The following is a 57,671-nucleotide window of genomic DNA, read 5'->3' as shown; positions in this document are numbered from 1 at the left end:
CTGGTGGCTGAACGGTCCACCTGTCTGCGGCGCAAGGTCGGGGCGTTGGCCGTCCAGGGCAAACGGATCCTGGCCACGGGATACAACGGCGCTCCGGCCGGGCTGGAACATTGCCTGGACATCGGTTGCCTGCGGGAACAGATGGGGATTCCGTCGGGTCAGCGACATGAGCTGTGCCGGGGGCTGCACGCCGAGCAGAACGTGATCATCCAGGCCGCCACCCACGGGGTTCGACTGGAAGGCGCGCAGATTTACTGCACCACTCAGCCGTGTCTGATCTGCACGAAAATGTTGATCAACTGCGGAGTGGAGGCGATCTTTTTCGAACAGGGGTACCCCGACGATCTGGCCGTGAACATGCTGCGCGAGGCAGGAGTGCGCTTTGAACAGCTTTGCTCTTCCTGACGACGCCGAGAAGATCATGCTCCAGGCCGTGGCCCTGGCCGAGCAGGGCAAGGGCCGGACTGCTCCCAATCCGTGCGTCGGCGCGGTGCTGACCCGAGACGGCCGGATCGTGGCCCAGGGGCATCACCGCGGACCGGGGCTGCCCCATGCCGAAGTGGAGGTCTTGCAAGACGCCGCACTGCAAGGGATCGATCCGAAGGAGTGCATCCTGTGGGTGACCTTGGAGCCCTGCAATCATACCGGGCGCACTCCTCCCTGCACCCAGGCCATTCTCCAAGCTGGCATCAGGCGGGTCGTGGTAGGAACGGCTGACCCCAATCCAAGGGTGATTGGGGGCGGCATCGCCCATTTGCGGGACAGCGGCGTTCAAGTTGTCGCCGGGGTGGCCGAACAGGACTGTCGGGACCTGATCGCGGACTTCCGGACCTGGATCGACTCTCCGCTTCCCTACCTGTATCTCAAGCTGGCCTGCACCCTGGACGGTCGGATCGCCACTCGTTCCGGAGATTCCCAGTGGATCAGCAACGCCCAATCCCGGGAAAAGGTCCACGCTCTGCGGAGTCGGGTCGGGGCCGTGATGGTCGGGGCGGGCACCTTCCGGGCGGATGATCCCCGGCTGACCTGTCGTCTCTCCGAAGCCGACCGACCGCCGGACCAGGTGACGAACCAGCGAACCCAACCCTTGGCCATCGTAGTGGGTTCCAAATTGCCTGATCCTGCTGCAAATTTTTATCTGTTGCGTGAGCGCCCAGGAGAAACCATTTTCTGGACCACCGAGGCCGCGTCGCAAAGCCCGGCGGCTGAACGGCTGTGCGCCCTTGGAGTTCGTGTATGGGGGGCCGGAAGCGGTGACCATGTCGACCTGGAGGCCTGTCTGACACGGCTGCGCTCCGAGCTTGGCGTGATGGACGTGTTGTGCGAGGGCGGGGGCGGATTGGCCCAGCATGTGATCGCCGCTGGGCTGGTGGGCGAGTGGTGGCTGTTTCTGGCATCCAAGACTCTGGGCGATGTCCGTGCCGTGCCCTTGCTGTCCGGAGCCGAGGTTCCACGAATGGCCGATGCCTGGTCCTGGCGGACCAGCTGGGTCCGGGAGCTCGATGGGGACCTTATGCTGGGATTGCGTCCGGAGCCGACGCCGCCCCATGACAATGACGTTCCGGGAGGCAGAAGCGAATGTTCACCGGCCTGATTCAGGGACCGGGCAAGGTCCTGAGCGTCACGGGTCGCCAAGGCGAAGGAAGCGGCAACCGGGAAACCCGCCTGGAGATTAGGCCGGAGGCCCCGATCCGGGACTACGTTCGCGGAGAGAGCATCGCGGTCAACGGCGTCTGCCTGACCGTCGAGACGTTCGCCCCGGACCGGTTTTCCGTGTTCGCCTCGGCCGAGACCCTGCGGCTGACGAACCTGAGTAACCTGCGAACCGGGATGCGCGTCAACCTGGAACGGGCCCTGGCCCTGGGCGACCGGCTGGGCGGACACTTGGTCAGCGGCCATGTCGACTGTCTGGCCCGGATCGGAGAAACTACCCAAGTGGGACAGTCCCGCTGGTTTCGGTTGCTTTATCCCGGGGAGTTTTCACCTCTGGTGGTGACCAAGGGCTCGGTGACCCTGGACGGGATCAGCCTGACGGTTAACCAGTGCGGCGAAGGATTTCTGGAAGTGAACATCATCCCGGAGACCTGGCAAAACACGACCATTTCCGAATGGCGGCCGGGCCGGGACGTAAACATGGAAACCGATCTGATCGGCAAATACGTGCAGCGCATGCTGGGCCCTTGGACCGGAACGTCGTCGAGTCCAGCCGAACAGCGTCCCTCGGGGACGTCTGTGGTCGGAGGCGGCGGGATCAGCGAGGCGTTTTTGCGCGAGCATGGCTTTTAACGGTCAGCGAAGGAAAGAGGAACAAATATGGGACTGTGCAGCATCGAAGAAGCCATTGAGGACATCCGCCAGGGGCGGATGATCATCCTGGTGGACGACGAAAACAGGGAGAACGAGGGCGACCTGACCATCGCGGCCCAGAGCGTGACTCCGGAGATCATCAATTTCATGGCCATTCACGGCAGGGGATTGATCTGTCTGGCCATGGAGCCGGAGTTGGTGGAAAAGCTGGATTTACCCATGATGGCCACCCGGAACGAGTCGCGGTTCGGCACGGCCTTCACCGTGTCCATTGAGGCCCGTTCCGGCGTGTCCACGGGGATTTCAGCCTATGACCGGGCCACCACCATCCTGACCGCCGTTGCCGACGACGCCAAGGCCGAGGACATTGTCTCCCCGGGACACGTCTTCCCATTGCGGGCCAAGAAGGGCGGGGTGCTGGTCCGGGCCGGACAGACCGAAGGCAGCGTGGATTTGGCCCGTCTGGCCGACATGAAATCTGCGGCGGTGATTTGCGAAATCATGCGCGACGACGGGAACATGGCCCGAATGCCCGACCTGGAAGAATTTGCGGCCAAGCACGACATGAAAATCGCCTCCATCGCCGACCTGATCCGCTTTCGGATGAAGCATGACGCCCTGTCCGTGCGTCGGGTGGGCGAAGCCAACCTGCCCACCTGCAACGGAGGGGATTTTCGAGTTATTGCCTACGAAAGCGATTTGGACAGCAGTGTGCACTTGGCCCTGGTCAAGGGCGAGATCAACCCGGAGGAGCCGGTCCTGGTCCGGGTGCACAGCCAATGCCTGACCGGGGACGTCTTCGGCTCCCTGCGCTGCGATTGCGGGCCCCAGCTTCAGGCAGCCATGCGGATCATCGCCGAGGAAGGCAACGGAGTGATCCTGTACATGCGTCAGGAAGGCCGCGGCATCGGTCTGGCCAATAAAATCAAGGCCTACTGCCTCCAGGACAGCGGCCGGGACACGGTGGAGGCCAACGTGGACCTGGGCTTTGCCCCGGACCTTCGAGACTACGGGGTCGGCGCGCAGATTCTCGTGGATCTGGGCGTGAGCAAGATGCGGCTGATGACCAACAATCCCAAAAAGATCGTTGGCCTGGAGGGCTACGGCCTGGAAGTGGCCGGCCGGGTTCCGGTGGAGGTTCAGGCCTGTGAGCAGAACTTGCAGTATCTGCTGACCAAGAAGGAAAAAATGGGACATATGCTGGATTTTAAAGCAGACAAGGAGAAGGCCCATGCATCATCTTGAAACCATTGAAGGCCGCCTGGACGCCACCGGGCTGCGCTTCGCGATTCTGGCCAGCCGGTTCAACGATTTCATCGTGGACCGCCTCGTGGGAGGGGCCGTGGACTATCTGGTACGGCACGGCGCGGTCAAAACCGACTTGACGCTGGTCCGGATTCCCGGGGCCTATGAAATGCCCCTGGCGGCCAAGCGGCTGGCGGAGACGAAACGCTTTCACGGCGTCGTCTGCCTGGGCGCGGTGATTCGCGGAGCCACCCCGCACTTTGACTACGTCTCGGCCGAGGTCTCCAAGGGGCTGGCCCAGGTGATGCTGGACACCGGGATTCCCGTGGGCTTCGGCGTCCTGACCACGGACACTCTGGAGCAGGCCGTGGAGCGGGCCGGCAGCAAGGCCGGAAACAAGGGCGTGGACGCCGCGGCCGCGGCCCTGGAAATGATTCGCGTCCTGGAGCAGGTCTGATTTTTCGACCTGTGACAAAGGACCTACGAGAAACCATGGAAACCCCGAAGGTACACCGACGAACGGCCCGCAGGCGGGCCTTGCAGTGCGTCTTTGTCCTGAGTTTTCAAAAATTCGAAAGTGCGGACCAGGTCCGGCGGGCGTTTTTGGCCTTGCCTGAGGACGACTTGTCGGATGAAGGAAGCGGACCGGGCGAGGCCGGAAAGGCCGAGGCTGGATCATCCAGGGAGATGGTCTCGCAAACGCCGCTTCCGGAGGACCAGGAATTCGGTCTGGGTTTGGTGACCGGCGTTTTTGGTCGGCTGGACGAGATCGACGCGGTGATCCGGCGTTTTTCCAAGCATTGGAAGCTCGAGCGGATCGCCAAGGCTGAGCTGAGCATTCTCCGTCTGGGCGTTTACGAATTGTTGTACGAGCAGGATATCCCGTTGCGGGTGAGCATCAACGAGGCCGTGGAGCTGAGCAAGGAGTTCGCGGACGACTATTCCTTTCCCTTCGTGAATGGCATCCTCGACGCAGTGGCCAGGGCGGTGAGCCATGGTGAGTTTGGGATTCGTAAGCAGTTCTGATCGCTGTCCCGACCATGTTCGCCATGTCCGCGTCCTGCCCGGCGATGCGTCCTCAGCCACGTTCACGCCAGCCGGCGTCGAAATCGCTCCCGATCATCTCGGACGGACCCGCTGGCTCCTGACCTGGTATGTCCCGGACCGGATAACCATCGAAACCTGGACTCGGCGCATGGCGTCGCAGTTGCATGTCTTGGCCTGGAACCCCTGGTGTCTGGACGTGGAGTCCTTGGAACGAACCATGGGCCTGCCGGCGGATCGCGCCTTGCTGCTCTGGGGAGAACCGTTCTGGAGCGTCTATCCGGCGGACTCGCGGAACGACATCGTGGTATATCTGATCGTGGGCGAGCATCGTCGGCTGATTTATCAGGCGGTGCGCCACTGGGAGGCCCGTTTCACGCACGTTCGGTTCGCGACTGAACATGACCTGGACGGGGCCTCGTCCGGACAGCAGTAAGGATTTGGGCGAGAGCACAATGTTTTCAGCGGTTATATTCGACACACAGGAAATTCACGACGACAGGTAGGGCGGATTTGCTCTCTTGCTCGCATGTAACGGAACCAAGTCAAAATCGAAGTCGAAATCAATGCTGAGAAATTACGATGGTGCATTATGATCAAAGGGTTTCTTTCGATTCCGATTACGATTTCGTCATTAATGTAAAAATGTCCTTGATTTTTTAGGCATTTTTTCGGGAACCAAATTACCCTGGGCGACGGGAGATGGAGATGGACAAGGTGACGGAACGGTACGATCCGCAAACGGTGGAAGTTAAATGGCAGCGCATCTGGGAAGAGCGGGGTGTGTTTCATTCGGAATGCGATGCTGCTCGTCCCAAATATTACGTGCTGGAAATGTTCCCCTATCCTTCGGGGCGGATTCATATCGGCCACGCACGGGTCTATTCCATCGGCGATGCCGTGGCCCGCTTGAAGCGAATGCAGGGGTTCAATGTTCTGCATCCCATGGGTTGGGACGCCTTCGGCCTGCCCGCGGAAAACGCGGCCATCAAGCACGGAGTGCATCCGGCCAAGTGGACCATGGAGAACATCGACACCATGCGCGTCCAACTGCAACGCATGGGCTATTCCCTGGACTGGCGGCGAGAGGTGACCACCTGCCTGCCGGATTACTATCGCTGGGAGCAGCTGTTTTTTCTCAAGTTTCTGGAAAAGGGGCTGGCCTATCGACACAAGGCGTCCCAGAACTGGTGCGACTCATGTAACACGGTGTTGGCCAACGAACAGGTGGAGGACGGCCTGTGCTGGCGCTGCGACACCCAGGTGGTCCAGAAGGAACTGACCCAGTGGTTTTTGCGGATCACGGACTATGCAGAGGAGTTGCTGCAAGACCTGGACGAGCTGGAGGGCGGGTGGCCGGAGCGCGTGGTGAGCATGCAGCGCAACTGGATCGGCAAGTCCATCGGCGCGGAAATTGTTTTTCCTCTGGAGCGGGCCGTCGCGGACGGAACTGACTCGGTCCGGGTGTTCACTACCCGGCAGGACACGGTGTTCGGGGCCACGTTCATGAGTCTGGCCGCGGAGCATCCGCTGGTGGAAGGGCTGATCGCCGGGACGCCGCAAGAGGTCGAGGTTCGCGCGTTTTGTGAGCGAGTCCGGAACATGGACAAGCTGGTCCGGGGGGGCGAGGATCTGGAAAAAGAGGGCGTGTTCACCGGTAGGTATTGCCTGAACCCCTTCACCGGGCAACGCATGCCTATCTGGGTGGCCAACTTCGTGCTAATGGGCTACGGCACCGGCGCGGTGATGGCCGTCCCGGCTCATGACCAGCGCGACTTCGAATTCGCTCGCAAGTACGGCCTGGAGGTCCTGTCGGTGATCCTGCCCCAGGGCGAGTCCTCCCCGGACGGCGCGGCCATGGACGTAGCCCGACCCGAGCCCGGGACGCTGATCAACTCCGGTGAGTTTACCGGCCTGGATAACGAACAGGCCAAGGTCGCCATTGCCGAACGCCTGGAGCGCGACAAGATGGGCAAGCGGGCCGTGAATTACCGCCTGCGGGACTGGAACATCAGTCGACAGCGCTACTGGGGCGCGCCCATTCCGGTGATGTATTGCGACGCTTGCGGCGTGGTTCCTGAACGGGAGGAAAACCTGCCCGTGGAATTGCCCCTGGACTTGCAGATCCGTACGGATGGGCGTTCCCCCCTGCCCGACGCCGTAGACTTCGTGAACACGGTTTGTCCCCTATGCAGCGGTCCGGCCCGGCGGGAAACGGACACTATGGATACCTTCGTCGAGAGTTCCTGGTATTTTCTGCGTTACACCGCGCCCTGGGAGCATGGCCAGGCCTTTCGCGCCGAGGACTTGGCCTACTGGTGCCCGGTGGACCAGTACATCGGCGGGGTGGAGCATGCCATCCTGCACCTGCTTTATGCCCGGTTTTGGGTCAAGGCCCTGCGAGATTTGGGCTATATCCAGATGGACGAGCCGTTCAAGGCGCTCCTGGCCCAGGGCATGGTGCTCAAGGACGGGGCCAAGATGAGCAAGAGCAAGGGCAACGTGGTTTCTCCGGACGAGATGACCGCGCGCTACGGCGCGGACGCGGTGCGTCTGTTCCTGCTGTTCGCCGCTCCGGCGGAACGCGACCTGGACTGGAGCGACTCCGGTATCGAGGGCGCCCAGCGGTTCACCCATCGGCTGTGGCGGCTGGTGATGGACTTGGAAGGGGACCTCCTGGCCGCAATGCCCTGCTCGGCCACCGACGAGGACGTCCAGGCCGCGGGAGCGCCCGAGGCCGCGACCCTGCGCCGCAAGGAACACGCCACCGTGGTCAAGGTGGCCGGGGACATCGCGGATCGGTTTCAGTTCAACACGGCCATCGCCGCGGTCATGGAACTGGTGAATACCCTGTACCAGACCAGGGACGTGCTGCGGAAAACAGAGTCGGGGCGGCGCGTGCTGTCCTCGGCCGTGGCTTCCACCCTGGCCGTGCTCTCGCCGGTCACGCCGCATTTGTGCGAGGAACTCTGGCAGCGTATCGGGCACGCGGACCTGCTCTCCGGCCAATCCTGGCCGACCCACGATCCTCAGGCCCTGGTCCGGGACGAAGTGACCATCGTGGTCCAGGTGGACGGTAAGGTCCGCTCCAAGCTCACCGTGCCCGCCGACGCCGCGGCCGAAGACGTCCAACCCCAAGCCCTGGCCAACGAGAACATCCAGAAACACCTGGCCGGTCGCGAAGTGGCCAAAATGGTCTTCGTCCCCGGCAAACTGCTGAGCATCGTCACGAAGAAATAAGTGACGACGCGGCTTGCAGAGAGGCGCAAGGCATGTCGTCCATAACCGAAGATCAAAAATCGGCGATCATCTCCCTGCTTCGCGAAGGGGTTCTTGAACGAGAGCAGATAGCGTCTCAATTGGGAGTTCCTCCGAACGTCGTCAGGTCGATCAAAGCCCATTATACCATGGGGACGTACGACAAGATGGCTTCTTCCGTTTCGGAATCGAAAACGGAAGACATCATCGACGCGGTTGAGGCGTCCTTCGGGTTGGAGCGGGATCTGCAGATCGCCTTGAGAGCGAATATCCAGCAGTTGGAACGCGGACTGGAAATCGCGGATGACGGGAAAGAACACCAGACGGACGCTGGTCGCATAGATATTCTCGCGAAAGACAAGTCCGGAACAGTCGTCGTTATCGAATTGAAAGCCGGAACCGCCAAGCCCGAGGCCTTGACGCAGCTGTTGTCGTACATGGGAACGGTGGATTCAGAAGGACAACCCGTTCGAGGCATATTGATCGCCGGGGAGTTCCACCCACGGGTCGTTTATGCCGCGCGAGCAATCGGCACTGTCCAATTGATCCGCTATCGATTCAATTTTGCCTTTGAAGCCGTTGCGGCGTGACCAAAACGACCGGCGATTCTAAAAAATCGAATTATCGTCCTGATTTTATTTCACGTCATGCCGTCCAACCCCCCTTTTTTCTTTTGCGTCAGTCCGGATCCCTGGATGATCCAGAGGGAAATCCAGCGGAGAGTGCGGGCCGCCGGGTGCGAAGGGTGGAGCCGGACCATGTATTGGGCGGACGAGCCCTTGGAGTCCGGGTTCTGGACTTCCCTGGCCATGCCGGGGCTGATGAGCTTGTTGGGGCAGGGCAGAATAGTGGTGCTGCGGCGGGCCAACGCTTTGACGGTCAAGGTCTGGTCCGACCTGGACCAGCTTTTGCGCAAGGGCAAGCAGGACTTGTGGATATTTTTCTGCTTGGAAGGGGAATGGAAGGGTAAGGCTCCGGCCGTGCCGACGGTTCTGGAGAAACAGCCTTTTTTCAAGGCGGCCCGAAAAAGGCAATGGATCTGGGAGTCTCCGGGCATAACGCCCCAGGCCCTGCGCACCGAACTGAAGGCCTGGGCTAAACGGCTCGGGGTCGAGTTCGCGCCGTCCGTGGAGGAGACTCTGGTCGGATTGTTGCCGCTGGACGGAGCCCGGTTCGGCAATGAGCTGCAAAAACTGGAGTTGGCCCTGGGCGAGCGGCGGCGGGTGGAACCATCGGACATGGGACTGTTCGGCGAACCGACCTCCCTGGATAACTTCGCCTTTCTGCGCGGGATGCTCCAGTCCTCGGCCAATCTGGATGTCTGGCAAACCGTGCTACTGGACCGGGAAGCCAGTAACTCGGGAATGCTGATGCCCGTGCTGGGCCTGCTGCAACGGGAGATGCGCATTCTCTGGATGCTCAACGCTGGCGAAGACAGCGCCGTCAACCTGCCTCCCTTCATCAAGGGCGAAAAGAAGCGTCTGGCCGCACAGTTGGGCGAGCAGGGCATCGCCCGGGTCATCGACTTGGTTTTCCAGGCCGAATCCGACCTGAAATCCGGCCGCAAGCAGGCTGATCAAATCCTCGAATTTCTTGTCTCCAGTCTCGCCCAGCGCCCCGGCCCACGCCCGTGAGCCGAGCCTCTGATTCCTTTGCGCCACTTCCCTTCCTTTTTCTCGGTTATATTAGCGCCGGGTGAACCAGCGGTGAGCCCGTCTTAGCCGCTTGCAGCGGTGCTCGTACTCGTGTTCGTAATCGTAGTCGATCATTGCCCGCCAGGTTTCTAGCCTCGTTTCGAGTACGAGCACGAGCAGGATCAGGAGTACGGTGACGGTCAACGTCTATCACGCTTGAAGTCTCATCAATCAACCGTGAACCGTGAATCCAGAGCTCCAGTTTGCTTTCTCGAACTTTGCTGATACGAGACAGCTTTGTTGCCGTTTTTTTGCATTTTTGAGGCGTTTTCTGGTTCAACGAGACCTTTTTTTGTTGCCACACACTTCATTCATGCCTATATACCATGGATAAACACTACCTTGGACATCGAAAACGACTAAAAGAACGACTTACGCGGAATTCCCAGAGTTTGGCGGACTACGAAGTTCTGGAAATGCTGTTGGGCTATGCCTTGCCCCGACGGGATACCAAGGAACTGGCCAAGGCGTTGCTGACCCGGTGCGGGTCGCTGCGTGGAGTGTTTCACGCCTCTGCCGAAGACTTGGCGGACGTCCCGGGGATGAGCCCTAGCGTGAACGTGTTGCTGAGCGTCTGGCGGGAATTCTGGAGCCGGGTGCAGGAGGGGTTGGTCCAGGAGCGGGAAGTCTTCAGCCATCCCCGCATCGTGGCGGACTTCGCCATTGCCCGGCTTGGCCGGGAGCGAACCGAACAGTTCTGGGTGGCCCTGGTGGACAACAAGAATCGGCTGGTTCACTGGCAACGGGTCAGCCAGGGCACCGTGGATCAGACGCCGGTCTATCCCCGGGAAATCCTGCGGCTGGTCCTGCATCATCAAGCCAGCGGCCTGATCCTGGTTCACAACCATCCCGGCGGAGACCCCAAACCTTCGGTTCAGGATCAGGAATTGACCAAAAAGATGCAGCGCGCGGCCCAGGAGATGGACATTCGTGTTTTAGATCATATTGTTGTCACGGACCACGACTATCTCAGCTTTCAAGCCCAAGGGCTGCTGTGAGCCGCCTGGCGAGGACGAGCCAGTGAACATCTTGCATGCCCATGTAAGTGGACGGGTCCAGGGAGTGTATTTTCGAGGTTGGACCCGGAGCCAAGCCCAGCGTTTGGGGCTCAGCGGCTGGGTGCGCAATCTCCGGGACGGACAGGTGGAGGTCCTGGCCCAGGGCGATGAAACGGCGTTGCGGGAGCTGGAAAAATTGCTTTGGAAGGGACCTTCCTTCAGCCGGGTGGACGATGTCGCGGTCTCGACCGTGCCGGATGAAGGACCAACCCTGGAAGGCTTTCACATCGCCCCGACGGTGTAACGAGCACGGCGTCCGAAGATTGACTTGATGATGGACGTGGTGATGGCAGCGTGGCGCTGTGTCGGATTTAAGTGTAACGATACGATTTTTCATTAGGAGTATGTTGCGAATATGAGTACGAAAAACGAAAAACAACAATTGGACGTAGTCGCCGACTCCGAAGAGCAGGAAGCGCATGTGAAGCACGGGTCTGAAGTGGAGCCCGTTTCCGAATCCGAAGATCGGGACGGAGGCAATGCGGGGCAGGAGATGCCCAAGCAAGTTCCGCTTTTGCCGGTGCGGGACGTGGTCGTTTTCAATTACATGATCTTGCCGCTTTTCGTGGGTCGGGAGCGGTCCATCAACGCGGTGGACGCGGCCCTGAACAGCAATCGGCACATCCTGATCTCCACTCAGAAAGAAGAAAAGACCGACGATCCCGGGCCGGAGGAAGTCCACTCCGTGGGCACCCTGGCCACGATCATGCGCATGCTCAAGATGCCCGACGGGCGCTTGAAGGTGTTGGTCCAGGGCGTGACCCGGGCCCGGATCACCGGTTACGTGCAAAACGAACCGTTCCATATGGTTGAGATCGAGCCCATCGAGGAGGATGAGGTCCGCGAGCCCTCGCCGCAACTGGAGGCCATGGTCCGCACGGCCAGGGAGCAGAGTGAAAAGATTCTCTCCCTGCGCGGCATCGCCTCTCCGGACGTGTTGGCCGTGCTGAACAGCGTGGAGGAGCCTGGCCGGTTGGCGGATTTGATTGCCTCCAATTTGCGGATGAAGGTCGAAGACGCCCAGGAAATCCTGGCTTGCGAGAATTCGGTTCAGCGCTTGGCCCTGGTCAACAAACAGTTGATCAAGGAGGCCGAGGTCGCGGAGATGCAGGCCAAGATTCAGAGCATGGCCAAGGAAGGCATGGACAAGGCCCAGCGGGAATTTTTCCTGCGTGAGCAGCTCAAGGCCATTCGTAAGGAGTTGGGCGACTCCGGGGAAGGGGAGGAGGACCTGGAGGAGCTGCGTGCGGCCTTGAAAAAGGCCGGATTGCCCAAGGAGGTGCGCAAGGAGGCGGACAAACAGCTCAAGCGGCTGGAGTCCATGCATCCGGAATCCTCGGAAGCCACGGTGATCCGGACTTATCTGGACTGGCTCGTGGAACTGCCCTGGAAAAAACTGTCCAAGGACCAGTTGATCATCCAGAAGGCCAAGACCGTCCTGGACGACGACCACTACGGATTGGACAAGGTCAAGGACCGCATTTTGGAATACCTGAGCGTGCGCAAGCTCAATCCGGACATGAAGGGGCCGATTCTGTGCTTCGTCGGGCCTCCCGGGGTGGGCAAGACCTCGCTGGGACGGTCCATCGCCAGTTCCCTGGGCCGTAAGTTCGTGCGCATGTCCCTGGGCGGCATCCGGGACGAGGCCGAAATTCGTGGGCATCGTCGGACTTACATCGGCTCCATGCCCGGCCGGATCATCCAAAGTATCAAGCAGGCCGGGACTCGCAATCCAGTGATCATGCTGGACGAGGTGGACAAGGTTGGCACGGACTTTCGTGGCGATCCGTCTTCTGCTTTGTTGGAAGTCCTGGACCCGGAACAGAACTTCACCTTCAGCGACCACTATCTGAATGTGCCCTTCGACCTGTCCAAGGTCATGTTCATCTGCACGGCCAACGTCCTGGACACCATCCCCTCGGCCCTGCTGGACCGGATGGAGGTGATCCGCATCCCCGGATACACCGAGGCCGAGAAGATCAAGATTGCTAGACGCTACCTGCTGCCCAGGCAGATTAAAGAAAACGGCCTGAAACCAGATGACGTGGTCATCTCCGACCAGATTATCAGCAGAATGATCCGCGAATATACCCGGGAGGCCGGGTTGCGAAATCTGGAGCGGGAGTTGGGCTCGGTCTGCCGCAAGCTGGCCCGCAAGGTGGCGGAGGGTGACTCCGGACAGTTCACGGTCACGGCCAGGATGCTGAACAAGCTCTTGGGAGTCGCCCGGTTTTTGGAGAATGAAAAGGACAAGGAACTTTATCCCGGCGTGGCCCTGGGGCTGGCCTGGACCCCGGTGGGCGGCGAGGTGCTGCATGTGGAGGTTTCCACCATGCCCGGCAAGGGCAAACTGATCCTGACCGGACAGCTGGGCGAGGTAATGAAGGAAAGCGCCCAGGCCGCCCTGAGCATCGCCCGCAGCCGGGCCGGGACCTTGGGGCTGGACCCGGATTTCGCGGAGAAGAACGATATCCACATCCACGTTCCGGCCGGCGCCACGCCCAAGGACGGCCCGTCCGCCGGCGTCACCCTGGTCACGGCCCTGTTTTCGGCCCTGACCAACACCCCGGCCCGGAACGACCTGGCCATGACCGGGGAAATCACCCTTCGCGGGCGGGTGATGCCCGTGGGCGGGATCAAGGAAAAGATCCTGGCCGCCGTGGCCCACGGTCTGAAAACCGTGCTGATTCCGGCTCAGAACAAGAAAGACCTGCAGGAAGTCCCCAGCGACCTGCTGCGCAAGATCAAGGTCCGGTACGTGGAACACGTGGACGAGATCTGGCCGCTGGTGGTTTCGAAAGAAAAGAAGTAGCCCGAAGAAAGGGTGTTCCAAACTGAAAAAAGGCCGCCTCTGGGCGGCCTTTTGACGTTGGTGTGGATCGCGAGAAGTTGAAACCAGCGCGGTTTTCAGGCAGGCGCAAGTTGAAGACGCGTGTCCGTTGATTGCCATATGAGCCGGAGAACGCGTCTCAGAAGTCGCGTTGAATTCTGGTGGATGGATGTCGTGCTCGGCAATATGAAATAAAAACAGGTGGTTCTAGGTGCGTTGCCCTGAAGTGAAGATTGTTGCTATGCCGGAAAGCGGACTCGTAAAACAAATCAAACTCGTGATTGCAAGGAGGACGTTATGAAGGAAATACATGCTAAAGCGCGGTCGCTGATGAAGGGATACTGCCGGGTCTGTCCGGTATGCGACGGCCGGGTTTGCGCCGGCGAGGTGCCTGGGATGGGCGGTCTGGGAACGGGCTCGTCTTTTCAGGACAATGTCCGGGCCTTGGCGGAAGTCCAGTTCAACATGCGTTGCTTGCACGACGTGGTTGTTCCAGATCTGTCCGTTTCGCTGCTGGGGTTTGATCTGTCCCTGCCCGTGCTGGCCGCGCCCATCGGCGGGGTTTCCTTCAACATGGGCGGAGGCATGCCTGAGGATGAGTATATCCTGGCCAAACTGACGGCCTGCGTGGAGGCCGGGACCGTGGGCTGCACCGGGGACGGCGTGCCGGACTTCATTCATGAAAGCGGGTTCGCCGCGGTCAAGGCCCTTAACGGCAAGGCTATCCCGTTCATCAAGCCCTGGGAAGATCAGGAACTGTTCACAAAGCTGGACAAGGCCCTGGACGCCGGGGCCGAGGTGGTGGGGGTGGACGTGGACGCCGCCGGGTTGGTCACGCTGCGCAAGATGGGTCGCCCCGTGGCTCCCAAGCCGGTCTCCGAGCTGGCGGAAGTAATCCGACGGACCAAGGCCAAGTTCGTGGTCAAAGGGGTGATGACCTCGGACGAGGCCAAGCTGTGCGTGGATGCCGGAGCCGCTGGAATCGTGGTTTCCAATCATGGCGGACGGGTCCTGGACGGAACCCCGGGCACGGCCAGGGTGTTGCGAGAGGTGGCCGATGCCGTTCGCGGCCAGATCGCCGTACTGGCCGACGGGGGAGTGCGCTCCGGCGCGGATGTCTTGCGGATGCTGGCCTTGGGCGCGGATGCGGTGATGATTGGGCGGCCCTTTTCCGTGGCCGTGCTCGGCGGTGGTAAGGAAGGGGCGGCGCAATACCTGGAAAAAATTCGCCAGGAGCTGACCCAGTGCATGGTCCTGACCGGCACGGCCTCGGTTCGCGAGGTGGATTCGCGGATAATTCGGGGATTTTAGGGGCGGGCTTGCGTGGCCGCGCTGCCGCTGCGCTCGGCCAGCTTGCGCACCTCCGCGGCCACCACGGCGAAGCCCTTGCCCGCGTCTCCTGCCCGGGCAGCCTCAATGGCCGCGTTCAGGGAAAGTAGATTGGTTTGACGGGCAATCTCCTCAATGATGGAAATCTTCTCCGCGATCTGCTTCATGGCCGAGACGGTCTGGCTCACGGCCTGGCCGCCGTCCTGGGCGTCCTTGGCCGCCTGCAGGGCGATCTTCTCGGTCTGGGCCGCGTTGTCCGCGTTCTGCTTAATGTTCGCGGTCATCTCTTCCATGCTAGAGGAGACTTCTTCCACTGAGGCCGCTTGTTCCGTGGCCCCCTGGGACATCTGCTCCGAAGATGCGGAAAGCTGCTCACCGCCCGAGGCCACGTTTTCCGAGGCTGCCTTGACCTCTCTCACGATCTCCCGGAGTTTGGCTTGCATCTCTTGCATGGCCTTGCCCAGCACGCCGATTTCGTCTTTTTGGTCCACGTCCAGGCGAGCGTCCAAGTCGCCTTCGGAGAGATCCTCGGAGAAGTGAACGCCCTGGCTGACCGGGCCGGTGATGGCCTTGGTCAGGATGATGCCTAGGGCCATGGCCAGGATTACGCCGATGACGACCCCGGCGATGGCCACTGTCTGGGCCATCGCCGCATCAGTTTCGGCTTCAGAAACGGCTTCAGCGGCGTAAAGTTGGTTGAGTTCCAATACTTCGCGCATCAGCCTTTCGACTTGTCCTTGATACTCAACAACAGTGACAATGGCATGTCGGGTCATGTCATTATACAATGCTTCGATTTCATTCGCCACGGCCAGCAGTTCATCGAACCGGGTGAAGGTCTCCTCGGCCATGGGCAAGGTTTCTTGGAGCAGTATCCGGTTGGCGGCCTCGCTGTTCTCGTCCGATATCGCTGTTTTTATCCTGCTGATGGAGGCATGGAAAGGGTTGTGAGAGGTAGGCATTCGCCTCAAAATATCCAACAGCCTGGGGTTTTCGGTCCTGAATCCTGCAAACCAGCGTCCGAAATTGCAGGCCTCGGGGTTGCCCCCGCCTTCGAACTGTTCTCCACGGGTGATCAGGGTGTAAATTTGGCCCACGAGGGCATGGTGATCACCACGAAATTGTTCTAGATTTGCTCACAGTTCCGTCGGATTGTTGATGCCGAAAGCTTGCAGTTCACGCGCCATTTCCCAGAATATATTGTTAGCATCACGCCATGTAGCAACAACGGCAGTCAATTGCCGCCATTAGGTTGATTCCTCGTCCGTGGCCGGTAAAGCCTCATATACTTCAACGTATCGGGCATACCTTGAACGCGCTTGACTAAATCCTTCAAATTGCCGTTTGGTGTCTTCAGCGCTCAGCCCTGGAATAAGCATGGTCCCTTGGGTCACGCTCAGAGTCACCAACTCCTTTTCAATGTTTAACAACGCCTCCGCGCTGGACAACCGTACGCTTCCGACCCCTTCAATGTGTCCGGAGAGATTGCGGGCTTCCCACCACCCGAACGCCCCCACGATGAAGACGATCAGCGCTACGACGGTAAACCCGCCGACGAGCTTCACGCCAAGACGGATATTTTTCATTGTCCTTCCTCCTCGCTTGCTGTTGATGACCCAGGGACACCGGTTTAGTTATCCGTTATCGACCGTGAGCGAAAATAGTTCACCCGTTGTTGCTCAGGATGTGGCACTTTGTTCTTTTCGGCGTGAATATCTTGCATGATGACTTCACGCATGCAAGTCTTTTTCGCTTGAAAGTGTTTACTGACATCCGCTTTGAGTTGCGATAAACGCCAAATTGGGCTCACGAAACGGTTTGAGGTGGTCTACGATGTTGTTTTGGTTGTCCCTCGCGTTGGATATCAGCGGTTGGGTCGTGCGGTTGACCATGATCCCGGTGGTGGCCATGCGTCAACGCAACGCCGCGACGTGCCTGGCCTGGCTGGCGGTGATCTTCGTTATGCCCTGGCTGGGTCTGATCGCCTACGTGCTTTTGGGCGAGCAAAGCCTTGGCTTTTTGCGGGTCCGCAAGCGCATGAAGCGGCACAAGTCTTTTGACGTTATCCACCGCCATCATGCCGTCCTCCCCGAGGTGGACGACGTTCGAGTCCGGCGGGATCATGAGATTTTGATCCAACTGGCCGAGCGCCACGGCGGGCTGCCGCTTCTGGGAGGAAACCGGGTAGATCTGTTGGCGGACATCGACGACGTGGTTCGGCGTCTGGTCGCGGATATCGACCAAGCCCGGGAGCATGTCCACTTGCTGTTTTACATCTTTCGCGACGACGCCATGGGCCGGAAGGTCGGCGAGGCACTGATCCGGGCGGCGAAGCGCGGCGTGCGCTGTCGATTGTTGTCGGATATGGTCGGGTCCAGGGGCATGTTCAACGGTTTGGGGGCAACGCTTCAGGAGAGCGGGGTCCAGGTGGTGGCGGGATTGACGGCCAATCCGCTCCGGATGCGCCTGGCCCGGCTGGACATTCGCAACCATCGCAAGCTGGCGGTGATCGATGGCAGTATCGCCTATACTGGGTCCCAGAATATCGTGGAGCCGGTCTTCGGCCATCGCAAGGCTGGAGCTTGGCACGACGTGATGGTCCGGATTGTCGGCCCCAGCACGCGCCAATTGCAGTCCGTATTTGTTGAAGACTGGTACCAGGAGACCGGCGACGCTCTTGACTGCGCGTCGCTCTATCCGCCGGTCCTGGAAGAGGGCGAAGTGGCGCTGCAAATCGTCCCCACCGGCCCGGATCTGCCCACCGAGGGGTTCCAGGATTTGCTGATCCAGGCCATCCATTCGGCCCAGCGCAAGGTGGTGATCACGTCCCCCTACTTCATCCCCAACGAGGGAATGCTTACCGCGCTCCGCCTGGCCGTGGGGCGCGGAGTGGTGGTGGATCTGATCCTGCCCCGACGTAGCGACCACCCCATGGTGGACCTTGCCAGTTACCACTATTGCGGCGTCTTGCTGGAGCACGGCGCGAACATTTTTTTGTTTGACGACGGGATGCTGCATGCCAAACTGCTGCGTGTGGACGACTCCATGGCCATGATTGGCTCGGCTAATTTCGACATCCGTTCGTTTTACCTGAACCTGGAAGTGGTCCTCTTTCTTTTTGACCAGGAGTTCCTGTACACGGTCCGTCAACTGCAAAGCCAATACCGCTCCCGATCCGAAAAAGTCGCCCCCCAAACCTGGAACCGCCGCCCTTTTCCCCGCCGCCTCCTGGAATCCATCGCCAAGGTATTCAGTCCGTTGTTGTGAAGTCCCGTTCACGTAATTGAAGTTGTAGTTGGGAAAAAGTAATTGATCATAGGGTGTCGGGGCGACTTTTTTTGGTGTCGATTTCAATTTCGATCCTGATTTCGATTTCGACCTGATCCCGAGGCGTCTGAGCATTTTTCCAGCTTGACGGACAGCCGTTTTTGGCTTTGTAATATCCGTTTTTCACATGTAACCAAAACAGTACGCGCCATGCAGGTCGGGCATGGGCTTGGGGGGTAGGCCGCCGTGAATATTGTCCGTAGATTGTATGACTGGGTGCTGAGTTGGGCCGCGACTCCGTATGGGGCAGCGGCTCTTTTCGTGTTGGCGTTTTTCGAATCCTCGTTTTTTCCCATTCCTCCGGATCCCTTGCTGATCGCCTTGATCCTCGGAGCCCGGGCCAAGGCGTTCCGGTTCGCCGCGGTCTGTTCCGTTGCTTCGGTCAGCGGGGCGTTGTTGGGGTACGCCATCGGCCACTATTCCTGGTGGACACTCAGCGGTGATTTTACCGCTCTGGCTCAATTCTTCTTCAACACCGTTCCGGGGTTCACGGTGGAGAAGTTCGCCATGGTCCAGGGTTTGTTCGAGACCTGGAATTTTTGGATCATTTTTACCGCCGGGTTCACGCCCTTGCCCTACAAGGTGTTCACCATCGCCGGGGGCGCTTTCGACATCTCCCTGGTCCCCTTCATCCTGGCCTCCCTGGTGGGCCGCTCGGCCCGATTCTTCCTGGTGGCTTGGCTGATCTGGCGCTTTGGCGCACAGATCACCACGTTCATCGACAAGTATTTTAACTTGTTGGCGGTATTGTTCACGGTTTTGCTGATAGGTGGGTTCGTGGTGTTGAAGATGGTGTAGGTTGTGAGGGCTGAAACCTGAGACCTGAGGGTTGAAGGTGGAGTGAAAAGACGGGAGGTTGATGTCATGGAGAAGGTCAAGGGGTATATCAATGCCAATGATCGGTTGGCTCGGTTTTTGGGCATCGAGATCGTGGACATCGGGCCGGGGACGGCCACGGCCAGGATGACCCTAGCTGATGAGCATACCAACAGTCTGGGCATGGCCCATGGCGGAATCTTGTTCACCCTGGCGGACTTGGCCTTTGCCGCGGCCTGCAACTCCCACGGCAACGTGGCCCTGGGGGTGCAGGTGAGCATCCATTATCACAGGCCCGTGTCCTCCGGCGTTCTGACCGCCGTGGCCAGGGAGCTGACCCAGGGGGGGAGGATGGCCAGTTATATGGTGGAGGTCCGTGATGAGTCCGCCAACCTGGTCGCCTCGTTCCAGGGGCTGGCTTACCGGAAGAAGGAACCGCTTCCTTGCTGAACCATCCCAAGGGTGGAACGGTCCCTCCGCCCCCTCAGAAAAAGATCAACTTCGATCCCTCCGCCTCGCCCACCAAGGCCATCTGGCGGCTGGCCTGGCCCCAGGTGGTGATGATGTTGTTTCACTTCCTGATCGGCTTTGTCGATGTCTGGGTGGCCGGGCGGATCAGCCGGGACGTACAGGCCAGTATGGGCATGGTCAGCCAGTCCTTTTTCATCTTTTTGGTGGTGGCCATCGCCGTAAGCAACGGGACCGTTGCCGCCATCAGCCAGTCCTACGGCGCGGGCCTGATCCATCGGGTCCAGCGCTACGTGGGCCTTAGCCTGCAAACCGCTGCGGTCTTCGGTGCGGCCCTCCTGGTTTTCGGCTATGCCTTTCAGGGCTCCCTGGTCCGGATATTGCAGACCCCGGAAAGCATGCTGCCGATCATGACCTATCTGCTCAGCGTCTATCTGCTGGTCCTGCCCGCCTACTATCTGTTCATCATCGGCAATGCCATCCTGCGGGCTCAGCAACTGGTCCTTTATCCGCTGTATTGCATGATGCTGGTGGCCGGGCTGAACACTTTCGGGGATTTCGCTCTGGGGCTGGGGATGTTCGGGTTCCCGAATCTGGGGTACAAGGGGCTGGCCTGGAGCACCTTTGGTTCGGTCCTGGCCGGGGGGCTGTTCAATGTCTGGATTCTTCGGCGCAGGAAGCTTCTGGTTCGAAGAAGCTTCGCCCCCTGGAAATGGATTCGGTGCGCCTTTCCCTACTTGTTCCGGGTGGCTTGGCCAGCCGGGGTGATGCAGTTGGTCTGGCATTCGGCCTACATCACCTTGTTTTCCATCACCGCCAGTCTGCCAGAGGGCAGCGTGGTGGCCCTGGCCGGGATGAGCGCCGGGATGCGCGTGGAATCGTTGATGTTCCTGCCCGGGTTCGCTTTCAATTTCACGGCCGGGATTCTGGTGGGACACTATCTTGGCGCCAGGAAGCCCGAGGAAGCCAAGCGCATGGGCTATCGGATTCTGGGCCAGGGGCTGCTGGTGATCTGCCTGCTGACCGTGGTCCTCTGGCAATTCCTGGAGCCCATCGCCGCTTTCGTCGCCCCGGATCCGGAGGTTCGGGACGAGGCGGTGAACTACCTGCGCTACAACCTCGCGGCCATGCCTTTTTTACTGATTTCCATGATTCTGGGCGGGGCGCTCACCGGGGCAGGGGCGACAATCTACCAATCCCTGATTATGGGCGGCTCGGCCTGGCTGGTGCGCATTCCTCTGGCCTTCGTCCTGGGCCATCTGATCTTCGCCCAGGCCACCGGGATCTGGCTGGCCATGTTCCTGTCCATGGCCGTCCAAGCCCTCTGCGTGGCCTACGTTTATCAGTTCTGGAACTGGCAGCGCTTCGCCATGCGCAAGCAGCGGTGAATAGGGGCGAATGGTTTTAATTCGAGTTTGATGTGGGTAGTGAGTGACGCGGTGATGGGTTCTTTTCGACAAATTGAAGACAACGAGGTTGTTCATGAAGTCGATAGTCGACACCTCTTCGTTGCATGAGGGCATTTCGCGTGTTTTGGCAGTATTTCAGAAGCTGCGGGAATTGCGCGGAGCGGATGCCATATTGGATCGCATTCTTCTCGAGGCTCGCGAAATCTGCAATGCGGAAGCCGGCTCAATCCTTCTGGTCAAGGAAGACCGTCTCGTCTTCAGCATTGTGCACAACGACTTTCTGTTCAGTGCGCACGGGATCAACAAGCATCTCTATCTCGACGCTTCAGTGCCTATCGATGATTTTTCAATTGCCGGGTATACGGCCAAACACTCCGAGACTTTGCGTCTGGACGACGTCTATGCCCTGCCTCCCTCGTATTCCTTCAAATTCAATCCTGCTCTGGACAAGCAGAGCGGCTACCGCACAAAGTCTGTTCTCTCCCTGCCTCTGATCAATTTTCAAGGCCGTGTCTGCGCGGTGCTCCAACTCATCAATTCCCTGGACCAGGACGACAAGGCCGTGTCGTTTCCCGAGGAGGCCGTCGCCTGTGTCAGCCTGCTGGCGAATCACGCCTCGGCCTGCATCGAAAACGGCATGACCACCAACGAACTGATCCTGCGGACAATCCGCATGTCCGAGCTACGCGACCCGGCGGAAACCGGGCCGCATGTGCAGCGGGTGGGGGCGTATTCCGCGGAAATCTATCACCGCATGGCCCAGGAAAGCGGCCTGGATGCCTCGGAGATCAAGCGGCGCAAGGATCTGATCCGGATGACCGCCATGCTGCACGACGTGGGCAAGGTGGGCATCTCGGACGTCATTCTCAAGAAGCCCGGCAAGCTGACCAGCGAAGAGTACGAGGTCATGAAGCGCCACACCCTGTACGGGGCGCATCTGTTTCGCAACGCCGTTTCGGAGATGGACGTCATGGCCCGGGAGATCGCCCTGAACCACCATCAGCGCTTCGACGGCAAGGGCTATCCAGGCCGCGTGTCCAACATCGAAGACGTAGACGCCATGACCGTGGGAACCATGGCGGGGGAGGACATTCCCCTGCAAGCCCGCATCGTGGCCCTGGCCGACGTGTTCGACGCCTTGATTTCCAAAAGAGCTTACAAGGAGCCCTGGACTATTGGTATGGCCCTGGACGTGATCCGCAAGGAATCCGGCCAACAGTTCGATCCCGAGGTCGTGAGCGCTTTTCTGTCTATTCTGGACGTCATTGAGGCTATTCGAGCCAAGTATCAGGAAGCAGTGTAGCCCTGGGGAGAGACCCTGCTATTTCCATCGTCTGGCCAAGTTGTTTAAACACGAGGCACACGGGGATCACGGGGAAAGAAACTCTGGTTTTTCGGAATATGTTCCCCGTGCTCCCCGTGGTTAAATCTTCAGCGGTGTCGGTTGTTGCCCCAAAATGACATTGTAGCGATAGTCCCTGACGACACCTGTTTTTTTGCAGAAGTGGCGGACGGGTTTTGCCACGGGGCTCACGGAGTGCACGTGGCGGGCAGGGTTGTGTCTGGCCGAGGTGAACGATGACTACTTGTGGAACGGCTTTTCTTTTTTCCGAAGAAGTTCAGGATCTGCTCGGTGGTTCGCATCCCGTGGAGATGTCCGCGGTCCATCCACTTTGGGATCAGGCGATACGGCATTGGGGGCCGTGGTGCGAGGGGAGGGTGGCCGTTGATGACCCTGACGGCGGCGATTTGGGGATCACGGGGTGGACCGCGGCTCGAAGCGGAACGGGTAACGTCTTTTTGTGTCGGGACTGCTCCTCGGCCTTTGACGTTGCCTGGAAGCTGAACGGCTGGGGCTTGTTGGCGGAATGGGGCGCGGTGATCGCCGCGACGCAGTGGACAGGGCGGGGCCAGGTTCGGCGTCCGTGGCAGTCGCTGCCGGGAAATCTGCATGTGGTTTGGCGATCGCCGATGGTTCCAGGTGAGTGGGACGGTCTGACGTCCCTGATTCCGGCTTGGCTGACGGCCCGTGTTCTCGGAAGCCTGGGCTGGGAGGTCCGGCTGAAGTGGCCCAATGATCTGGTCTGGAACGGAAAAAAGATTGGCGGGATTTTGGCCGAGCAACGCGGAGAAACCGTTATGGTCGGACTGGGATTGAACTTCGTCGCGGCTCCGGCCTCGGACATGCTCCGGGATGGTGCGGCGCTTCCAGCCGGTTCCATGGGCGGTCGAATCGATCCGGCAACGTGCTGGGATCGGCTTGTTTCCGAGTGCGAATCCTGGTACAAGAACAACTTGCCCGTACTCCGGCCCGAGCATTTTGCCGGGGCCTTTTCGGACGTTCTGCTGTGGAAAAATCGCTCCGTGGCTATCGCGGAATATGGCGAGGGCCGTGCCGAAGTCCGTGGCGTGGTGCTGGGAGTGGCCGTTGACGGAGGCTTGCTGCTTTCCGTGGACGGCAAGGTTCGGCGGATCACATCCGGGGAGATTCGCCCCCTGGCATGAGGGGTGGGAGAAGGGTAGGCGAAACCGTTTGGCAAATTATCCGAACATGCCCGGCGGCGGCGACGCGACAGGACTATAAACCACATAACTGAATACAGGTGATGATCGATGGCGACCAAGACTTTCGAACAAGTGGCCAAGGAAATTGAAGGAAAGCCGATTCTCGTGGCGAACCGGGGCATTCCGGCCCGGCGGATCGTCCGCTCCATTCAGGAGGTTTTTCACGCCATACCGATCATGACGGCCACGGATGTGGACAAGACCGCGCCGTTCACCGCCGGGGCTCAGGAATTGATGCTGCTGGGGGAGAATCCTCGGGCGTATCTCGATATCGATCTGATCATCCGCAAGGCCAAGGCCCGCGGCGTGATCGCCATTCATCCCGGCTGGGGCTTCGCTTCCGAGGACCAATCCTTTCCGGAGAAATGCGCCGCCGCCGGGATCACCTTCATCGGGCCTCCTCCGGAAGCCATGCATCTGCTCGGCAACAAGGTCGAAGTCCGCAAGCTGGCCAAAAGGCTGGGGGTTCCGGTGGTTCCCGGCTCGGAAGGCGCGGTGAGTGTGGCCGAGGCCAGGGAGATCGCCTACTCCCTGGGGTTCCCCGTGATGCTCAAGGCCGAGGGCGGTGGCGGCGGGCGGGGCATCTACGAGGTCTTCAAGCCTGAACAGCTTGAGCGGGCCTTTGCCAAAGCCTCGGCCCTGGCCGAAGCCTCCTTCGGCAACCCCCGGCTGTACGTGGAGAAGCTGCTGACCTCGGTACGGCACATCGAAATCCAGATCGTGGCGGACCAGTACGGAAACTCCCACGCCCTGGACGAACGGGACTGCACGGTGCAGCGCAACCACCAGAAGCTGGTGGAGATCACCCCTTCGCCCTGGCCGAAGTTTACACCGGAACTGCGGGAACAATTGAAGAAATACGCCTGCGAATTGTCCACCAGCGTGGGCTATTACTCGCTGGCCACCGTGGAATTCCTCCTGGACGAGAACGCGACCCCATATTTGATCGAGGTGAACACCCGCTTGCAGGTGGAGCACGGCATCACCGAATGCCGTTACGGGATCGACCTGGTGGAGGAGCAGATCGCCATCGCCTTCGGTTCCAAGCTGCGTTTTTCCAAAAAGACCGTCCTGCCGTCCAACCATGCCATGCAGGTCCGCATCAACTGCGAAGACCCGCAGCAGAATTTTTCGCCCAACTCCGGAACCCTCACCCGGTACATCTCCCCGGGCAGTCAGGGCATCCGCGTGGATTCCTGCGTTTCCGTGGGCTACGAGTTCCCGGCCCAGTACGATTCCGCGGCCTCGCTGCTCATCGCCTATGGCCGCGACTGGGAGAAGATTCTGGGCATCATGAGCCGTGCCTTGCGGGAATACATTGTCGGCGGGGTGAAGACGACCATCCCGTTTCACCGCCAGATCATGCTTCATCCCAAATTTCGGTCCGGCGAGTATGACACCAACTTTATCGCTAATACCCCTGAACTCCTGGAGTACGTTGACAAGGAGCCCCAGGCTCTGCGTCTCTCTCGCCTGGTGGCGGAGATTTCCGCCCACGGCTACAACTCCTACGTCCAACTCGGCGAATACCGAGGCCGCCATGACAAACGCGTGGGCCGGTTTGCGCCGGTGCTTCCCGAGATCGACTTCAAGGCCTACAAGCCCGCTTATCCCCGCGGGGACCGGCTGGCTCTGCTGGACTACATCCGGGATTCCGGGCTGGTCCACTTCGTGGACACCACCACCCGCGACCTGACCCAGTCCAACAGCGGCAACCGCTTCCGACTGGCCGAGGATCGGCTGATCGGCCCGTACCTGGACAACTGCGGCTTCTTCTCTCTGGAAAACGGCGGCGGGGCGCATTACCACGTAGCCATGCTGGCCAACATGACCTACCCGTTCACAGAGGCCATGGAGTGGAATCAGTTCGCGCCCAAGACCATGAAGCAGATTTTGATCCGCTCCACCAACGTTCTGGGCTACAAGCCGCAATCCAAGAACGTGATGCGTCTGACCGGGGAAATGGTCTGCGAGCACTACCACGTGATTCGTTGCTTCGACTTCCTGAACCATATCGAAAATATGCGTCCTTTTGCCGAGGTGGTGCTGAATTCCCGTGAGCACATCTTCGAGCCGGCCATTTCGATGTCCTGGGCCAAGGGCTTCGACGTCCCGCACTATCTGGGCGTGGTGGAGGAAGTTCTGGACATGGTTTCCGGAGTCACGGGCATGGACCGGACCAAGGCCACCCGGCATTTCGCCCTGGGCCTGAAGGACATGGCCGGAGTCTGCCCGCCGCGGTTCATGCGCGAGCTGGTGGGGGCGATTCGCACCAAATATCCTGAACTGGTGGTCCATTATCATCGGCACTACACCGACGGCTTGTTTGTGCCGGCGGTGGGCGCGGCGGCCCAGGCCGGAGCGCATATCGTGGACGTGGGCATCGGCGCGGCGGTGCGCTGGTACGGCCAGGGCGAGGTGCTGTCCACCGCGGCCTACCTGGAAGACGAGTTGGGTCTGAAGACCAACCTGAACAAGGAGATGATCCGGACCTGTGGGTTCGTGCTCAAGCAGATCATGCCCTATTACGACCGCTACACCGCGCCGTACTTTCAGGGCATCGACCATGACGTGGTGGAGCATGCCATGCCGGGCGGGGCGACCTCGTCGTCTCAGGAAGGTGCCATGAAGCAAGGCTACATTCATCTGCTGCCGTACATGCTCAAGTTCCTGGCCGGAACGCGCAAGATCGTCCGGTACCACGACGTCACCCCCGGTTCCCAGGTGACCTGGAACACGGCGTTTCTGGCCGTGACCGGGGCGTTCAAGCAGGGCGGCGAGCGGGCCGTTCGGCGAATGCTCCAGGTATTGGAAGCCGTGACCACCATTCCGGAGGCCGAGCTGCCCGAGGATATTCGACGGGCTCGCCTGGAATTGTACGGGCACAGCAACGACGCGTTCCGCAACTTGTTGTTGGGCAAGTTTGGGCGGCTGCCCCTGGGCTTTCCGGCGGATTGGATCTACGAGAGCGCCTTTGGTCCGGACTACCGCAAGGCCTTGGCCCAACGCGTGGAAGTATCCCCACTGGACAACATCGTCGACGTGGACCTGGGTGCCGAACGCCAAACCCTGTCCGAACATATCCAGCGCGATCCCTCACATGAAGAGTTCGTCAATTACCTGAACCATCCCGGCGACGCGCTGAAGACCATCGAATTCCGGCAGCGCTTCGGCGACCCGAACCAACTTCCTCTGGATGTCTGGTTCGAAGGGCTGGAGCCCGGACAGGAGATGCAGTTTCTGGACAGCGACGGCAAGCCCCGGACCATGATGATTCTGGACATTTCCCGCCCGGACGCCCAGGGGGTGAGCGTGGTTCGCTATACCCTGGACTCGGAGTTCCTTACCCACCAGGTCAAGGTAGCCGAAGCTTCGGGCAAGGTCCTGGAAGGATTGGAGATGGCCGTTCCCGGCAATCCCTACCACGTCGGATCGCCCTGCAACGGGGATCTCTGGGTGATGCACGTCAAGCCCGGTGACGTGGTCCATCAAGGTGAAGAGTTGTTCAACATTTCCGTCATGAAGCAGGAAAAGTCGATCCTCTCTCCGGTCAACGGCCAGGTGAAGCGGGTCCTGAAATTCGCCAACTTCACCGAGGACCGCAAGATGGTTCCGGTCCGCGAGGGCGAGTTGATGGTGGAACTCAGCGACATGCCTCGTCTGTGCGGCGGTTGCTCCTGTCCGTTGCCCTTTTTGGAAGAGGTGAACTTTTGTCCGTCCTGCGGTCATCAACACGGTCAGGAAGGGTGACCGGCAAAGCCTCGCGCGGATTGACTTCGCGTGATTTGAAACGCTAAGTGTACAGCGGTATTTGCATGTTGAGGCACTGAGATCGCTTCAGGATCGCCACGACATGAATACCTTGGAAACCGACTGCCCTTTTCCCGGGATGAAGTTGTCGCCCGTAAAGCCGGAACGTGCCGTGAAGGAGGAGTGAGAATGGCCAAATCAGACAAGGATAAAGGTTCATCCGCCAAGGAGAGCCCTGCCGTCGCCGATGCCGAGGTCAAAGCCGCCAAGGGAGCGAAAAAAGCCGAGATTGCGGTAATTGAGAAGAAACTCGTCCTGACCGGCGAAGACATCGTCACGCTGGGCGAGCCCGCGGAACTGCTGGTGGGAGGGAAGAACTACAACACCGCCCTGATCAGTCAGGTCGAGAACATCCGAGCCCCTCAGTTCAGGGCCATATCATCCATTGTCTTTCATCGGCTGCTTGATGAAACCAAGGTCAATGCGGCGTTGATCCGGTCCTCCGTGGACAAGGAGTACGACCGGATCAACTGGAGCGATTCCGAGATCAACAAAGATCCGGAATTCATCAGGCACCTTGTGCGCCGCTTGGCAAAACAGATCAAGGATTCCGAAAAAGGGAAGGAAAGCCAGGTCAAGCTGCGGACTTTCATCAACAATATCGTTGAAGGCTTCGCCGTCTCTCCCGAGGGTATTGACCAACTCCGTAAGCGTTCCGTGCTGGTCCAGGTGGCCATTTTGGCCGTCCAGATGCCCGCGGATCTGGAGGACGCCGTCAAGCAGTCCTACACGGATATCTGCAAGGAAGCCGGCCTGGAGAACATCCCCGTGGCCGTGCGCTCTTCAGCCGCCGGAGAAGATAGCCGCAAGAAGGCCTTTGCCGGGTTGCAGGACACCTACCTGAACATCGTCGGCGAGCAGTCCGTGGTGGAAGCCTACCAGTGGGACTGCGCCTCGGCCTACAACCTTCGGAGCATGACCTATCGCCGGGAAGCCATCCTGGACATGGTCGCCCTGGCGGAACGTACCGGCGACGAGTCTATCGTGGAGAATGCCAAGAAGGAATGGGCCATCGAGAACACGTCCCTGTCCGTGTGCATCATGCGGATGATCAATCCGATGATCTCCGGAACGGCCTTCAGCGCGGACACTTCCACTGGTTGTCGGGGCACGGATCGTCACGACCTGGTCTCCATCGACGCGAGCTACGGTCTGGGCGAGGCCGTGGTCAGCGGGATGGTCACCCCGGACAAGTTCTACGTTTTTCAGCGCGACGACGGTGTGGAAATCGTACTGCGCTACATGGGCTTCAAGACCAAGAAGATCATTTACGCGGAAAAAGGGGCCGGCACCGTCACAGTGGATGTCCCCATCGACGAGGTCTTCCGCTGGTCCCTCTCCTTGGCCCAGGCCGAGGAACTGGCCAGGGGCGTGCGCTGTATCAGCAAGAGCTACGGGGGAATGATCACGGATACCGAGTTCTGCATCGACAGTTCGGACCGAATCTGGTTCGTCCAGGCCCGACCAGAGACTCGTTGGAACGAGGAACTGGAGAAGCATCCACATACGATTTTCATGCGTCGGCTGGAGGTCGATCCGTCAGCCATCCAGAAAGCCGAACTCATCCTGGAAGGTAACGGTGCGTCCCGCGGCGCGGGGCAAGGAATCGTTCGTTTTCTGCGGTCTGCTCTGGAACTGAACAAGATCACCAAGGGCGACATTCTGGCCGCTGATCGAACCGACCCGGACATGGTCCCCGGAATGCGGATCGCCTCGGCAATTCTCGCTGATGCCGGCGGAGACACCAGTCACGCGGCCATTACTTCTCGTGAGTTGGGGATTCCAGCGGTGATCGGCATCCAGCGCCTGGAGACGCTCCAGGGGTTGGACGGCCAGGAAGTGACCGTGGACGGCTCCCGCGGGCGGGCCTATCGAGGTTTGCTGCCTCTGGTTGAGGTGGGCGGGGAGATCGACGTCAGCGCCTTGCCGAAGACCAAGACCAAGATCGGCCTGATTCTGGCCGACGTGGACCAGGCGCTCTTTTTGTCCCGGTTGCGGGAACTGCCGGATTTCGAGGTCGGCTTGCTCCGCGCTGAGTTCATGCTGGGCAGCGTCGGGGTTCATCCCCTGGCCCTTGAAGCCTACGACAACGGCCAGCTTCAGGTTTTGGTGGACAAGAAGCTGAGCGAGCTGAACAACGAGTTGACCAAGCTGGTTCGGGAGCAGTTGACCCAGGGGATCATCACCTTTGATCTTAAATTGCGCCAGTACGTGGGCATCGTCACCGGCCTGAGCAAGGAAATCGAAACCCTCACCGAGAAAGGCGGGGACAAAGGCACGGATCAGGTTTTGGCCATCCACCGGCAATTGCGGGACCTGGACGTTAAGCTGAACGAGCATCTGGAACTGGCTTCCCACAAGCTGGAACAACTGAAAACCGCTCCGGATCTGCGCGAGCACGTGATTACGATCATGGGCTTCTCGGAGTTGCTCGACAGCACCCACGGACTGGATGAAGAACGACTCAAGCATCGTCAGGAAATCGAGGACAGGGTCCAGGGGATTATCCAGCGGATCAAGGACGAGCCCGTGGTCGTGGATATCATGAAGCGCATCGACTCCATGCGCACGGAAGTGGCGTTGCGTTCCGGCCTGGAACGGGAGCGGGAAGAGGTGCGCACCCTGCCGCAACGGATCAAGGACCTGATTCGCTCCAAGGGGTATCGGTCCGGCAAGGAACACTACATCCAGACCCTGGCCCAGGGCCTTTCCCTGTTCGCCATGGCCTTTTACGGCAAGGAGATCATCTATCGGACCACGGACTACAAGACCAACGAGTACCGGAATTTGATGGGCGGCCTGCTTTTCGAGTCCATGGAAGACAATCCCATGCTCGGCTTTCGGGGTGTCTCCCGCAACATCCATGACTGGGAGATTGAGTCCTTTAAACAGGCTCGTGGGATTTTTGGAGGCAGGAACCTCAATCTGATGCTGCCCTTTGTGCGGACTCTGGAAGAGGCCCGCAGCATGCGCCGTTACCTGGAAGGCGTCCACAACCTCAAATCCGGGGACGACGGCCTGAAGATCATCCTGATGTCCGAAATTCCCAGCAACGCGATCCTGACCAAGCAATTCATCCAGGAGTTCGACGGCTTCTCCATCGGCTCCAACGACATGACCCAGTTGGTGCTGGGCACTGATCGGGACAACCCACGGTTGCGGCACATCTACGACGAGGAAGATCCGGCCGTGGTATGGGCCATCCTGAGCACGATCTTCACCGGACAGAAGTTCGGAAAGAAAGTCGGTTTTTGCGGACAGGGCGTGTCCAACAGCAAGATCATCCGCGGGCTGGTCTGCATCGCCGGCATTGTTTCGGCCTCCGTGGTGCCGGACACCTACGCCCAGACCAAAAAGGACGTCGCCGAACTGGAAGCCGAGAAGATCCCCGTTGAAAAGCTGGGCGCGTGGCTCAAGGAACAGCATCTGGAGCGCTTGAAAAAGGTCATGGCCGAGAACAAGTACGACCACATCCTGAAGAAGAACCGCACGGCCAAGGACTTGATGGATTGGTTCGAGGGCGAAATGACTAGGCTGCACGAACAACTTCAGGATCAGATCGGCAAACCCCGAGAGGATTTCTTGCGTCAAGAGATCGATCAGTTTCGGCGGCTTTTCCACAAGCCAGCTATCTATGCCAACTGGGATTGGGAGGAGACCGTCCTGGACGCCCTGCGCCATTCCGGGTTCCAGTCGTATGAAGAACAGGTCGCGGCCTTGCGCGAGCAGCGAGCCAAGTACAACCCCGCCGGTTAGGTTGTCGATTTTCCCTCACATCCTCTCGCCGACATCAAGCCGCTCTGAACGAACGAAATGAGAAAGGCCCCGGAAACGGGGCCTTTTTTATAGCATGAAGTCCATCGTCGTGCCCGTTCACGTTCACGAAAGGCTTATGGCGCTTCAACTTGGTCCTCCTCCGTCGACCACGAACGGAGGTGTATGGGCCTGGGCGGAGTGGCCAGAGTACAGCCGATCCATCGTGTGAGCGTCGCGAACTCGATTGACAAGACGAGAGTCATGGGTTTAAGTTCCCTCTTTTCCTTGCTCTGGCCTTGGGGGCCAGGGCCGAATCAGACCGCAAGGAGGAGACGATCATGCGGCACTATGAAACATTGATGCTCTTTAGCCCGGAAATGCCGGGAGAGCGTCGTCAGGAGATCGTTGCCGGAATGTCTGCTATTGTGCAGCGGGACGGCGGCAAGATCCTGGCGGAGGACGACTGGGGGATGCGAACCTTGGCTTATCCGGTACGCAAGCAGACTCGCGGCCACTATTTCCGTCTGGAATACGCGGCCTCGGGCGCGGTTGTCGCGGAAATGGAGCGGAATCTGCGCATCACGGACGGGGTGTACAAGTTTCTTTGCGTGAAGCTGGCCGATACCTATGAAGAACCCAAGGAGAGCTGATCATGGCATTCAGAAAGTTCACCCCCCGGAAAAAGTTTTGTCGATTCTGCGCGTCCAAGGATCTGAAGATGGACTATAAGCGTCCTGACCTGCTGCGGGACTTCGTCAACGAGCGGGGCAAGATCATCGCTCGTCGCGTGACCGGAACTTGCGCCAAGCACCAGCGGGAGTTGACCACGGAAATCAAGCGCGCCCGGCAGATGGCTCTGTTGTTCTACACGGCCACGCATAGCGTTGATGCCATGAAACGGACCACCGGCTAGGAGGGAGTTGGTTATGGAAATCATTTTACGTACGAATATGGACAACCTGGGCGCTCTCGGCCAAGTGGTCAACGTCAAGCCCGGGTATGGCCGCAACTACTTGATTCCTCAAGGGTTGGCCATGCTGGCCACTCCGGCCAATAAAAAACGTTTCGAGTTGGAGCGTAAAAAACTTCAGGAAAAATTGGACGCCGTGCGTTTCGCGGCTCAGGAACTTGCCGACAAGATCAGCGCCGTTGCGTTGCGGATCCCTGTGCGTGTCGGCGAAGGTGAAAGGCTCTACGGTTCGGTGACCTCCGGGAATATCGCCGATCTGTTGAACACAGATCACGGTTTGGACGTGGACAAGAAGACCATCTTGCTCAACGATCCGTTGCGCGCTCTGGGCGATTACACCGTTGAAGTCCGAGTGTTTCAGGACATCAGGGCTCTGCTTCAGGTTGCCGTGGTTCGCCACGACGCGGACCAGGCGGGCCAGGCCGAAGTTCCGAAAACGGACGCGGTCGAAACGACCGAGCTCGCCGTCGAAGCAACGCAAGCGGAGGAGTAGGCTCTCCCCCCGCTGGGACCGGCTCGTGCCACGCTCACCTCAAAAAAATACCGTCGCTGGAAAGGCGACGACCATCATCGGCAAGACGCCCCCCCAGAACCTGGAAGCCGAACAAGCGGTTCTGGGGGGGATTTTTTTGCGCCCGGACCTGATCGACGCTTTACTCGAAATCGTCGGCGAGGACGATTTCTACTCACCGGCTCACCGGAGCATTTTTCAGTCCTGCATTCAGCTTTACCAGCGCCGGGTGCCCATTGACCTGGTCACCCTGGTCGATCATCTTCAAAACTCAGGGATCCTGGAAGAAGTGGGCGGGCCGGTTTATCTGGCCTCCCTGACCGAATCCCTGGTTGCCGCCTCTCATGCCGAATCCTATGCCCGGATCGTCCGGGACAAGGCCATCCTGCGACGGCTGATCGGTGCCGCATCCGATATCGTCGTCAATTGCCACGAGGGCGGACAGGACGTGGACAAAGTTCTGGACGAATCGGAAGCGGCCATTTTCGCCATTTCCGAGAACAGAACCAAGAGCATTTTTTCCACCACCAAGGAATTGGTTAATCAGGTGTTCGAGCACCTGGAGAAGCGGGTCGAGCGCCAGGAACTGGTTACCGGCGTACCCACGGGCTACCATAAGTTGGACGAGATGACCGCCGGGCTGCAACCCTCGGACCTGATCATCATCGCGGCCCGGCCCAGCATGGGCAAGACCGCCTTTGCCCTGAACATCGCCATGCGGGCCGCCATACTCAAGGATGTCCCTACGGCCATCTTTTCCCTGGAAATGTCCAAGGAACAGTTGATGATGCGCATGCTCTGCGCCTGGGGCAAGGTGGATCTGGCCAGGTTTCGGCGCGGTTTCTTGAACGACGAGGACTGGACCCGCTTGTACCATGCCGCGGACGCCCTGTCCCAGGCACCCATGTTCATCGACGATACCCCGGCCTTGGGAACCCTGGACCTGCGGGCCAGGTGTCGCAGGCTTAAATCCGAAAAGAATTTGGGCTTGGTGGTGGTGGATTATCTTCAGTTGATGCGGGCCAGTCGTCGGATCGACTCCCGCGAGCAGGAAATTTCCGAAATTTCTCGAACCCTGAAAGGGCTGGCCAAGGAATTGGACCTGCCGATGATCGCCCTGGCCCAGCTCAACCGCAAGGTCGAGGAGCGCAGCAACCGGCGGCCGATGCTTTCGGATTTACGTGAATCCGGAGCGATAGAACAGGATGCGGACGTGATTGCCTTCATCTATCGCGATGAAGTGTACAACAAGCAGGAAGGCAACCCCAAAAAAGGCATCGCGGAGATCATCATCGGCAAGCAGCGCAACGGGCCCGTGGGCGAGGTTGAACTGGCCTATCTGGACTCGTACACCGCGTTTGAGAACCTGGTTGACGTCCCACCGCCTTCGGAAAGTTTTCAATCCGGCGCGTAGGGTTGTCTCTTGCGCACCGGGCCCCGAAAGACAAGGAGGCAACGTGTTTTTTGATCCCTTGGAAGGGTTTGACCGTGAGGAACTGCAACGCTTGCAGTCCGTCAGACTACGTAGCGTGACGAAAGCGGCGGCGCGCTCGCCGCTGTATGCCGGATTGTTTCAGGAGTACGGCCTTCAGGCCGACCAAGTCCGAGGCCTGGACGACCTGGAGCGAGTGCCCCTGACAGAAAAGGAACATTTGCGGTCCAGTTATCCGGACGGACTGCTTTGTCGGCCCAAGGAGGACATGGTCCGCCTGCACGCCTCTTCCGGGACCACCGGTGCGGCAACGGTGATTTTTCATACCGCTGGAGACATCCAGACCTGGGCCGACTTGGTGGCCCGCTGTTTCCACATGGTCGGGGTGCGGCCCGGCGATGTCTTTCAGAATATGAGCGGGTACGGCCTGTTCACCGGAGGCCTGGGCATCCATTACGGCGCCGAACGCCTGGGATGCCTGACCATCCCCGCCGGGGCCGGCAACAGCAAGCGGCAGATCAAGCTGCTTCAGGATTTCCACGTCACGGTGATTCACATCATACCTTCCTACGCCCTGCACTTGGCCACGGTGTTTCAGTCCCTTGGCGTGGAGCCCGGCGGGCTGCACCTGAAGACCGCCCTGATCGGCGCGGAACCCCACTCCGAGGAGATTCGTCGAAGGATCGAGGAATTGTACGGGGTGAAGGCCTACAACTCCTACGGCCTGTCCGAGATGAACGGTCCGGGAGTAGCCTTCGAATGCCCGGAGCAAAACGGGATGCACATCTGGGAAGATGCGTTTCTGCCGGAAATCATCGACCCGGTCACGCTGCAACCGGTCTCGGAAGGAGAGGTGGGCGAGCTGGTCCTGACTACGCTGACCCGTGAAGGCATGCCGATCCTGCGCTATCGAACCCGGGATCTAACCCGTTTTCTTCCGGGAGATTGCCCATGCGGTCGGGTGCATCGCCGCATCGACCGGATTGTCGGCCGCAGCGACGACATGATCATCATCAAGGGTGTGAACATCTTCCCGATGCAGGTGGAACGCGTGCTGATGGCCATTCCGGAAGTGGGGCAGAATTACCTGATCGTACTGGAGCGCCAGGGATTCCTGGATCAGTTCAAGGTGCAGGTGGAAGTGAAGAGCGAATTTTTCGTGGAAGATATGCGGGAGCTCAAGAAACTCCAAAGCAAAATCACCGACCTGCTGCGTGATGAATTGTTGGTCACTCCCAAGGTGGAACTCGTGGAAGCCCGGAGCCTGCCTTGCTCCGAGGGCAAGGCCCTACGGGTGTGCGATTTGCGGGGGCAAACAGAGTAACTAATGTCGTTTGTCCTGGCCGGGCTGTTTCTGGCGTTTCTCGGCCTGCTGCTGGTGTTGCACGTGTTCGGCCTGCCGGCAAATTGGCTGATTCTGGCCGCCGTGGCGGGTTGGGGCTGGGTGCACCCGGAGTTCGCGGGCGGGATCGTTTTTTTTGCTGTCTTGTCCTCGCTTTGCGTGCTGGGCGAGGTCGTGGAGTTCGCGGCCCAGATGTGGGGCGGGCGGCGCTACGGTGGAAGCAGGAAAGGTGCCTGGGCGGCTGTTGTCGGGGCAATTGTCGGGGGTGTTTTCGGCGCCCCCTTTCTTTTCGGACTGGGAGCGGTTCCCGGCTCTTTTCTGGGGGCCTACGCGGGCAGTCTGTTGATCGAACTGGGCCAGGGCTACCCGATGGCGGTCGCACGACGGGCCGCCTGGGGCGCGATGTGGAACAAGGTTTTCGGCACAGTGGTCAAGGTCTGTCTCGGGGTCTGGATGATCGTCTTGAGCTTTGACCTGGTTTGGCCCGGCTGATCGCGGTTCACCTTCAAATCATTTGACAGCGCGGGCAGAAGCAGGTGGTCCGACCGGCGACCTTGGTGGTCTGGAGGGACGTACCGCACTGTTTGCAGGGCAGGCCCCCCCGCCCGTAGACTTGAAAAGTGTTCTGAAATGTCCCCACAAGCCCCGCAGCGGTGCGGTAGTCCCGGATGGAACTGCCTCCAGCGGCGATGGCTTCCTCCAGGACGCTCTGGAGGCTTGCCAGGAGTCCGGCCAGGCGTTCCGGGGCGATCCTGTTTCCCGGCGTCGCCGGATTGATGCCCGCTCTGAAGAGGCTTTCATCGGCGTAGATGTTGCCGATTCCCGCAATGACGCGCTGATCCAACAGCAATGCCTTGATCCGACCTTTCTTTCCACTGATTTGCCTCGTGAAGATCTCCAAATTCAACCCCAGCGGTTCCGGTCCGAGGTTGCGATAAAAGGGCCATCGCTTCAACTCCTCGTCGGCAAACAGGCCGCAGGTTCCAAACTTGCGTTGGTCCTGAAAATAGAGCGAGGTCCCGTCGTCCAGGTCCAGCAACAGATGGACGTGTAAGGCGGACGGAAGGCCTGAGGGCATGAGGCCCAGCCTTCCGGTCATGCGCAGATGAAACGCCATCACGTCCTGGTCAGGAAAATCCAGAAATAACAGCTTGCCCCGGCGGAAGACACCGCGGATGGTTCGCCCGATGACTTCTTGGGCCAGGTCTCGGTTACCTTTGGCCAGGTGCGTGGCGATATGCGGCACTCCGGTGACGGTCCGGCCTGTGAGCAGAGGCTGGAGCCCTCGGGCAATGGTTTCCACTTCAGGCAGTTCAGGCATGGTTGGCGGTGGGGTCTAAGTCAGGAGTTTGGCAGCGGAAGACGGAAGAGTTGGTGGTGGCGTCGTCAGGGGGAGGTGATGGGGATGGTTAATTGATCGCCGTCGCGGAGCACCTCCAGGAGCAGGGGGCGTTGTTCGCTTTTGGCTTGGACGCCGACGGTGTGCAGGACTTTCAGTGAGGTGATGGGTATGTTGTCGGCGGCAAGCAGGACATCTCCGGGTTGCAGTCCGGCTGCCTGGGCCAGGGAGTTTGGAATCACGCCGGTGACGACCACCTGGTCGTTGACCCAAGCAATGAGCATGCCCAGGCGTCTCGGCGGTTCCGGACAGTAGAAAAAGAAATCTCCGGCCGTGGGTTCTGGAACCGGTCCGCCGCGCCAGGGAATCAGGGACAGAATTCGGGGGGCATCTTCCAGCAGGGCGAGCCGGTACGCGATCCCGTGACCGTACTCCACATGGGCGGTTCCGGTCAGAATGACCATGGTATCATCCGCACCGCGCCGCTGGATCGCGACATGGGCCATCTGGGTGTCCCAGAGGGACTGGATCGTCATGAAGCGCTCCAGGTCGAACCCGGCTTCCATGGTCCGGTCCGGCATCAACTCCACATGTCGACGGTACTCTTCTTCAATCATCGCCCGCTGCGGCGGCGGGGGAGGGATCAACGCCGAGGGGAGCAGGCCGCGTTCATCGGCGGGGATGCTCTCCAGGCCGTTAGTACGGATTAGGTGCAGCAGGTCTTTGGGCACGTTCAGGCCGTAAACCGGAATACCGGATTCCTTGGCTTGAGCCAGGACCGGGCGATAGAAGGTAAAGCTGTATCCCCAGTAGTCCTGCCAGCCTAACTTTTTTTCTAGCTCATCCAGGCTGACTTCACCCCGGCGAAACGCGTCCAGGATCTTCTGGGCGGACCAGGGAACCATCTCCAGTCCCACGGCAAGCGGCAGACCGGACTGGGCCAAGTTGTTCAGGGCCTCGGCCTGGAACTGCTGGTCGCAGGCATTGGCGTGGGACTCGCCGATGAGGATGAAATCGTGGGACGCGACCAGGGCCGTCAGCTCGGAGGGCTCGACGTGACGCCCGTCGGCCAGGAAAAGCGTACCTGGCAACGGTAACGTGGCCGTCTCGGGAATGGAAGGGCTTGGTGGTAGAAGGCGGGCGCAGCCGGCATTCAGGGCCAGGAGGGTCAGGAGGCCCAGGATGGCCGGCAGCGCCCGAAGAGGCATCAATCCCACTTTCGCTTGTCCTCAATGGGACGGATTTGAGCCGGAAGCGAACCTGGAACCACGACTTTAAGGTCCGGTCGCAGACCGATCTTCTCGCGGAACTGGTGGAAGAGCTCGTTCTCCCGCTTAAACTGGCTGGCTTCGATGAACAGCGTCAGCTCGTCGATGCCGCCGGGATTGGTTACCTCGATTTGCCAGCGTTTGATCTCCTCGAAAGAGGCCATGACCTGTTCGACTTGGTGCGGGTAGACGAACATGCCCTTGATTCGGGCCGTTGTGTCCACGCGGCCGACGATGTTGCCCAGGCGGGGCGAGGAGCGGCCGCAGGGGCAAGGCGCCCGGTCGATGTAGGACAGGTCTCCGGTGGAGAGCCGGATCAGCGGGTAGGTTTTGTTGAAGGCCGTGACCACGATTTCGCCCACTTCGCCGTCCTTGAGCGGAATCCCGGTGTCTGGATGGCAGATTTCCGCGAAAACGCGATTGGAGACGTGCAGCCCGTTCTTGTGGAAACACTCGTAGCCGATGGAGCCGACATCAGCGGTGCCGTAGCCCTGGCGCATGATGATGTCGAACTTCTTTTCCAGGTTGTTGCGCAGCTTTTCCGGGAATTTTTCGCCGGTGACGAAAGCCACTTCCAGATACAGATCCTTGCGCAGATTCAGTCCGGCTTCTTCGCCCTTTTGGGCCAGGTGCATAAGGTAGCTGGGCGTACCGACGTACCCGGTGATTCGCAGCTTCCGCATGATGTCCAACTGGGTGTTGGTGTTTCCGGGGCCCGCGGGGACCACGGCGCAGCCCAGGTTGCGCAGCGGCTCCTCGAACATCAGACCGGCGGGAGTCAGGTGGTAGTTGAAGGTGATCATGTTCACGTCGCCGGGACGAAATCCGGCGGCGTAAAAGCCTTCGGTCCAGCCCCAGTAATCGTCGACGCGGTCTTCGGGGTCGAAAATGGGCCCGGGGGAGAGAAATATCCGGCGCAACTCGCCCAGGTCCTTTGTTAGCAATCCGCCAAGGCGCGGCCCCATGGTCTGCAAGAAAATCAGTTCCTTTTTCTTGATGATCGGGATGTGCTTCAGGTCGTTGAGCACCTTGAACTTGTCCGGGCTGAATTGGGCCCGGTCGAAGCGCTTCTTGACGTCTTCGGAGTATCTGTAGGCGTAGGTCAGCAGGTCCTTGAGATGGATTTGATAGTACTGTCTCCGTTCGCTTTCATCCAGTACTTCCCGGCGGCTGTAAATGCCTTCGGTACGGTCTTTTCGGGTCATATCCGGTTCCTTTTTTTCTGTTCACGATTGTCCAGTCTTAATCTATAAACAGTGATAATTAACAACAGGTGGCGAGAAAATCAAGTCCGGAAAAGGGGAACTTTCAAGACGGTATTTTCGTCGGACACGACAAGTAAAAAATAAGGAGTAACTACTACTCAGCTCATCCGAGTAAAAGGCAACCTGGATACCCGCCTTCGCGGGTATGACTGACTTGGGAACGGCATTGAAAAACACGTCATTCCCGCGAAGGCTGGAATCCAGCCTCGGGATATGAGGCCCTACCCATGGTGTGCTGAATAGTTGCAAAAAGGCCGGCTTTCCCAGGGAAAGCCGGCCTTTTCGCTTCAGGTGGCCGCCGGGGGACCCATTTGCCCCCGCGTCGCGGTCAACGCAGTTCCTTGATGATCCCCTTGGCGGCCAGCATTCCTGTGGCCGCGGCGGAGACGATGTTGCCGGCCACGCCGGGACCGTCGCCGGCCACGAACATGCCGGGCAGGGAGGTGCGCAGGTCGGCGTCGGTCTCCATCTGGGTGGCGAAAAATTTGATCTCCGGGGCGTAGAGCAGGGTTTCGTCGTTGGCCACGCCCGGGACGACGCAGTTCAGCTTTTCCAGGCCCTCCACGAGGTTGGTCAGGATGCGTTCGGGCAAGGCCATGGCGATGTCGCCGCAAGTGACGTTGGACAGGGTGGGTCGGATGAAGCCTTTGGAAATCCGGTTCCAGGTGCTACGCCGTCCGCGCTTGAGGTCGCCGAAACGTTGCAGGATGGGCTTGCCGCCACCGATCAGACTGGCCAGCTTGCCGATGGACTCGCCATAGGTTTGGTTGTCCGTGACCGGTTCGGTGAGCACCACTTTGGAGAGAAAGGCGAAGTTGCTGTTTTCGGACTTCCTGTCCAGGTAGGCGTGGCCGTTGACGCAGACGAAGTTCTGGTAGTTCTCCAGGGAGACGTATCCGCCGCGGTTGGTACAGAAGGTCCGGGTCTGGTCGTCGTATTTCCGGGTCTGGATGAAGAAGGTTGGATCGTAGATCACGTTGGTCAGGTCGTGAAGAATATCGCTATGCACCTCTACGCGCACGCCGACCTCGATGCCGCGCTGGGTCAGGTTGATGCCGTGAGCCTGGGCGATGCGCCCGGCCCAATCCGCTCCGACCCGGCCCGGAGCGAGAACCACGTGCCGACATCGCAAGGTTGCCTTTTCGGTGACCACTCCGCCGACGCGGCCCTGGTCCACCAGGATTTCCCGAACGTCCTCGTTGGTGCGAATGATCACGCCCTTGCGCTGGATATGCTCGGCCATGGCCGCGATGTGGTCCGGCAGTTTGTCGCTGCCCAGGTGCTTTTGGCGGATCAGGAGCAGGTCGATTCCGGCTTTTTTGGCTTGTTTGCGGATCTCCCGGGCTTTTTCCATGTCCGTGGGGTAGACGGGGCCGTCCATACCGAATTGGGTGAAGACCGTTTCGGTTTCCCGGATCAGTTCCCTGGCTTGGTCCGGAGAGAGGAACTGGGTCAGGTCCGTCTTGCCGAGGATATGGATGAAGTTCAGCTTGCCGTCGGAAAACAGGCCGGCCCCGCCGATTCCGGAAAGAATGTTGCAGGGCTTGCAATGATGGCAGGTCGGACTTTGCTTCTGGCCGATGGGGCAGGATCGGCGCAAGGGAGACCGGCCCTTGTCCACGAGGATGATCTTCAGATCCGTGTTCTCGGCCAGATGGTGCGCGGCGAACAGGCCGGCCGGTCCGCCGCCGATGATGATCACGTCGGCCGAGGTGGATGTGATGGAGGTGGTCAAGGTGTCTCCGAATGGTGAAGGAGGTTCAGCGGTCGCCGAAGCGGCGCAGCAGGATGGAGTCTAGGTCGCGCTTGGGAACGTGGTGGACGCCTTTTTCGTCTCGCCAATACTTTATGTCGCCGTCCTCGCCGAGTCGTTCCAGCACGATTTTTTCCTTGGGCCGGCCCAGGGCGATGACCATCAGAATCTCAAAGTCCTCGGGCGCTTCCAGGGTCATGGCCAGGGTGTCTTTTTTGATGGAGCCGATCATGCATCCGCCCAAGCCCAATTCCGTGGCTCCCAGGAGGATGGTCTGGGCCGCGATGCCCAGATCCCAGGCCGAGGTTTTTGTGTAGCGTTGATCTCCAAGGATGACGATGTATCCCGTGGGGCGTTCTCCCTCTTCCGGCCCGTCCCAGTCCTTGAGATAGGCGGCCCAGGCCAGATGAGGAAAAATCTGGGCGTTGACTTGGGCATCGACGCTGATCATGTACCGCAAGGGTTGCAGATTGGCCGCGGAAGCCGTCAGCCTCGCCGTGTCCACCAAATCCTCGAGGGTTTCCGGCGTGAGCGGGTGGTTTTCATAAAAACGCCGGAAACTGCGGGTTCGGGAAACAAGCTCACGCAGGTTCATCTTCTTCACTCCTTTTCGATCCTTTCCGGGTCACGCCCGACACGGCGTATGGAATACGCCATGTCGATCATAAAAAACGATACGTATCGCGTTCATCTCTTCTCGCGAAGTGCATGAAGAACATATCACGGCTTGACTTGCAGGAAAAGTGTCAAGTTCAGTGCTGGTTTTGGGCCATTGCGGAGGGTGACAAAAATACGGCCGGGATTGCTCCCGGCCGTAGGAGGGGCGGTTCGCGAACCGCCCCTACCGGTCGGCGTGCCGGCCTACCGCAGACGCTCGGCCAACAGCTCGGCCACGTGTTTGACCTCAATGTCCTTGCCCGAAGCCTTCATGCCGCCGCGGATCTGCATCACGCAGCCCGGGCAGTCCGTGGCCACGGCGGCGATGTCTCCGGCTTCCAGGTTAGCCATTTTTTTTGCCAGTAGGGTCTTGGAGATGGCCGGGAACTTCATGGAGTAGGAACCGCCGAAGCCGCAGCAGACTTCCTCTTCGGAGGTCGGCACGTAGTCGTGGGCCATGTTGATGGCCTCCCGGGGCGCTTCGCGGACTTCCAGGCCCCGGCAGAGGTGACAGGGGGCGTGGTAGCCGATACGCTTGCCGGAGCGGTTGAACTTCATGGACGAGATTTGCAGCACATCGTGGATGAAGGAGCTGAAATCGATGACCTTGTCCGCGAATTGGGCCACCTTGGGGGCCAGATCGGCATCGTTCTCCAGCAGCTTGGGGTAGCTGTGCTTGAGGTGCGAGGCACAGGAGGCGCACATGGTCATGATGTAGTCGTATTTGGAGGGATCAATGGCCAGGACGTTCTGGCGAGCTACTTCCACGGCCGCCTGCTTCTCGCCCATCATGTTCACCGGCAGGCCGCAGCAGGACTGCTTCATGGGATAGTCCAACTCCACGGTACCGGTGGAGGCGATGATCTTCACCGCGGCCTTCATCTGTTCGGGGTAGACGAAGTCCTGGACGCAGCCCGAGAACAGGGCCACCCGCAGAGTAGGGTTGCGCACCTCGGGTTTGATGGACTTCCATTCGTCGCGAAAGGCCTTGTCCGCGATGGTGGGCAGCTTGCGGAAATCCTGGTCCTTGTCCTTCATGAAGACGGTGGGCAGATGGCGGATGTACTGCCCGTCACGCTCGGCAAAGGGCTTCTGGGCCCAACGCATGTTCTTCAGTAGGGTGTGGAACAGAGTGCGGTTCTTGAGCACCAAGCCCATCAGCTTGGACTGGGCCGGGTGGCCGTCCTCGTCCTGAATCATGGCATGGATTTCCTTGATCAACCGGGGCAGGTCGATGCCGGCGGCGCAGACCTCCTTGCAGGCTCCGCAATTCACGCAGTTCTGGACCAGGAACTTGGCCTTGTCCTTGCCGTGGAAGAAGTAGGTCATGATCAGGCCGATGGCCCCGATGTAGACGTGGCCGTACTTATGGCCGCCCACCAGGCGGTAGACCGGACAGACGTTGGCGCAGGCCCCGCAGCGGATGCAGCGCAGGATTTGGGCGAAGTCCTTGTCCTTGGCCAGTTTCTTGCGGCCGTTGTCCAGGAAGACCACGTGCATGACCTTCTTGTCGTCCGGTGCACCCTTGCACTCGTTAGGGCCGGTGATCCAGGTCACGTAGGAGGTGATCTGCTGGCCGGTGGCGTTGCGGGGCAGGGCGCGGAGGATGCGCAGGGCGTCGTGCAGTGTGGGGGTCAGCTTTTCCAGCCCCACCAGGGCCACGTGGACCCGGGGCAGGGTGGTGGCCAGGCGGGCGTTGCCCTCGTTGGTCACCAAGCCGATGGTCCCGGTCTCCACCACGGCGAAGTTGCTCCCGGAAATGCCCATGTCCGCTTCCACATATTCCTTGCGCAGCTCCCGACGGGCCACCTTGACCAGCTTCGGGATGTCCGGGTCCTGCTCCTTCTTGGTCACCCCGGCGAAGAGGTCGGCCACCTGGAAGCGGGAAAGGTGGATGGCCGGCATGACCATGTGCGACGGCCCTTCGCCGCGCATTTGAATAATCCATTCGCCCAGATCCGATTCCACGACCTTCAGTCCCTCGGCTTCCAGATGGGTGTTGAGGTGGGTTTCCTCGGCGGTCATGGACTTGGCCTTGATCACCTTTTTACAATCGTTGTCCTTGGCGATGCGGGCGATGATCCGGTTGGCCTCTTCAGCGGTTTCGGCCAGATGGACATGGACGCCCATGGACTCGGCCTTTTGCTTGAACTGGTTGTACAGTTCATCCATGCGCCGGATGCCGTCGTCCTTGGCCTGAGCGATTTCATCGACCAGGCCTTTGACGTCCATTCCGGCGAAAGCATTGGCCCGGCCGGTTCGGTAGGCGACGGCAAAGGTGTCCAGGGCCTTGCGCTGGAACTCATTGCCCAGGGATTCTTCGACTTCCTGGAGATATTCTTCTATTTTGACGGCGGTTTGCATTACGCGTCCTCCCAGAGCAGGATGTGCAGTTCCAGTGGTCCGTGGACCCCGATGGCCAGCACCCGTTCAATGTCCGCGGTTCGGCTGGCGCCGGTGATGAAGGCCAGGTAGTTGGGGGCCTTTTGCATCATGGGCAGCAGTTCGGCCTCGGCCTCGTAGCTGGAGGCCCGCAACTTGGACAGGGGCAGGACCACCACGTTGATCTCACTGACCATGGTGGACAGACGCAGATCCTCGGAAGAGGAGTCCAACACCAGGGAACCGGTTTCGGCCAGCCCCAAGTCGGCAACGGCGAATCCGATGTCGATTCCGGCCAGATGGTTGCGCAGGCCGTCGGCGATCAGCTTCACTCCGGCCTTTTCCGCTGCTTTAGCCAGTTCGGCGTACTGGTCGTCGGCCAGCTTGGGCGCGGCCATGACCTTGTCCGCGGCCTTGGCCTCGCAGAGATCCGAGGCCTCGTCGGAAATGGCGTTTTCGCAGCCGGAGAGCAGCAACTGACAGGCGTTTTTGTTCAGGCAGACGTCCACGGCGTAGGCGTAGGCCTCGTTCAGTTTGTCGATCCGCTTCACGATCGCGGAAACGGCTTCGGCTTTTTTAGTAAAGAGTTCAATGTGTTCCTGACTCACGCTCAGTCTCCTTTTGTCCCAGGACCTCCATGGTCTGGGTGGCGATTTCCAATTCTTCGTTGGTGGGAATGATGAATATTTTTATCAGGCTGTTGGCGGTACTGATTTCCGCTGCCCGACCCCTGGGAGCTTCGGCATTGCGCTGGGTGTCCAGCACCGCGCCTAGGCCGGAGAGGGTTGCGCAGGACAGGCGGCGAACCGCGGAATCGTTTTCACCGATCCCGGCGGTGAAGCAGATGGCGTCTGCACCGTCCAAAAGGGCCAAGTATTGCCCGATGTACTGGGTCACCCGGCGGCAGAAGACCCGCAGAGCCAGTTGGGCATCGGCGTTGCCCTGGGCAATCAGATCGTGGATGTCGCGCATGTCGTTGTTCCCGCACATCCCCTTCAGCCCGCTGTCCTTGTTCAGCAGCGTGTCGATCTCGCGAATGGTCAGGCCCTTGTTGTCCGCCAGGAAGGCATGCAGGGCCGGGTCCACGTCGCCGGAGCGCGTGCCCATGACCAGTCCGGCCAAGGGGGTCAGGCCCATGCTGGTGTCGATGCACTTGCCGTTTTTGATCGCGGCCATGGAACAGCCGTTGCCCAGATGCACCGTCACGCAGGTGGTTTCCTGAAGCGGCTTGCCTAACTTCTTGGCGCACTGCTTGGCCACGTAGAAATGGGACGTGCCATGGAAGCCGTAGCGGCGGATTTTCAATTCCGTGTAGAGTTCCTTGGGGATGGCGTAGCGGTAAGCTTCCGGAGGCATGGTCTGGTGAAAGGCCGTGTCGAACACGGCCACGTTGGGTACGCCGGGTATCAGCCGCAGCGCGGTCTCGATGCCGGCCAGCCCGCCGGGGTTGTGCAACGGCGCCAAGGGGATCTGGGCTTTGATGCCCTCGATCACGGCCTCGTCCACCAGGGTCGGGGCGCTGAAGGCCTCGCCGCCGTGAACGATCCTGTGGCCGATGCCTTGAATTTCCGAAACCGAGGCGATGACCCCGGTCTGCTCGCCGGTGATCAGCTCCACCAGCTTTGCCAGGCCCGTGGGGTGGTCCGGAATGGACATGGCCTCGTTAAAGGCCTGTTCCTGATCCGTGCCCGGGCGGCGGACATGCTTGACCTTGCTGGTGGCCTCACCGATGCGCTCCACCAAGCCCGAGGCCAGAACGATTTTCTCGGTCATGTCCAAAAGCTGATACTTGACCGAGGAACTGCCGGAGTTGAGGATGAGAATCTTCATGAATCTTCCCTTCAAATTAAGTTGACGTGGCATTTTAGGCTAATTGCTATTTTTACTTTCCGCGTGCTGGGCCTGGATGGCGGTGATGGCCACGGTGTTGACGATGTCCGGCACGGTGCAGCCGCGGGAGAGGTCGTTGACCGGTTTGTTCAGGCCCTGAAGCACCGGGCCGATGGCGATGGCGTTGGCGGCCCGCTGCACGGCCTTGTAAGTGTTGTTGCCGGTGTTCAGGTCCGGGAAGATGAACACCGTGGCCCGTCCGGCCACCTTGGAGTCGGGCATTTTGGTCATGGCCACGTCCGGGTCGTAGGCCGCGTCGTACTGGATCGGTCCTTCGATGAGCAGTTCCGGAGCCATCTTTTTGGCGATGGCCGTGGCTTCCCGGACTTTTTCCACTTCCTGGCCCGAACCGGATTCGCCGGTGGAGTAGGAGAGCATGGCAATCCTGGGATCAACACCAAACTGAACTGCGGTGTCCGCGGAGGCCACCGCGATTTCCGCCAACTGTTGGGCCGTGGGGTTGGGGTTCACGGCGCAGTCGCCGAAGACCAGCACCCGGTCGGACATGCACATGAAGAAGACCGAGGAGACCAGGGAGATACCCGGCCTGGTCTTAATGAACTGCAAGGCCGGACGGATGGTCTGCTGGGTGGTGGTGATGGAGCCGGAGACCATCCCGTCGGCATGCCCTTTTTGAACCATCATGGTTCCGAAATAGGTGGCCTCGGCCATGGTGTCGTGGGCCACTTCCTCGGTCATGCCCTTGCTTTTGCGCAGCTCGTAATAGGCCTTCCAGTATTCCTCGAAGTATTCCGAGGCGGCCGGGTCAATGAATGTGGCCTTGTCCAGGGACAGCCCCATCTGAGCAGCCTTGGCCCGAATGGCGTCCGGCTGGCCGAGGATGGTCAGGTCCGCGATGCCGCGGCGCAGCAGGATGTCCGCGGCCTGGAGAATGCGGGTGGACGCGCCTTCGGGCAGGACGATGTGGCGGCGTTCGGCCTTGGCTTTTTCGATCAGGCTGTACTCGAACATCACCGGGGTGACCTTGGTGGATTTTTTCGTCTCCAGACGTTGGAAAAGTTCAGCGGTATCCACGTGCTCCTCGAAAGAACCCAGGGCCGTGGCGATCTTCTTCTGGTCCTCGGGCTCGATGCGGCCGTACATTTCCATCAGGGTTCTGGTGATCTTGTAGGTGTGGCCCTTGGCCGAGAGAATGGGCATGGGCACGCCGGTCCAGCCGTCCAAAAGCTTCATTATGGACTCCGGGGGCTTGATGCCGCCGGTGAGCACGATCCCCGCGACCTCGGGATAGGTCTGGGATTGCCGGGTGGCGATGCAGCCCAGGAGGATGTCCGAGCGGTCGCCCGGGGTAATGACCATGGAGTTCTTGGAAACGTACTGCAGAAAGTTGTTCACCTGCATGGCGGCCACCACGTAGTCCTCCACCTGGACGTCCAGCAGATCTCCGCCGGCGATTACCTCGGCGTCCAGCCATTTGCGGATGTCGTTGATGGTCGGTTTGCCCAGGGAAGGCACCTCGGGGATGGCGTAGGTCAGACATTCCTCGTGTATACGGTACTTGCAACGCAGGCCGCCGATGATCTCGTCCTTGTCCAGGCTCTCGGCCCGGTTGACGATGGTAGCCAGGACATCCAGGCCCTTTTCGGAAAAGGTGTCGATGGCGATCTGGGTCTGAGCCACGATTTGCTTCGGGGTCTTGTTCTGGCCGTTGGCCACCAGGATAACCGGCGAGCCCAGGTTGGCGGCAATTTCCGCGTTGATGTCGAACTCGAAGGCTGAATCTCCTCCCACGAAGTCCGAGCCTTCGCAGAGGATGAAGTCGTACCGGGTTTCCAAAGCCTTGTACTTGGCCAGGATGTTCTCCATCAGCAAGGCGTGTTCACCTTGATTGATCAGATCCCTGGCCTGCTCCAGGGTGTAGGCGAAGGCGTCCTGGTAGGTTTCGTTGAGATGGAACTGGGTCAGGATCAGGTTGGTGTCGTGATCCCGTTTGCCGTTGCCCTGGGCGCTGATGATCGGTCGAAAAAATCCCACCCGCCGGATATGGCGCATGAGCATTTGCATCAGGCCGAGACAGATGGCCGATTTGCCGCTGCGGGACTCCGTGTTGATGACGTAGAGGTTCTTGGCCATGGGTGGGGATCCTTTGGTTTTGAGGTGGTTAAGCGATTCACGGGAATGCATGTTCCGTCCACCGCGCGGTTTTGCATGACGGTAGGGGCGGTTCGCGAGCCGCCCCTACTTTTCCGTAAATCACCTATCCAGCTACGTTACAACGATTCCGCGTACAACTCCACCACATGCTTCACGGGAATCGAATGTCCGGACTTGGACAGCATGTCCGAGAGCTGGAGCATGCAGGCCGGGCAGCTGGTGGCCGCGATCTTGGCGCCGGTGGCGGCGATGCTTTCGGCTTTTTTACGGCCGATGACGTCTGACAGCTTGTAGTGCTTGATGTTGAAGCTGCCGCCGGACCCGCAGCAGGACGGTCCGCCGGGCAGTTCGGCCGCGGCGTATTTACCCCCGGCGGCCAGGACCTGGCGCGGCTGGGCCGTGATCTTCAGCGTGTTCCGCAGGTGACAGGGGTCGTGGTAGGCCACCTTGGCCGGGCTTGCGGCTTTTTTCGGAGTGACCTTCAGGACGTCGTTAAGGAACTGGCTGACGTCCATGACCTTGTCGGCGAGTTCTTTGACCCGGACCGCGTCCATCTTGTCCCCGTAATACTTGGGCCAGAGTTCGGCGATGGTCGCCGTGCAGGTGGCGCAGGGGGTGATCAGGTAGTCCCATTTGCCCTTGGCGAACAGGTCCAGGTTCTGGCGGACCAAGTTGTCGAAGACTTCGGTTTCGCCGCTGGACAGGGCCGGGATGCCGCAGCAGGCCTGATTGGGCGGCATGAAGACCCCAACCTGGTGGTGTTCCATGATCTTCAGCACGGCCTGGCCCACTTGGGGAAAGACTTTATCCGTGACGCAGCCGGGAAAAAAGGCCACCCGCAGGCCGGACTTGCCCGAAGGGGTGTCTTTGTGGGGAGTCTGGGAATGGAGCGATTTCGAAGCCAGCTTCTTGAAATGCCGGTCCGCGATCAGCGGGGCGTTGAACCGGGCGCAGGACGTGCCGATGACGCTGTCCGCGTCTTTGGTGAACAGGCCCTGCAAGGACGATCCCAGGGAGAGCAGATTGTTCATCAACTTCGGGTTGGTCAGCAGCCGGCGGAAGATCAGGCGCTGGGTAGGCGGCAGGCCCAGGTAGCCGGTGAGAATGGCCCGGGCGCGCAGAAAGATGTCCGTGACCTTGACCCCGGAGGGACAGTTGGCCTCACAGGTGCCGCAGAGCAGGCAGCGCTGGAGTTTTTCATTGACCGCTTCCGGATCCTTGAGGATCTCCTCGGATAAGCCGGAAAGCAGGGCCAGCTTGCCGCGGGTGACGTCGGTCTCCCGGCCGGTCTGGGCGAAGACCGGACACTGGGCCTGGCACATGCCGCAGCGCATGCAGCCGGTGAGCAGGTCGTCCAACTCCTTGAGCATGGATACGAGTTTTTTGATGTCGGCCATAATGTCCTCCGGTTAGGCGAGCAGGGGGCCGAGGATTTTGCCCGGATTGAGGATGTTGTTGGGGTCAAGCACGCTCTTCATCCTGCGGGAGTAGTTGATGGTCCCCACGCCGTATTCGTTTTTCAGGTACTTGGACTTGGCCAGGCCGATGCCGTGCTCGCCGGACAGGGTGCCGCCCAGGGCCAGGGCCTCCTCGAAGATGGCGTCGATGGCCGCTTCCACCCGGTGCCATTCCTTCTGATCGCGCTTGTCCGTGAGAATGGTCGGGTGCAGGTTGCCGTCCCCGGCGTGGCCGAAGGTGCCGATGGTCAGGTCGTACTTCTTGGCGATCTTATCCAGGGCCTGCATCATGGCCGGGATTTTGGAGCGGGGCACCGTGGCATCCTCCAGGACCGTGGTCGGACGGACCCGGGCCAGGGCCGGCAGGGCGTCGCGGCGGGCCTGCCAAACCGCGTTGCGCTCGGCGTCGTCCTTGGCCACGCGGACGCTGAGGGCCTTGTTGTCCTTGCAGATGGACTCCACCTTGGCCGCGTCGTCCTCCACCTGGGCCGGGTGGCCGTCCACTTCGATGAGCAGCATGGCCGCTGCGTCCACGGGCAGGCCGGCCTTGCGGAAGTTCTCCACGGTGCGGATGGTGAAGTTGTCCATGAATTCCAGGGTGGCCGGGACGATCTTGTTGGCGATGATCGCGGCCACGGCCCGGGAGGCGTCCATCACGTCCGGGAACACGGCCATCATGGCCTTGTAGGCTGCCGGCGGCGGGACCAACTTGAGGATGAGCTTTTCGAAGACGCCAAGGGTACCTTCGGAGGCGACCATCAACCCGGCCAGGTTGTACCCGGTGACGCACTTCACGGTCTTGCCGCCGGAGCGGATCAGCTCGCCGTTGACGTCGAAGAAATCCACGCCCATGACGTAGTCCTTGGTCACGCCGTATTTCAGGGCGCGCAGGCCTCCGGCGTTCTCGGCCACGTTGCCGCCCAGGGTGGACACGGCCTGGGAGCCAGGGTCAGGTGGGTAGAGCAGGCCCTTGGCGGCCACCTGGGCCGCGAATTTTGCCGTGACCGCGCCGGGCTGGACCACGGCGTAGAGGTCCTCCTCGTTGATTTCCAATATCTTGTCCAAAGCCGTGGTCAGACAGACCACGCCGCCGGGATGGGGGATGGTACCGCCGGAAAGGTTGGTCCCGGCTCCGCGCACGGTCAGCTTCAGGCCGTTCTCGTTGCACAGCTTGACCACCTGACCCAGGCTTTCGGAATTCTCCGGGCGGACCACGATGGCCGGTTGGGTCTGATCCAGGACCGCGGAGTCGTAGGAATAGGCGTGCAATTCGTCGGGCTCGGTCATCACGTTATCCTTGCCGACGATCCGCTGGAATTCATTTTTCAACGCATCTCTGATCATTGCAAATCTCCTTTGCGTGGGGTTCAAGTTTCAATGCGCACTGCTTACGGGAAGTGGTTAGACGTGAGCCGTGCCCATTAAACCTTGAGTCGACTTTGGGCAAAGATCCCCGGGCGGACGTTGGTCCGCCCGGGGAAGGGAAGTAGGTTTAGAAGAGGTCGGCTGGCAGGATGCTCATCAATATGAGGACCGTGATGCCCACGATCACTCCGTAAAGGAGGAAGGGCCAGAAGGTCTTGCGCAGGATGGCGCCTTCCTGTCCGGACAGGCCGACCACGGCGCACACGGCCACGATGTTGTGGATGCAGACCATGTTGCCCATGCCGCCGCCCACGACCTGGGCCGCGACGATGAGCTGGCGGGGTAGGTCAAGCTGGGTGGCCATTCCCCACTGGAATTCGGCGAAGAGCAGGTTGGAAACCGTGTTCGAGCCGGTGATGAAGGCCCCCAGCCCGCCGATGAAGGAGGCGAACACCGGCCAGCCCTGGCCCACCAGTTCGGACAGCGCGCTGGCCATGGCCAGGGGCATGGAGGGGTAGGCGTTGGGGTTCAGGGCCAGATCGCCGATGCCGGACCCGCGGAAGATGGAGACCAGACCCACGGCGAAGAACAGGGCGATGGCCGGGTTTTTCATCTTCTTGATCGAATCCATCCAGGCTGTTTTGACCTTGTCGCCGGGCATGCCGTGAATGAAGATGGTCAGGATGGCCACGAGCACGAAGGGAATGGTGCCGGGCAAGTAGAGATAGGAGATGGAACCGCTCACGGTTTCGTAGCCCAGGATGCTTTTGAAGGTGATAACCATCTTTGAAAGCCAAGCTTTCAAACCGATAACTATCTCAGGTGTAACAATAACAAGCTCAAATACCCCTAAATTGATGGTGTAAGTGCCACCTATAGTAGTAGTGATGCGTGTAATTACCAGTATTGCTCCAATAAGAATATAAGGTAGCCAAGCTTTGAACTGGCTCATTCGAGCCTCGAACTTGCAGCCCTCGGCTGCGGTATTAATCGAACCGGTCCATTCGGGATCCCAGTTCTTCTGGGAACCAAAGGTCCAGGTGTCCTTGGGCACGGCGATGCCGCGCTTGGCGCCCCAGACCACCACGCCCAGGCCAACCAGTCCGCCGATCAGGGACGGGAATTCCGGACCCAGGTACCAGGCGAAGATCAGGTAGGGGATGGTGAAGGCCACGGCGGCGAAGACGCAGAACTTCCAGGCGCCGAAGCCTTCGGACCAGGAGCGGTTCGGGCCGAAGAAGCGGGAGATGAAGCCGAGCATGAAGATGGGCAGGATGAAGATCATCGGCAGGTGCATCAGGGTGGCCCACTGGCCGATGAGCATGCCGAAGGATTCATAGCTGGTGAAGTTCACGCCCACGGCCCCGGTGGCCACGGCGTCGCCCACCAGGTCGCGCAGGAAGGTCAGACCGATGATGATGGGCGTGCCAACGGCGCCGAAGGATACGGGGAAGGAGTTGAAGACCAGACAAATGACCGCCGCGGCCAGGGGCGGGAAGCCCAGGGCCAGGAGCAGCGGAGCGGCCAGGGCCGCCGGTGTGCCGAAGCCCGCCGCGCCCTCGATGAAGGCCGCGAACAGGAAGCCGATGATGATGGCTTGCACGCGCATGTCCGGAGAGATGCTCTGCATTCCGCACTGGATGGTTTCCATGCCTCCGGAATCGCGCAGGGTATGCAGAATCAGGATCGCGCCGAATACGATGATCAGGATGCCGATGGCCGTGATCACGCCTTGAATGGACAGCGCGGCGACGTAGCCGACCGGAAGGCTCCAGACGGCGACGCCGGCCACGGCGGTGACCAGCCAGGCCAGCGGCATGGCCTTGGTGGCCGGCCAGCGAAAGCCGACCATCAGCACCAGGGCCAGGGCAATGGGTAACGCGGCGATAAGTGCCAGGACTCCAACGGACATGTTCAACTCCTCCTTGAAAAAAGTTAAATCCAACAACAAGGGTGCAAGCCTCTCACCATATACGAGGGCCTTTAGCCAGTCTCTTCGCCCGAACATAGTGACGGATTGGGGCGGGACGAGCCTCGGCCAAAGAAAACCGCGAACGTCGCAGTCCTCTTATCAAAAAGCGTGCCTGATTTGTGTCGCTGGCCAGCGACAAAAGAGTGAGCGAAATTCAAGTACTCGGAAGCCAAGTATTCTTCGCAGGCCGAATCAGGGTCCGAAAAAATAGACAGTCAGCCCGGAAACGACGAAAGAAAGATTTGTCGACTCGGCCAGCTTGTCTGGAGCACTTTGGGGGCCTATGTGTAGGGTTTACTCTCGATCCACACTTATTTTCGAAAACGTCGCTTTGGACAAGTCGTCCGCCATAATTCGTTCACGGGTTCGTAATTGTCTGAAAAAGAGGATGTGTCTGAAAAAACGGAAAGCACGAGGTCGTCAAGCTCAGTTTGGCAGAAATTAGTCCAAGTTTACACGAAGCAAGGCTAAAGTCATGTTGTTTGGCCGATTGCCTAGCAAGCGCAGAGTGCAACGCGTTGATATTATTGATGGCGAGTTTTGGGAAGTCGATTGTAGTGTCTATGAGAATGTATGGATGGTCTTGTAAATATTTAGAATATGCTACAATGCCCCGATTTTTATCCGCGAAAAATTTAAACAGAACAAAAAAAATGAATAAAGTATAACACAATCGTATTGACACTCTTAGTCTGCTGATGTAGTTGGGGCGCAACGAATGGAATGAATTGGATGTCTTATGTGGATTGTGTTAATATTATGATAAGTTGTTGTAAAAGTGGCTATTTGCAGCAACGTAAAATATGTGCCGATGGGTTTCTTTTAGCGAGCAAGGGTTTCGTGAAAGCGATTGAATCATGAGGGGATTACCTCAACAGCCCCTTTTGGCTTTCCATGTGGGTTGCTTTCTCTTGGATTTCCTCCTTGCGTTTTATTGTATAGGGAGCGTGACCTTTGGAAACAATGGCCTCCAATGCCGATTGGCACCATAGGCTTTGTCCTCCCTGGTTAAGGTTGGAGACGGAAGGCAACGCGCCAGAAGAAAGAAATAGAATTTGTATTTTTTACGGACAAAACATTATTTTCGCGCCATGAGTCACTCGAAAACAAGGCAGAATAGTGAGGGCGATCATCTCTTGTGGCGCTCTTTCTTCTCGTTTGCTTTTTTCAGAGCCCCGCCCGGCACATCTTCTGTAGTGATGTGGTCGGGCTTTTTTTTAACATTCGCAAGGAGTCAAGAAAATGGATGATAACGTTTCAGTGAATGTATCCGGAAATTTGATTGGTATGACGCCTGAACAGGAACAGGCAGCGAAGAAGGTCGCTTTGTTGGTTTATATTCTTCAAGCAGCATCCTTTTTGCTTGGTGTAACATCTATCATTGGGGTAATAATTAACTATGTAAAAATGAATGATGTTCGAGGAACATGGATTGAATCTCACTTTCGATGGCAAATTAGAACATTTTGGTTCAGTCTTTTGTGGTTTACGCTAGGTTTTGTATTAGTAATTATAGGTTTAGGAGTATTTATAATTATTGGTGTGTCAATTTGGTTTATTTATAGGATAGCAAAGGGATGGTTGCAATTGAACGACAGGAAAGAGATGTATGCTGAGAAATAGTAATATTTTACTTGATTCTTCGACATTGGACGTGGATTTGGTGTAATAGTCTGGCGTATCGCGCAAACTCTAGGCGCCCCCCGGGAGACATCCCCGTCCGGCGTCCTCAGATTGAAGTGAGAACGAAAAAGCTAAGTCCTTCAAGGAATGGCGCAGGCGACAGCCATCCCGAAGGGGTCTTCCTTGATGGACTTGGCGCTTGCGCCATCAATACAAGGGGACGAAGAGAACCTCCGGCCATTACATGTTTTCATTTTTTCGGGAAGCCCGTCGTCTTTTTGCCGGAGGGACTGTTGGAGGCGGTCTTGGGGCGTACACCAGAACCCCGCAGGGGAAAAGTCACCGCCGGAGCTTTCATGGACGCCTACAACAATGCCGTGGTGGTCGCTCGCAACTACTCCGCGTAGACCATGGGAGAGCGTGAGCTGGGTACAGAGGGAAGGCTTGATGTTAGGGTTCGCAGCTATCTTGAATATGCAATTTATTATAATAATGTAACAACATAAAGGAGCTGTGTATGTTTTATTATGAGTATTATGAGTTGTTAGAATTATTTGATTTGATTGGTTTATGGTTTTTTGTTGTACTTGTATTTATATTGCTCGTGGCACTATTGCCGACAATAATCGCAGTAAGAAAAAATCACCCCTACAAAATACCAATCATTTTAATTAATATATTTGGTGGATTACTTTGGGGTGTAGGATGGGTTATAGCTCTTGTATGGTGTTTTATATTGCCTAGAGATAGATCGAATGGATCGATCAACGTTGCAAATGAAATTCAAATAATGCATGAGTTAATGGAGAAGGGGGTATTAACTCAAGATGAATTTGAACTAAAAAAGCGTGCTCTTTTGAAAGTATAATAGTTTTTTATTGGCTCGTTTTTAATTGGTATTGAAGAAAATACATGCCCATACTTTGTTGGGGTGCTTTCATTTATGGTAGCTTCCTCTAACTTCAAGAGTTTTTCTAGTGTGAAACCAACTGTCAGGAAATATGAGAATAAAGCCATAAAAATGATTCTTGTAGTCTTGCATCGGTGAAGCATAAACAGTAACGGCTACAAAAAAGCTATCATGATTAAGGCCTGAACTTCTTTGGCAAAGCCTGCCAGAGGAAAGTGATCTACTAGGTGAGAGACGACAATACTTGATCTTGTTGCATTGACCATCGACTTGATTATGTTTCCTTTTTTCTGGAGAAGTCCGCCTTTTTTTCGCTAGCAATCTGATTTTTTTGGCATTATGTTTTTATATTCGCTTTTTTGTCTGCGGTTGACAATGTTGAGAGGTGCTTGTGGATACTTTGTTTCATCGATTTTTTCGTCCATGTCTATTTGGGGGCATTGCCATTTTATTTTTACTCTTGTTGTCCTGTGGGCATCGGAACCCTTTGGATATACCTGATGCGCAATGGCAAATGATGACACCAGAGCAACAGCTTCAAGCCCGAAATCAACAGGCGGAGTTGGACCGAGCTTTAGTGCTTCGAAAAGCTGAGGAGGCAAGACAGAGGGCTGCTGAAGCCGAAGCAAGAAAGGCGGAGTTAGATGCCATGCGACGCAACGCGCCTTACGGTGACAGGGTGCAATGTGTTTTCGAAGGGGCTCAAACTTATTTTAATCGCAATTGGCAGCCTATTCTCCCCTTGGGCTTGGATCTCGTCAGGGGATATGAAGAGGCTATCGTAATGGAGATTTCCTCTAGTGAATATTTAAGAATGCCGATTGAGGCTTATGCCCTTTTTGACGGTCAGGTGGTATCGTTGTGTCGATTTTCTGGAGATAATACTTACCGTCGTGAGCATTGCGCTATCCTTGTCGGAACACGTAGAGACTTTCAACAAGGTATTGTTGCACACGTTTACGCATCAGATTTTCTTCGTGGAAGACTTCGTTGCGATCACCCTCCTTCAGAGAATGTGCGCCAGATTATGATAAATTAATAATATCTTGGTAATATTATTTAGAAACATGGTGGAAATATGCCATAATTATTTTGACAACCAAGTTGTACAATGCGTTATTTCAATGAAACGAGAAAATATTTGCCTGTAGCCCGTAAGAATTGGCTGGTATTTTATTGACTATTGATTATGTAGGGGGCTAGCCTTATTTGCAAAATAGTGATGCAAGAGACGTAAAAGTCTAAGCTGATAAATTCTATGTTGAAAAGGGCGTTTTCATTTTTTTTTTGATGAGATCATACTATTATTGACTAAAGTAAGGAGATGTATTTCGATGGATGCAAAAACACTGTGGGGTATAATTGTTGTCATTATTGGTGTAGTACTGTTTTTCGTTGGTCTGTATGAAGTTTATTTTGCGTTTACTCATTTTGGTTCTACTGAAGAAAAGTGGATGGCCTTGTTTGTTTTGTCAATAGGGGTGGGCGCAGCGATAGGTGGAACAAAGATGTTGGAAAAGAATAAGGTGAGCTAAAATCGTCTTCGGCAAAGAATTTTTGGGGACGAAGGAGTCTGTTTCGATGATTCTGAAGCTGAGAACATGCTTTTCCGCCAGCATGGTCGAAGTTGGGACAAAATCCTAATGCTCACAGCCAACTGAGTGCCTACCCTGTGATCGCTTTCGTTTTGCATGTCCACTATTCGCCTGAAACAGAGACTTTTTGACTGGGAGGGCTGTTGTCTAGTGCGATAAGAGATTTTAAATAAAGTTGCCTACACTAGAATATTGATCATTGTCCCAATTTTGGCGAAGAAACTACGGTGAAGGCGGTGCGCTCTGATATTTGCCTTGTTTTGGATTGGAAGTATGGCGCACTAGGTTAAAATTATTACGGAAATGGTATGCTGTGAGTAATTTCATAACATGTCGTCATTGTTCAAAAGCGATCAGTAAATTTGCTGAAAAATGTCCCAAGTGTGGCCACTCTGTTGCTGTTGGTGCGCAAGGCAATTGTAAAACATGCGATGCATTGCTGGATTTTTCAGAGTTCCATAGTATTGGTCATATCAAACATATGGTTAATGGGACAACACTATATTCAAGTTATATTCAGCACAAACCCTGTCCGGTGTGTGGCGATAAGCAACCTCTGAAATCGCCTATAGATCGTGATAATGTCCATCTGGTTATTTTGCCTGCTTTAACTGCAATTTCTGGTTTTTTCTTTCTGGTTAGTTTGGACGCTTCCCCTGGAGCTGATAAAGGTATGGGTATTATTTTCAGCGGAATAGGGCTTTTTGGATTTGGTTTGGGGACAATTGTTGCGTTTTTATCGCATTTGTTTTCCAGGGACTGAGCCTCCTCTGGTTAAGTAAGATGTCCCTGCAAAAAGTCAGCGCCAATTATGCGACCAGCCCCCAGCGTTGCCCCTGGCAGGCCTGCTGAAGGGGGCGAACCGAAGCAGTTGAGCTGAAAAGGCGACAAATAAGTGTCCTGAGAAAG

General features: G+C 58.5%; 47 protein-coding genes (1 of these 47 running past the window's edge). 33 read left to right on the top strand and 14 right to left on the bottom strand.

All coding sequences use genetic code 11. The features are described from left to right. The 14 genes from C6366_RS08400 to C6366_RS08335 all read left to right on the top strand — a co-directional run. Window positions 1-405, top strand: the 3' portion of a protein-coding gene (locus tag C6366_RS08400; protein ID WP_107736976.1) for a cytidine/deoxycytidylate deaminase family protein. The gene continues 42 nt to the left of window position 1, outside the view; only the last 405 of its 447 coding nucleotides appear in the window; its start codon lies off the left edge, out of view; the stop codon is at window positions 403-405. Next, window positions 383-1,594 (top strand): bifunctional diaminohydroxyphosphoribosylaminopyrimidine deaminase/5-amino-6-(5-phosphoribosylamino)uracil reductase RibD, encoded by a 1,212-nt coding sequence (gene ribD, locus C6366_RS08395; RefSeq protein WP_233248434.1) that lies wholly within the window; start codon window positions 383-385, stop codon window positions 1,592-1,594. The genes C6366_RS08400 and ribD overlap by 23 nt, the downstream gene beginning before the upstream one ends. Continuing rightward, entirely contained in the window at window positions 1,579-2,286 is a 708-nt protein-coding gene (locus C6366_RS08390) for a riboflavin synthase (RefSeq protein WP_107736975.1), read from the top strand. The genes ribD and C6366_RS08390 overlap by 16 nt, the downstream gene beginning before the upstream one ends. A 27-nt stretch (window positions 2,287-2,313) precedes the next feature. Then, on the top strand, window positions 2,314-3,552 hold the full coding sequence (locus C6366_RS08385) for a bifunctional 3,4-dihydroxy-2-butanone-4-phosphate synthase/GTP cyclohydrolase II (RefSeq protein ID WP_107736973.1): 1,239 nt from the start codon (window positions 2,314-2,316) through the stop codon (window positions 3,550-3,552). Next, a complete protein-coding gene (gene ribE, locus C6366_RS08380) occupies window positions 3,539-4,009 on the top strand; it encodes a 6,7-dimethyl-8-ribityllumazine synthase (RefSeq protein WP_107736971.1) in 471 nt (156 codons plus the stop codon). The genes C6366_RS08385 and ribE overlap by 14 nt, the downstream gene beginning before the upstream one ends. 35 nt (window positions 4,010-4,044) lie before the next feature. Further along, window positions 4,045-4,578: a transcription antitermination factor NusB gene (gene nusB / locus C6366_RS08375; RefSeq protein WP_107736969.1), complete on the top strand. Its 534-nt coding sequence runs from the start codon at window positions 4,045-4,047 to the stop codon at window positions 4,576-4,578. Continuing rightward, entirely contained in the window at window positions 4,547-5,032 is a 486-nt protein-coding gene (locus tag C6366_RS08370; RefSeq protein ID WP_107736968.1) for a hypothetical protein, read from the top strand. Before nusB ends, C6366_RS08370 begins: the two co-directional genes overlap by 32 nt. A gap of 272 nt (window positions 5,033-5,304) precedes the next feature. After that, window positions 5,305-7,836 (top strand): leucine--tRNA ligase, encoded by a 2,532-nt coding sequence (leuS, locus tag C6366_RS08365; RefSeq protein WP_107736966.1) that lies wholly within the window; start codon window positions 5,305-5,307, stop codon window positions 7,834-7,836. Between the two features lie 32 nt (window positions 7,837-7,868). After that, a complete protein-coding gene (locus C6366_RS08360) occupies window positions 7,869-8,444 on the top strand; it encodes an endonuclease NucS domain-containing protein (RefSeq protein WP_107736964.1) in 576 nt (191 codons plus the stop codon). Window positions 8,445-8,549: 105 nt separating this feature from the next. After that, a complete protein-coding gene (locus C6366_RS08355) occupies window positions 8,550-9,488 on the top strand; it encodes a DNA polymerase III subunit delta (RefSeq protein ID WP_146164799.1) in 939 nt (312 codons plus the stop codon). Window positions 9,489-9,874: 386 nt separating this feature from the next. After that, window positions 9,875-10,546, top strand: a complete 672-nt coding sequence (radC, locus tag C6366_RS08350; protein ID WP_107736960.1) for a DNA repair protein RadC — start codon at window positions 9,875-9,877, stop codon at window positions 10,544-10,546. Between the two features lie 22 nt (window positions 10,547-10,568). Then, window positions 10,569-10,850: an acylphosphatase gene (locus C6366_RS08345; protein ID WP_107736959.1), complete on the top strand. Its 282-nt coding sequence runs from the start codon at window positions 10,569-10,571 to the stop codon at window positions 10,848-10,850. A 111-nt stretch (window positions 10,851-10,961) separates the two neighbouring features. After that, complete coding sequence (gene lon, locus C6366_RS08340) at window positions 10,962-13,418, top strand: endopeptidase La (protein WP_107736957.1); 2,457 nt, start codon at window positions 10,962-10,964, stop codon at window positions 13,416-13,418. Between the two features lie 315 nt (window positions 13,419-13,733). Further along, window positions 13,734-14,747 carry an alpha-hydroxy-acid oxidizing protein gene (locus tag C6366_RS08335; protein ID WP_107736955.1) on the top strand — a complete coding sequence of 338 codons (1,014 nt, stop codon included), beginning with the start codon at window positions 13,734-13,736 and terminating at the stop codon, window positions 14,745-14,747. Here C6366_RS08335 and C6366_RS20590 read toward each other — a convergent pair. Both C6366_RS20590 and C6366_RS08325 read right to left on the bottom strand, forming a co-directional pair. Continuing rightward, window positions 14,744-15,862: a methyl-accepting chemotaxis protein gene (locus tag C6366_RS20590; protein WP_107736953.1), complete on the bottom strand. Its 1,119-nt coding sequence runs from the start codon at window positions 15,860-15,862 to the stop codon at window positions 14,744-14,746. The genes C6366_RS08335 and C6366_RS20590 overlap by 4 nt on opposite strands. Window positions 15,863-16,012: 150 nt before the next feature. Continuing rightward, entirely contained in the window at window positions 16,013-16,351 is a 339-nt protein-coding gene (locus C6366_RS08325; RefSeq protein WP_107736951.1) for an MCP four helix bundle domain-containing protein, read from the bottom strand. 247 nt (window positions 16,352-16,598) lie between these two features. Here C6366_RS08325 and cls point away from each other — a divergent pair, with 247 nt between their 5' ends. The 14 genes from cls to C6366_RS08255 all read left to right on the top strand — a co-directional run bounded on the left by cls (window position 16,599) and on the right by C6366_RS08255 (window position 35,663). Next, window positions 16,599-18,032 (top strand): cardiolipin synthase, encoded by a 1,434-nt coding sequence (cls, locus tag C6366_RS08320; RefSeq protein WP_107736949.1) that lies wholly within the window; start codon window positions 16,599-16,601, stop codon window positions 18,030-18,032. 246 nt (window positions 18,033-18,278) lie between these two features. Beyond that, window positions 18,279-18,890 carry a YqaA family protein gene (locus tag C6366_RS08315; RefSeq protein WP_107736947.1) on the top strand — a complete coding sequence of 204 codons (612 nt, stop codon included), beginning with the start codon at window positions 18,279-18,281 and terminating at the stop codon, window positions 18,888-18,890. Between the two features lie 66 nt (window positions 18,891-18,956). Further along, window positions 18,957-19,358, top strand: a complete 402-nt coding sequence (locus C6366_RS08310) for a PaaI family thioesterase (protein WP_107736945.1) — start codon at window positions 18,957-18,959, stop codon at window positions 19,356-19,358. Continuing rightward, a complete protein-coding gene (locus C6366_RS08305) occupies window positions 19,352-20,764 on the top strand; it encodes an MATE family efflux transporter (protein ID WP_233248433.1) in 1,413 nt (470 codons plus the stop codon). Before C6366_RS08310 ends, C6366_RS08305 begins: the two co-directional genes overlap by 7 nt. A gap of 94 nt (window positions 20,765-20,858) precedes the next feature. After that, a complete protein-coding gene (locus tag C6366_RS08300) occupies window positions 20,859-22,088 on the top strand; it encodes an HD domain-containing phosphohydrolase (RefSeq protein ID WP_107736944.1) in 1,230 nt (409 codons plus the stop codon). Between the two features lie 275 nt (window positions 22,089-22,363). Next, a complete protein-coding gene (locus tag C6366_RS08295; protein ID WP_107736942.1) occupies window positions 22,364-23,290 on the top strand; it encodes a biotin--[acetyl-CoA-carboxylase] ligase in 927 nt (308 codons plus the stop codon). 108 nt (window positions 23,291-23,398) lie between these two features. Beyond that, a complete protein-coding gene (locus tag C6366_RS08290; protein ID WP_107736940.1) occupies window positions 23,399-27,100 on the top strand; it encodes a pyruvate carboxylase in 3,702 nt (1,233 codons plus the stop codon). Window positions 27,101-27,289: 189 nt separating this feature from the next. Beyond that, window positions 27,290-30,916: a PEP/pyruvate-binding domain-containing protein gene (locus tag C6366_RS08285; protein ID WP_107736938.1), complete on the top strand. Its 3,627-nt coding sequence runs from the start codon at window positions 27,290-27,292 to the stop codon at window positions 30,914-30,916. Window positions 30,917-31,254: 338 nt separating this feature from the next. Beyond that, window positions 31,255-31,566, top strand: a complete 312-nt coding sequence (rpsF, locus tag C6366_RS08280; protein ID WP_107736936.1) for a 30S ribosomal protein S6 — start codon at window positions 31,255-31,257, stop codon at window positions 31,564-31,566. Between the two features lie 2 nt (window positions 31,567-31,568). Next, a complete protein-coding gene (gene rpsR / locus C6366_RS08275) occupies window positions 31,569-31,829 on the top strand; it encodes a 30S ribosomal protein S18 (protein WP_107736933.1) in 261 nt (86 codons plus the stop codon). 13 nt (window positions 31,830-31,842) lie between these two features. After that, window positions 31,843-32,379: a 50S ribosomal protein L9 gene (rplI, locus tag C6366_RS08270; RefSeq protein ID WP_107736931.1), complete on the top strand. Its 537-nt coding sequence runs from the start codon at window positions 31,843-31,845 to the stop codon at window positions 32,377-32,379. Between the two features lie 25 nt (window positions 32,380-32,404). After that, window positions 32,405-33,811, top strand: coding sequence for a replicative DNA helicase (gene dnaB / locus C6366_RS08265; RefSeq protein ID WP_233248432.1), 1,407 nt, complete (start codon window positions 32,405-32,407; stop codon window positions 33,809-33,811). A 43-nt stretch (window positions 33,812-33,854) separates the two neighbouring features. Beyond that, the gene (locus C6366_RS08260) at window positions 33,855-35,153 is read left to right on the top strand and encodes a phenylacetate--CoA ligase family protein (RefSeq protein ID WP_107736929.1); all 1,299 of its coding nucleotides are present in this window, start codon (window positions 33,855-33,857) and stop codon (window positions 35,151-35,153) included. Window positions 35,154-35,156: 3 nt separating this feature from the next. Further along, window positions 35,157-35,663 carry a DUF456 domain-containing protein gene (locus tag C6366_RS08255; protein WP_107736927.1) on the top strand — a complete coding sequence of 169 codons (507 nt, stop codon included), beginning with the start codon at window positions 35,157-35,159 and terminating at the stop codon, window positions 35,661-35,663. Between the two features lie 13 nt (window positions 35,664-35,676). Here the strand turns inward: C6366_RS08255 and mutM are convergent, their stop codons facing one another. The 12 genes from mutM to C6366_RS08195 form a co-directional block, all read right to left on the bottom strand. Beyond that, entirely contained in the window at window positions 35,677-36,492 is an 816-nt protein-coding gene (gene mutM, locus C6366_RS08250) for a bifunctional DNA-formamidopyrimidine glycosylase/DNA-(apurinic or apyrimidinic site) lyase (RefSeq protein WP_107736925.1), read from the bottom strand. Between the two features lie 65 nt (window positions 36,493-36,557). After that, a complete protein-coding gene (locus C6366_RS08245) occupies window positions 36,558-37,718 on the bottom strand; it encodes a ChaN family lipoprotein (RefSeq protein ID WP_107736924.1) in 1,161 nt (386 codons plus the stop codon). Further along, window positions 37,718-38,983 carry a phenylacetate--CoA ligase family protein gene (locus tag C6366_RS08240; RefSeq protein WP_107736922.1) on the bottom strand — a complete coding sequence of 422 codons (1,266 nt, stop codon included), beginning with the start codon at window positions 38,981-38,983 and terminating at the stop codon, window positions 37,718-37,720. The genes C6366_RS08245 and C6366_RS08240 overlap by 1 nt, the downstream gene beginning before the upstream one ends. 388 nt (window positions 38,984-39,371) lie before the next feature. Beyond that, window positions 39,372-40,778, bottom strand: a complete 1,407-nt coding sequence (locus C6366_RS08235; protein WP_233248431.1) for an NAD(P)/FAD-dependent oxidoreductase — start codon at window positions 40,776-40,778, stop codon at window positions 39,372-39,374. 25 nt (window positions 40,779-40,803) lie between these two features. Beyond that, window positions 40,804-41,391: a nitroreductase family protein gene (locus C6366_RS08230; RefSeq protein WP_107736921.1), complete on the bottom strand. Its 588-nt coding sequence runs from the start codon at window positions 41,389-41,391 to the stop codon at window positions 40,804-40,806. 266 nt (window positions 41,392-41,657) lie between these two features. Continuing rightward, window positions 41,658-43,817: an L-lactate dehydrogenase (quinone) large subunit LdhH gene (gene ldhH / locus C6366_RS08225; protein WP_107736919.1), complete on the bottom strand. Its 2,160-nt coding sequence runs from the start codon at window positions 43,815-43,817 to the stop codon at window positions 41,658-41,660. Further along, the gene (locus C6366_RS08220; RefSeq protein WP_107736917.1) at window positions 43,817-44,443 is read right to left on the bottom strand and encodes a lactate utilization protein; all 627 of its coding nucleotides are present in this window, start codon (window positions 44,441-44,443) and stop codon (window positions 43,817-43,819) included. Before C6366_RS08220 ends, ldhH begins: the two co-directional genes overlap by 1 nt. After that, entirely contained in the window at window positions 44,424-45,665 is a 1,242-nt protein-coding gene (locus tag C6366_RS08215) for an acetate kinase (RefSeq protein WP_107736915.1), read from the bottom strand. Before C6366_RS08215 ends, C6366_RS08220 begins: the two co-directional genes overlap by 20 nt. A gap of 39 nt (window positions 45,666-45,704) precedes the next feature. After that, window positions 45,705-47,819, bottom strand: coding sequence for a phosphate acetyltransferase (gene pta, locus C6366_RS08210; protein ID WP_107736913.1), 2,115 nt, complete (start codon window positions 47,817-47,819; stop codon window positions 45,705-45,707). Window positions 47,820-47,956: 137 nt separating this feature from the next. Continuing rightward, window positions 47,957-49,237, bottom strand: a complete 1,281-nt coding sequence (locus tag C6366_RS08205) for a (Fe-S)-binding protein (protein WP_107736911.1) — start codon at window positions 49,235-49,237, stop codon at window positions 47,957-47,959. Window positions 49,238-49,249: 12 nt separating this feature from the next. Beyond that, the gene (locus C6366_RS08200; protein ID WP_107736909.1) at window positions 49,250-50,641 is read right to left on the bottom strand and encodes an FAD-binding oxidoreductase; all 1,392 of its coding nucleotides are present in this window, start codon (window positions 50,639-50,641) and stop codon (window positions 49,250-49,252) included. A gap of 148 nt (window positions 50,642-50,789) precedes the next feature. After that, a complete protein-coding gene (locus C6366_RS08195) occupies window positions 50,790-52,574 on the bottom strand; it encodes an L-lactate permease (RefSeq protein ID WP_107736907.1) in 1,785 nt (594 codons plus the stop codon). Between the two features lie 1,302 nt (window positions 52,575-53,876). Between C6366_RS08195 and C6366_RS08190 the strand changes: the two genes are divergently transcribed. The 5 genes from C6366_RS08190 (at window position 53,877) to C6366_RS19265 (ending at window position 57,525) form a co-directional block, all read left to right on the top strand. Next, window positions 53,877-54,257 (top strand): hypothetical protein, encoded by a 381-nt coding sequence (locus C6366_RS08190; protein ID WP_199221466.1) that lies wholly within the window; start codon window positions 53,877-53,879, stop codon window positions 54,255-54,257. A 517-nt stretch (window positions 54,258-54,774) separates the two neighbouring features. Continuing rightward, the gene (locus C6366_RS08185) at window positions 54,775-55,125 is read left to right on the top strand and encodes a superinfection immunity protein (protein ID WP_107736906.1); all 351 of its coding nucleotides are present in this window, start codon (window positions 54,775-54,777) and stop codon (window positions 55,123-55,125) included. A gap of 433 nt (window positions 55,126-55,558) precedes the next feature. Continuing rightward, entirely contained in the window at window positions 55,559-56,206 is a 648-nt protein-coding gene (locus C6366_RS19270; RefSeq protein WP_146164798.1) for a hypothetical protein, read from the top strand. 295 nt (window positions 56,207-56,501) lie between these two features. Then, window positions 56,502-56,702 carry a hypothetical protein gene (locus C6366_RS08175; protein ID WP_107736902.1) on the top strand — a complete coding sequence of 67 codons (201 nt, stop codon included), beginning with the start codon at window positions 56,502-56,504 and terminating at the stop codon, window positions 56,700-56,702. Between the two features lie 373 nt (window positions 56,703-57,075). Continuing rightward, window positions 57,076-57,525, top strand: coding sequence for a hypothetical protein (locus C6366_RS19265; RefSeq protein WP_146164797.1), 450 nt, complete (start codon window positions 57,076-57,078; stop codon window positions 57,523-57,525). Window positions 57,526-57,671: the final 146 nt, after the last annotated feature.

This window comes from Desulfonatronum sp. SC1 (assembly GCF_003046795.1).
Taxonomy (GTDB): Bacteria; Desulfobacterota; Desulfovibrionia; order Desulfovibrionales; family Desulfonatronaceae; genus Desulfonatronum.
Note: the sequence above shows the minus strand (reverse complement) of the source record. Positions and strands in the feature narration are given on the sequence as shown.

Bases quoted from the DNA above. Each gene is read 5' to 3' on its own strand.
- C6366_RS08285 (WP_107736938.1), top strand. From the start codon at position 27,290: ATGGCCAAATCAGACAAGGATAAAGGTTCATCCGCCAAGGAGAGCCCT.
- C6366_RS08255 (WP_107736927.1), top strand. From the start codon at position 35,157: ATGTCGTTTGTCCTGGCCGGGCTGTTTCTGGCGTTTCTCGGCCTGCTG.
- C6366_RS08325 (WP_107736951.1), bottom strand. From the start codon at position 16,351: ATGAAAAATATCCGTCTTGGCGTGAAGCTCGTCGGCGGGTTTACCGTC.
- pta (WP_107736913.1), bottom strand. From the start codon at position 47,819: ATGGCCAAGAACCTCTACGTCATCAACACGGAGTCCCGCAGCGGCAAA.
- C6366_RS08360 (WP_107736964.1), top strand. From the start codon at position 7,869: ATGTCGTCCATAACCGAAGATCAAAAATCGGCGATCATCTCCCTGCTT.
- rplI (WP_107736931.1), top strand. From the start codon at position 31,843: ATGGAAATCATTTTACGTACGAATATGGACAACCTGGGCGCTCTCGGC.
- C6366_RS08370 (WP_107736968.1), top strand. From the start codon at position 4,547: ATGGTGAGTTTGGGATTCGTAAGCAGTTCTGATCGCTGTCCCGACCAT.
- C6366_RS08300 (WP_107736944.1), top strand. From the start codon at position 20,859: ATGAAGTCGATAGTCGACACCTCTTCGTTGCATGAGGGCATTTCGCGT.
- C6366_RS08200 (WP_107736909.1), bottom strand. From the start codon at position 50,641: ATGATCAGAGATGCGTTGAAAAATGAATTCCAGCGGATCGTCGGCAAG.
- C6366_RS08295 (WP_107736942.1), top strand. From the start codon at position 22,364: ATGACTACTTGTGGAACGGCTTTTCTTTTTTCCGAAGAAGTTCAGGAT.
- C6366_RS08230 (WP_107736921.1), bottom strand. From the start codon at position 41,391: ATGAACCTGCGTGAGCTTGTTTCCCGAACCCGCAGTTTCCGGCGTTTT.
- C6366_RS08185 (WP_107736906.1), top strand. From the start codon at position 54,775: ATGTTTTATTATGAGTATTATGAGTTGTTAGAATTATTTGATTTGATT.
- ribE (WP_107736971.1), top strand. From the start codon at position 3,539: ATGCATCATCTTGAAACCATTGAAGGCCGCCTGGACGCCACCGGGCTG.
- C6366_RS08240 (WP_107736922.1), bottom strand. From the start codon at position 38,983: ATGACCCGAAAAGACCGTACCGAAGGCATTTACAGCCGCCGGGAAGTA.
- lon (WP_107736957.1), top strand. From the start codon at position 10,962: ATGAGTACGAAAAACGAAAAACAACAATTGGACGTAGTCGCCGACTCC.
- cls (WP_107736949.1), top strand. From the start codon at position 16,599: ATGTTGTTTTGGTTGTCCCTCGCGTTGGATATCAGCGGTTGGGTCGTG.
- C6366_RS08290 (WP_107736940.1), top strand. From the start codon at position 23,399: ATGGCGACCAAGACTTTCGAACAAGTGGCCAAGGAAATTGAAGGAAAG.
- radC (WP_107736960.1), top strand. From the start codon at position 9,875: ATGGATAAACACTACCTTGGACATCGAAAACGACTAAAAGAACGACTT.
- C6366_RS08355 (WP_146164799.1), top strand. From the start codon at position 8,550: ATGATCCAGAGGGAAATCCAGCGGAGAGTGCGGGCCGCCGGGTGCGAA.
- leuS (WP_107736966.1), top strand. From the start codon at position 5,305: ATGGACAAGGTGACGGAACGGTACGATCCGCAAACGGTGGAAGTTAAA.
- C6366_RS08190 (WP_199221466.1), top strand. From the start codon at position 53,877: ATGGATGATAACGTTTCAGTGAATGTATCCGGAAATTTGATTGGTATG.
- ldhH (WP_107736919.1), bottom strand. From the start codon at position 43,817: ATGCAAACCGCCGTCAAAATAGAAGAATATCTCCAGGAAGTCGAAGAA.
- C6366_RS08335 (WP_107736955.1), top strand. From the start codon at position 13,734: ATGAAGGAAATACATGCTAAAGCGCGGTCGCTGATGAAGGGATACTGC.
- nusB (WP_107736969.1), top strand. From the start codon at position 4,045: ATGGAAACCCCGAAGGTACACCGACGAACGGCCCGCAGGCGGGCCTTG.
- C6366_RS08205 (WP_107736911.1), bottom strand. From the start codon at position 49,237: ATGGCCGACATCAAAAAACTCGTATCCATGCTCAAGGAGTTGGACGAC.
- rpsF (WP_107736936.1), top strand. From the start codon at position 31,255: ATGCGGCACTATGAAACATTGATGCTCTTTAGCCCGGAAATGCCGGGA.
- C6366_RS08175 (WP_107736902.1), top strand. From the start codon at position 56,502: ATGGATGCAAAAACACTGTGGGGTATAATTGTTGTCATTATTGGTGTA.
- C6366_RS08390 (WP_107736975.1), top strand. From the start codon at position 1,579: ATGTTCACCGGCCTGATTCAGGGACCGGGCAAGGTCCTGAGCGTCACG.
- rpsR (WP_107736933.1), top strand. From the start codon at position 31,569: ATGGCATTCAGAAAGTTCACCCCCCGGAAAAAGTTTTGTCGATTCTGC.
- C6366_RS08385 (WP_107736973.1), top strand. From the start codon at position 2,314: ATGGGACTGTGCAGCATCGAAGAAGCCATTGAGGACATCCGCCAGGGG.
- C6366_RS08195 (WP_107736907.1), bottom strand. From the start codon at position 52,574: ATGTCCGTTGGAGTCCTGGCACTTATCGCCGCGTTACCCATTGCCCTG.
- C6366_RS08310 (WP_107736945.1), top strand. From the start codon at position 18,957: ATGGAGAAGGTCAAGGGGTATATCAATGCCAATGATCGGTTGGCTCGG.
- C6366_RS08215 (WP_107736915.1), bottom strand. From the start codon at position 45,665: ATGAAGATTCTCATCCTCAACTCCGGCAGTTCCTCGGTCAAGTATCAG.
- C6366_RS08245 (WP_107736924.1), bottom strand. From the start codon at position 37,718: ATGCCTCTTCGGGCGCTGCCGGCCATCCTGGGCCTCCTGACCCTCCTG.
- mutM (WP_107736925.1), bottom strand. From the start codon at position 36,492: ATGCCTGAACTGCCTGAAGTGGAAACCATTGCCCGAGGGCTCCAGCCT.